54 protein-coding genes and 2 tRNA genes (2 of these 56 cut by a window edge) are annotated in these 56,358 nt (G+C 66.2%); 33 read left to right on the top strand and 23 right to left on the bottom strand.

The features are described 5' to 3' along the window. The 6 genes from M2319_RS20060 to M2319_RS20035 all read left to right on the top strand — a co-directional run. Positions 1–6 carry the end of a tripartite tricarboxylate transporter permease gene (locus M2319_RS20060; protein ID WP_264603237.1) on the top strand. 1,509 nt of this gene lie to the left of the window's left edge, so only the last 6 of its 1,515 coding nucleotides appear in the window; the start codon falls outside the window, past its left edge; the stop codon is at positions 4–6. Next, positions 3–965 (top strand): NAD-dependent epimerase/dehydratase family protein, encoded by a 963-nt coding sequence (locus tag M2319_RS20055; protein WP_264603236.1) that lies wholly within the window; start codon positions 3–5, stop codon positions 963–965. Before M2319_RS20060 ends, M2319_RS20055 begins: the two co-directional genes overlap by 4 nt. Before the next feature lies 1 nt (position 966). After that, complete coding sequence (locus M2319_RS20050) at positions 967–1,842, top strand: SMP-30/gluconolactonase/LRE family protein (RefSeq protein WP_264603235.1); 876 nt, start codon at positions 967–969, stop codon at positions 1,840–1,842. A 90-nt stretch (positions 1,843–1,932) separates the two neighbouring features. Further along, the gene (locus tag M2319_RS20045) at positions 1,933–2,976 is read left to right on the top strand and encodes a TRAP transporter substrate-binding protein (protein ID WP_264603234.1); all 1,044 of its coding nucleotides are present in this window, start codon (positions 1,933–1,935) and stop codon (positions 2,974–2,976) included. A 98-nt stretch (positions 2,977–3,074) separates the two neighbouring features. Beyond that, positions 3,075–3,602, top strand: coding sequence for a TRAP transporter small permease (locus M2319_RS20040; protein WP_264603233.1), 528 nt, complete (start codon positions 3,075–3,077; stop codon positions 3,600–3,602). Then, on the top strand, positions 3,599–4,864 hold the full coding sequence (locus M2319_RS20035; protein ID WP_264603232.1) for a TRAP transporter large permease: 1,266 nt from the start codon (positions 3,599–3,601) through the stop codon (positions 4,862–4,864). The genes M2319_RS20040 and M2319_RS20035 overlap by 4 nt, the downstream gene beginning before the upstream one ends. 40 nt (positions 4,865–4,904) lie before the next feature. Here M2319_RS20035 and M2319_RS20030 read toward each other — a convergent pair whose 3' ends face one another. The 6 genes from M2319_RS20030 to M2319_RS20005 form a co-directional block, all read right to left on the bottom strand. Then, complete coding sequence (locus M2319_RS20030; protein ID WP_264603231.1) at positions 4,905–6,098, bottom strand: acetate/propionate family kinase; 1,194 nt, start codon at positions 6,096–6,098, stop codon at positions 4,905–4,907. After that, on the bottom strand, positions 6,098–7,516 hold the full coding sequence (locus tag M2319_RS20025; protein WP_264603230.1) for a bifunctional enoyl-CoA hydratase/phosphate acetyltransferase: 1,419 nt from the start codon (positions 7,514–7,516) through the stop codon (positions 6,098–6,100). Before M2319_RS20025 ends, M2319_RS20030 begins: the two co-directional genes overlap by 1 nt. A gap of 53 nt (positions 7,517–7,569) precedes the next feature. Next, a complete protein-coding gene (locus M2319_RS20020) occupies positions 7,570–9,918 on the bottom strand; it encodes a DUF3141 domain-containing protein (RefSeq protein WP_264603229.1) in 2,349 nt (782 codons plus the stop codon). A gap of 4 nt (positions 9,919–9,922) precedes the next feature. Then, positions 9,923–10,687 carry an enoyl-ACP reductase FabI gene (fabI, locus tag M2319_RS20015; RefSeq protein WP_264603228.1) on the bottom strand — a complete coding sequence of 255 codons (765 nt, stop codon included), beginning with the start codon at positions 10,685–10,687 and terminating at the stop codon, positions 9,923–9,925. A gap of 264 nt (positions 10,688–10,951) precedes the next feature. Further along, a complete protein-coding gene (locus tag M2319_RS20010) occupies positions 10,952–11,728 on the bottom strand; it encodes an SDR family NAD(P)-dependent oxidoreductase (protein WP_264603227.1) in 777 nt (258 codons plus the stop codon). A gap of 35 nt (positions 11,729–11,763) precedes the next feature. Next, on the bottom strand, positions 11,764–12,348 hold the full coding sequence (locus tag M2319_RS20005) for a hypothetical protein (RefSeq protein ID WP_264603226.1): 585 nt from the start codon (positions 12,346–12,348) through the stop codon (positions 11,764–11,766). Positions 12,349–12,652: 304 nt separating this feature from the next. On the opposite strand from M2319_RS20005, the gene M2319_RS20000 reads away from it, so the two are divergent. After that, positions 12,653–13,081, top strand: coding sequence for an Hsp20 family protein (locus tag M2319_RS20000; RefSeq protein WP_264603225.1), 429 nt, complete (start codon positions 12,653–12,655; stop codon positions 13,079–13,081). 98 nt (positions 13,082–13,179) lie between these two features. Beyond that, positions 13,180–13,452, top strand: a complete 273-nt coding sequence (locus M2319_RS19995; protein WP_406682236.1) for a BQ00720 family protein — start codon at positions 13,180–13,182, stop codon at positions 13,450–13,452. Between the two features lie 103 nt (positions 13,453–13,555). On the opposite strand, the gene ptsN is transcribed toward M2319_RS19995, so the two are convergent. From ptsN to M2319_RS19955, 8 genes are all read right to left on the bottom strand, one after another. After that, the gene (gene ptsN, locus M2319_RS19990; RefSeq protein ID WP_111433631.1) at positions 13,556–14,020 is read right to left on the bottom strand and encodes a PTS IIA-like nitrogen regulatory protein PtsN; all 465 of its coding nucleotides are present in this window, start codon (positions 14,018–14,020) and stop codon (positions 13,556–13,558) included. Between the two features lie 105 nt (positions 14,021–14,125). Then, the gene (gene hpf / locus M2319_RS19985; protein WP_264603224.1) at positions 14,126–14,698 is read right to left on the bottom strand and encodes a ribosome hibernation-promoting factor, HPF/YfiA family; all 573 of its coding nucleotides are present in this window, start codon (positions 14,696–14,698) and stop codon (positions 14,126–14,128) included. Positions 14,699–15,063: 365 nt separating this feature from the next. After that, the gene (gene rpoN, locus M2319_RS19980; protein WP_264603223.1) at positions 15,064–16,668 is read right to left on the bottom strand and encodes an RNA polymerase factor sigma-54; all 1,605 of its coding nucleotides are present in this window, start codon (positions 16,666–16,668) and stop codon (positions 15,064–15,066) included. Positions 16,669–16,745: 77 nt separating this feature from the next. After that, positions 16,746–17,606 carry an LPS export ABC transporter ATP-binding protein gene (gene lptB, locus M2319_RS19975; RefSeq protein ID WP_406682239.1) on the bottom strand — a complete coding sequence of 287 codons (861 nt, stop codon included), beginning with the start codon at positions 17,604–17,606 and terminating at the stop codon, positions 16,746–16,748. Between the two features lie 146 nt (positions 17,607–17,752). Further along, positions 17,753–18,325 (bottom strand): LptA/OstA family protein, encoded by a 573-nt coding sequence (locus M2319_RS19970; protein ID WP_264603222.1) that lies wholly within the window; start codon positions 18,323–18,325, stop codon positions 17,753–17,755. Then, positions 18,322–19,092, bottom strand: a complete 771-nt coding sequence (gene lptC, locus M2319_RS19965) for an LPS export ABC transporter periplasmic protein LptC (protein WP_264603221.1) — start codon at positions 19,090–19,092, stop codon at positions 18,322–18,324. Before lptC ends, M2319_RS19970 begins: the two co-directional genes overlap by 4 nt. 150 nt (positions 19,093–19,242) lie before the next feature. Continuing rightward, positions 19,243–19,857 carry a ribonuclease D gene (locus tag M2319_RS19960; RefSeq protein WP_264603220.1) on the bottom strand — a complete coding sequence of 205 codons (615 nt, stop codon included), beginning with the start codon at positions 19,855–19,857 and terminating at the stop codon, positions 19,243–19,245. A 125-nt stretch (positions 19,858–19,982) separates the two neighbouring features. After that, positions 19,983–20,069: transfer RNA gene (locus tag M2319_RS19955), tRNA-Leu, on the bottom strand. Between the two features lie 205 nt (positions 20,070–20,274). Between M2319_RS19955 and M2319_RS19950 the strand changes: the two genes are divergently transcribed. The 5 genes from M2319_RS19950 (at position 20,275) to M2319_RS19930 (ending at position 25,006) form a co-directional block, all read left to right on the top strand. Continuing rightward, positions 20,275–21,246, top strand: coding sequence for a complex I NDUFA9 subunit family protein (locus tag M2319_RS19950; protein ID WP_264603219.1), 972 nt, complete (start codon positions 20,275–20,277; stop codon positions 21,244–21,246). Between the two features lie 63 nt (positions 21,247–21,309). After that, the gene (locus tag M2319_RS19945) at positions 21,310–22,134 is read left to right on the top strand and encodes an undecaprenyl-diphosphate phosphatase (protein ID WP_264603218.1); all 825 of its coding nucleotides are present in this window, start codon (positions 21,310–21,312) and stop codon (positions 22,132–22,134) included. Between the two features lie 120 nt (positions 22,135–22,254). After that, positions 22,255–22,947 (top strand): glutathione S-transferase family protein, encoded by a 693-nt coding sequence (locus tag M2319_RS19940; protein ID WP_264603217.1) that lies wholly within the window; start codon positions 22,255–22,257, stop codon positions 22,945–22,947. After that, positions 22,944–24,098, top strand: coding sequence for a tRNA epoxyqueuosine(34) reductase QueG (queG, locus tag M2319_RS19935; protein ID WP_264603216.1), 1,155 nt, complete (start codon positions 22,944–22,946; stop codon positions 24,096–24,098). Before M2319_RS19940 ends, queG begins: the two co-directional genes overlap by 4 nt. Then, positions 24,095–25,006 carry an NAD-dependent epimerase/dehydratase family protein gene (locus M2319_RS19930; protein WP_264603215.1) on the top strand — a complete coding sequence of 304 codons (912 nt, stop codon included), beginning with the start codon at positions 24,095–24,097 and terminating at the stop codon, positions 25,004–25,006. The genes queG and M2319_RS19930 overlap by 4 nt, the downstream gene beginning before the upstream one ends. A gap of 6 nt (positions 25,007–25,012) precedes the next feature. Here the strand turns inward: M2319_RS19930 and M2319_RS19925 are convergent, their stop codons facing one another. Then, positions 25,013–25,660, bottom strand: coding sequence for a TetR/AcrR family transcriptional regulator (locus tag M2319_RS19925; RefSeq protein ID WP_264603214.1), 648 nt, complete (start codon positions 25,658–25,660; stop codon positions 25,013–25,015). Positions 25,661–25,845: 185 nt separating this feature from the next. On the opposite strand from M2319_RS19925, the gene M2319_RS19920 reads away from it, so the two are divergent. Together M2319_RS19920 and M2319_RS19915 are read left to right on the top strand one after the other, a co-directional pair. Next, positions 25,846–26,313, top strand: a complete 468-nt coding sequence (locus tag M2319_RS19920) for an EF-hand domain-containing protein (RefSeq protein ID WP_264603213.1) — start codon at positions 25,846–25,848, stop codon at positions 26,311–26,313. A gap of 247 nt (positions 26,314–26,560) precedes the next feature. Continuing rightward, positions 26,561–26,821 carry a hypothetical protein gene (locus tag M2319_RS19915; protein ID WP_264603212.1) on the top strand — a complete coding sequence of 87 codons (261 nt, stop codon included), beginning with the start codon at positions 26,561–26,563 and terminating at the stop codon, positions 26,819–26,821. A gap of 24 nt (positions 26,822–26,845) precedes the next feature. Here M2319_RS19915 and M2319_RS19910 read toward each other — a convergent pair whose 3' ends face one another. After that, positions 26,846–27,619: an alpha/beta hydrolase gene (locus M2319_RS19910; protein WP_264603211.1), complete on the bottom strand. Its 774-nt coding sequence runs from the start codon at positions 27,617–27,619 to the stop codon at positions 26,846–26,848. Positions 27,620–27,662: 43 nt separating this feature from the next. On the opposite strand from M2319_RS19910, the gene M2319_RS19905 reads away from it, so the two are divergent. The 3 genes from M2319_RS19905 (at position 27,663) to M2319_RS19895 (ending at position 30,215) form a co-directional block, all read left to right on the top strand. Further along, on the top strand, positions 27,663–28,862 hold the full coding sequence (locus tag M2319_RS19905; protein WP_264603210.1) for a glycosyltransferase family 4 protein: 1,200 nt from the start codon (positions 27,663–27,665) through the stop codon (positions 28,860–28,862). A 190-nt stretch (positions 28,863–29,052) separates the two neighbouring features. Next, positions 29,053–29,598, top strand: coding sequence for a translation initiation factor IF-3 (infC, locus tag M2319_RS19900; protein WP_264603255.1), 546 nt, complete (start codon positions 29,053–29,055; stop codon positions 29,596–29,598). A gap of 65 nt (positions 29,599–29,663) precedes the next feature. Then, positions 29,664–30,215: a putative glycolipid-binding domain-containing protein gene (locus tag M2319_RS19895; protein WP_264603209.1), complete on the top strand. Its 552-nt coding sequence runs from the start codon at positions 29,664–29,666 to the stop codon at positions 30,213–30,215. 88 nt (positions 30,216–30,303) lie between these two features. Here M2319_RS19895 and M2319_RS19890 read toward each other — a convergent pair whose 3' ends face one another. The 3 genes from M2319_RS19890 to modD form a co-directional block, all read right to left on the bottom strand. After that, entirely contained in the window at positions 30,304–30,828 is a 525-nt protein-coding gene (locus M2319_RS19890) for a hypothetical protein (protein ID WP_264603208.1), read from the bottom strand. Between the two features lie 311 nt (positions 30,829–31,139). Further along, positions 31,140–31,817 carry a CPBP family intramembrane glutamic endopeptidase gene (locus tag M2319_RS19885; protein WP_264603207.1) on the bottom strand — a complete coding sequence of 226 codons (678 nt, stop codon included), beginning with the start codon at positions 31,815–31,817 and terminating at the stop codon, positions 31,140–31,142. Positions 31,818–31,891: 74 nt separating this feature from the next. Further along, positions 31,892–32,734: a ModD protein gene (modD, locus tag M2319_RS19880; RefSeq protein WP_264603206.1), complete on the bottom strand. Its 843-nt coding sequence runs from the start codon at positions 32,732–32,734 to the stop codon at positions 31,892–31,894. Positions 32,735–33,120: 386 nt separating this feature from the next. On the opposite strand from modD, the gene rpmI reads away from it, so the two are divergent. The 5 genes from rpmI (at position 33,121) to M2319_RS19855 (ending at position 37,781) form a co-directional block, all read left to right on the top strand. Next, entirely contained in the window at positions 33,121–33,318 is a 198-nt protein-coding gene (gene rpmI / locus M2319_RS19875; protein ID WP_111436160.1) for a 50S ribosomal protein L35, read from the top strand. Positions 33,319–33,344: 26 nt separating this feature from the next. Then, positions 33,345–33,701: a 50S ribosomal protein L20 gene (gene rplT / locus M2319_RS19870; protein WP_111436161.1), complete on the top strand. Its 357-nt coding sequence runs from the start codon at positions 33,345–33,347 to the stop codon at positions 33,699–33,701. Between the two features lie 167 nt (positions 33,702–33,868). Further along, the gene (gene pheS / locus M2319_RS19865) at positions 33,869–34,951 is read left to right on the top strand and encodes a phenylalanine--tRNA ligase subunit alpha (RefSeq protein ID WP_264603205.1); all 1,083 of its coding nucleotides are present in this window, start codon (positions 33,869–33,871) and stop codon (positions 34,949–34,951) included. A 53-nt stretch (positions 34,952–35,004) separates the two neighbouring features. After that, positions 35,005–37,422 carry a phenylalanine--tRNA ligase subunit beta gene (pheT, locus tag M2319_RS19860; RefSeq protein ID WP_264603204.1) on the top strand — a complete coding sequence of 806 codons (2,418 nt, stop codon included), beginning with the start codon at positions 35,005–35,007 and terminating at the stop codon, positions 37,420–37,422. Between the two features lie 282 nt (positions 37,423–37,704). Continuing rightward, positions 37,705–37,781 (top strand) — tRNA-Arg (locus tag M2319_RS19855). A 607-nt stretch (positions 37,782–38,388) separates the two neighbouring features. Here the strand turns inward: M2319_RS19855 and M2319_RS19850 are convergent. The 3 genes from M2319_RS19850 to M2319_RS19840 all read right to left on the bottom strand — a co-directional run bounded on the left by M2319_RS19850 (position 38,389) and on the right by M2319_RS19840 (position 41,775). After that, entirely contained in the window at positions 38,389–39,270 is an 882-nt protein-coding gene (locus tag M2319_RS19850) for an ABC transporter permease (protein ID WP_264603203.1), read from the bottom strand. Next, complete coding sequence (locus M2319_RS19845; RefSeq protein WP_264603202.1) at positions 39,267–40,208, bottom strand: ABC transporter permease; 942 nt, start codon at positions 40,206–40,208, stop codon at positions 39,267–39,269. Before M2319_RS19845 ends, M2319_RS19850 begins: the two co-directional genes overlap by 4 nt. A gap of 64 nt (positions 40,209–40,272) precedes the next feature. Further along, positions 40,273–41,775 carry an ABC transporter substrate-binding protein gene (locus M2319_RS19840; RefSeq protein ID WP_264603201.1) on the bottom strand — a complete coding sequence of 501 codons (1,503 nt, stop codon included), beginning with the start codon at positions 41,773–41,775 and terminating at the stop codon, positions 40,273–40,275. 219 nt (positions 41,776–41,994) lie between these two features. Here M2319_RS19840 and M2319_RS19835 point away from each other — a divergent pair, with 219 nt between their 5' ends. The 8 genes from M2319_RS19835 to M2319_RS19800 all read left to right on the top strand — a co-directional run bounded on the left by M2319_RS19835 (position 41,995) and on the right by M2319_RS19800 (position 53,878). After that, positions 41,995–43,200 (top strand): ROK family transcriptional regulator, encoded by a 1,206-nt coding sequence (locus tag M2319_RS19835; RefSeq protein ID WP_264603200.1) that lies wholly within the window; start codon positions 41,995–41,997, stop codon positions 43,198–43,200. Further along, on the top strand, positions 43,197–43,955 hold the full coding sequence (locus tag M2319_RS19830; RefSeq protein WP_264603199.1) for a glucosamine-6-phosphate deaminase: 759 nt from the start codon (positions 43,197–43,199) through the stop codon (positions 43,953–43,955). Before M2319_RS19835 ends, M2319_RS19830 begins: the two co-directional genes overlap by 4 nt. Continuing rightward, entirely contained in the window at positions 43,948–45,537 is a 1,590-nt protein-coding gene (gene ggt, locus M2319_RS19825) for a gamma-glutamyltransferase (protein WP_264603198.1), read from the top strand. The genes M2319_RS19830 and ggt overlap by 8 nt, the downstream gene beginning before the upstream one ends. A 2-nt stretch (positions 45,538–45,539) precedes the next feature. Beyond that, positions 45,540–47,186 (top strand): ABC transporter ATP-binding protein, encoded by a 1,647-nt coding sequence (locus M2319_RS19820; RefSeq protein ID WP_264603197.1) that lies wholly within the window; start codon positions 45,540–45,542, stop codon positions 47,184–47,186. Then, a complete protein-coding gene (locus M2319_RS19815; RefSeq protein WP_264603196.1) occupies positions 47,186–48,025 on the top strand; it encodes a sulfite exporter TauE/SafE family protein in 840 nt (279 codons plus the stop codon). The genes M2319_RS19820 and M2319_RS19815 overlap by 1 nt, the downstream gene beginning before the upstream one ends. A gap of 592 nt (positions 48,026–48,617) precedes the next feature. Next, entirely contained in the window at positions 48,618–52,997 is a 4,380-nt protein-coding gene (locus tag M2319_RS19810) for a chemotaxis protein CheB (protein WP_319801804.1), read from the top strand. Further along, positions 52,994–53,446 (top strand): response regulator, encoded by a 453-nt coding sequence (locus M2319_RS19805; RefSeq protein WP_264603195.1) that lies wholly within the window; start codon positions 52,994–52,996, stop codon positions 53,444–53,446. Before M2319_RS19810 ends, M2319_RS19805 begins: the two co-directional genes overlap by 4 nt. Positions 53,447–53,512: 66 nt before the next feature. Continuing rightward, positions 53,513–53,878, top strand: coding sequence for a response regulator (locus M2319_RS19800; protein ID WP_264603194.1), 366 nt, complete (start codon positions 53,513–53,515; stop codon positions 53,876–53,878). 182 nt (positions 53,879–54,060) lie between these two features. On the opposite strand, the gene M2319_RS19795 is transcribed toward M2319_RS19800, so the two are convergent. Further along, on the bottom strand, positions 54,061–54,246 hold the full coding sequence (locus tag M2319_RS19795; RefSeq protein ID WP_264603193.1) for a hypothetical protein: 186 nt from the start codon (positions 54,244–54,246) through the stop codon (positions 54,061–54,063). Positions 54,247–54,432: 186 nt separating this feature from the next. On the opposite strand from M2319_RS19795, the gene M2319_RS19790 reads away from it, so the two are divergent. Continuing rightward, positions 54,433–55,722 carry a GAF domain-containing protein gene (locus M2319_RS19790; RefSeq protein WP_264603192.1) on the top strand — a complete coding sequence of 430 codons (1,290 nt, stop codon included), beginning with the start codon at positions 54,433–54,435 and terminating at the stop codon, positions 55,720–55,722. A 368-nt stretch (positions 55,723–56,090) separates the two neighbouring features. Continuing rightward, positions 56,091–56,358 carry the 5' end (the start) of a FadR/GntR family transcriptional regulator gene (locus M2319_RS19785; protein ID WP_264603191.1) on the top strand. 416 nt of this gene lie beyond the right edge of the window, so only the first 268 of its 684 coding nucleotides appear in the window; its start codon is at positions 56,091–56,093; its stop codon lies off the right edge, out of view.

The raw sequence follows: 56,358 nt of genomic DNA, 5'->3' as shown, positions 1-56,358 counted from the left end.
GAATGACCGCCGACGCCCGCCCCGTCCTCATCACCGGTGCGACCGGCTTCCTCGGATCCTGGATCATCGCCCGGCTGCTTTCCGCCGGCCGCAAGGTGGTCGCCACCGACGTCACCGACGACCGCAGCCGCATCGACAGCCTGGTGCCGCGAAAGGATCAGGGCGCGATAGACTGGCGGCACTGCGACGTCTCCGACGGCGATGCGGTCGATGCCCTCTTTGCCGAGGTCGCCCCCGCAGCCGTCATCCACCTTGCCGCCCTGCAGATCCCGGCCTGCCGCGCCAACCCGGTGGCCTGCGCCAAGGTCAACATCATCGGCCAGATCAACGTCTTCGAAGCCGCCCGCAGGCACGGCGTCGGCAACCTCGTCTACACCAGCTCGGCCGCCGCCAAGCCGCGCGGGCCGGCCAACGCGCCGGCCAATCTCTACGGCGTCTTCAAGAAGACCGACGAGGAGATCGCCCGGCTCTATTGGGAGGACCACGGCATCTCCAGCCTCGGGCTGCGTCCCTTCATCGTCTACGGCGTCGGCCGCGACGACGGCGAGACCTCCGCGATCACGCGGGCGATCCGCGCCGCCGCCCTCGGGCTGCCTTACGAACTGCCGTTCCGCACCGAAAGCTGCTTCCAATATGCCGGGGAGGTCGCCGAGATCTTTGCCCGCGCGACCGAGGCGCACTGGGACGGCGCCCTCGTCTCGGACCTGACCACCGAGGTCGCCTCCACCGACGACCTCCTTGCCGCGATCCGCATGATCGTGCCGGGCGCAACGGTGACCACGGCCGACATCCATCGGCCCTCGCCGACCGGCGGCTTCGACAACGCGCCCTTGCGGCGGGTGATCGGCGACTGGCCGGCAACCTCGCTCGCCGACGGCGTGCGCGACACTGTCGCCCGTTTCCGCGCGCTGGAGGGCGGCCCGGCCGCCCCGGCGGCGGCCGGCGCCGTGCGAAAGGGCTGGTAAGGTGCCGGAAGTCGCCTGCGTCCTCCAGAACCCCGACCGCCTCGGCGAATGCCCGCTCTGGGACCCGCGCCGGCGGCAGCTTCTGTGGATCGACTCGCTCGGCGCCCGCATCCACGGGCTCGATCCCGGCACGGGTGCGCGCGCGTCCTGGCAGATGCCGGAGACGGTCGGCTCGATCGGCATGCGCAGGGCCGGCGGCCTCGTCGCCGCCCTCGGCACGGGGTTTTTCACGGTCGATCTGGAGAGCGGCGCGGCGACACCGATCGCAGGCCTCGACCCGATCGTGCCGGGCACAAGGCTCAACGACGGCAAGTGCGACCGCAGGGGCCGCTACTGGTGCGGCACCATGGACGAGGATTTTTCAGAGCCGAAGGCCTCCCTCTACCGCCTCGACCCGGACCACACGGTCACCGAGATGGCGAACGGCATCATGGTCTCCAACGGCATCGCCTTCAGCCCGGACGACCGCACGCTCTATTTCTCCGACAGCCGCCGCGAGCGCTATGCCAGATACGATTTCGACGTCGAGGCGGGCGCGATCTCCAACCGGCGTCCCTTCGTCGATGCTGCGACAACCGAGGGCCGGATCGACGGCGCCACGGTCGATGCCGACGGCAATTACTGGGCGGCGCTCTTCGCCGGCTGGGCGATCGGCTGCTTTGCCCCCGACGGCACGCTCCTGCGCCGCATCGCGCTGCCCGTCGAACACCCGACCATGTGCGCCTTCGGCGACGACGACCTCTCGACGCTCTACGTCACCACCGCGACGTTCCAGCTATCCGAAGAGGGCGCCGCCGATCAGCCGCTCGCCGGCAGCCTCTTTGCCGTGACCGGAACCGGCGCGCGCGGCCTGCCGGAACCGTATTTCCTTGGATAGGGGAGCCTGGCGCCAGCCGACAACGGACAAACAACGCCGCCGCAAATCCGGCTCCCCAAAACCGGCGGCGGACTTCAGCGGAGGAAGACCATGACTTTCAGAACGAGGATCACAGCGGGTGTCGCCCTGGCGCTCTGCCTTGCCGTCCTGGCGCTGCCCGGTGCCGGCACGGCGGCGGAGCCGCGCATCACGCTGCGCTACGCCCATTGCTGCCCGGCCGACCAGGCCTTCGGCATCTATGCCCACGACTTCGCCGACCGGGTGGCGACGCTCTCCAATGGCGAGATCGCCGTCGAGGTGCTCGACGGCGGCGTCATGGGTTCCGAACAGGCGACCGCCCAGAAGGTGCAGCTCGGCGTCGTCCAGATGGCCGGCATCACCTCCAACAACGTCGCCCAGCTCGCCCCCTCGCTGAACGTTCTGGTGCTGCCCTACATGACCTCCAGCGTCGACCAGCTCACCGGCGAGGGCGGCCTGCTCCGGGCCGGACCCTATCGCGACGAACTGGCGAAGCGCGTGCTCGACGAATCCGGCAGCCTCAAGGTCGTCGGCGGCTACACCAACTCGTTCCGCAGCCTCTTTGCCAAGGACAAGTGCATCGACGAGCTCGCCGACCTTCAGGGCCTGAAGATCCGGGCGCCGAAGAACCCGGTGATGACGGCGATGTGGGACGCCTGGGGCGTCTCGACCTATCCGATCGCCTGGTCGGAGACCTACGGCGCGGTGGCGCAAGGGGTGGTCGACGCCTTCGACAGCCCGACCGACGTTATCCTGAAGATGGGCTTCTACGAGCACATCAAATACATCACCGAGGCGACCTACCTGCCGATGGCCGGCGTCGTCATCGCCAACAATGACTGGCTCGAAGGCCTCGACGAGGCCGACCGGACGGTGATCCTCAAGGCCGCCGACGAGGCCGACAAGGCCCATGCGGCATGGGTCAAGAAGGTCGGCGCCGAGGTCCGCGGCGCACTCAAGGACGACCACGGCGTCACCTTCTGCGAGCTCAAGGACCCGGAGGAGTGGCAGTCCCGTGCCCGCGGCGCCTGGCCGGAGCTCTACAAGCTCGTCGGCGGCGGCAAGGACTGGGTCGATGCCACCGTCACCTATCTGGAGACCGGCGAGGTCAAGTAAGGCCCACTGACCCCATCGGCTCCGGCACGGCCGGGCGGCGGTTCCGTCGTCCGGCCGTCGCGCCGCCCAGGATCTCCGACCTGCAAGAGAACGGCCCCATGCGCCTTACGCGCCTCTTTTCCCTTCTCGACCGCTTCGAGGAAGTCGTCGCCAACCTCGCCCTGGCGTCGCTGGTCCTCATCCTCGCGGCACAGGTGTTCTTCCGCTACGTGCTGCAGACCGGCATCACCTGGTCGGAAGAGGTCTCGCGCTTCTGCTTCGTCTGGTTTGTCTACATCTCGGCGAGCCTTGCCGCCCAGAAGGGCCGGCACATCCGCGTCACGGTGGCGACGCCCCTCATTCCCGGCGGCGAGCGGGTGGCGCTGCTCCTTGCCGATGCGATCTGGGCCGCCTTCAACCTCTTCGTCGTCGTCGCCGGCATCCTGCTGATCCGGCGCATGATCGCCCATCCGGTCTATTCCACCGCGCTGTTCCTGCCGCTCGTCTATGTCTATGCGGTGATCCCGCTCGCCCATGCGCTGATGACCCTGCGCGTCGTCCAGCGCCAGTGGGAGGCCTGGCGGCGCGGCGGCTCGGTGCTGGTCGAAGAGGTCGAGATCGACCGCGGCAAGGACGGTGCGCCATGACCTTCGTCGTCGTCTTCGCCGTCTGCCTGTTTCTCGGGGTGCCGATCTTCGCCGTCCTCGGCGTGCCGTCCCTGATCGAGCTCCTGCTGTCGCCGATCCCGCTCGCCTCGCTGGCCCACAGCCTCTATGAGGGCGTCGACAAGTTCCCGCTCCTCGCCATCCCCTGCTTCGTCCTTGCCGGCGCAGTGATGGCCCGGGCCGGCATCACCGAGGACATCATCGCGGTGATGCGGCGCGTCGTCGGGCGCACCCATGGCGGGCTCGCCATCGTCACCATCCTGTCCTGCATGTTCTTTGCCGCCATCTCCGGCTCCGGGCCGGGCACGGTCGCCGCCGTCGGCACGCTGTTGATCCCGGCCATGGTCCAGGACGGTTACCGCAAGGACTTTGCCGCCGCGGTCACCTCCTCGGGCGGCACGCTCGGCATCCTGTTGCCGCCGAGCAACCCGATGATCGTCTATGGGGTGCTGGCCAGCGTCTCCATCGGCGATCTGTTCCTCGCCGGCATCGTCCCCGGCCTTCTGATGGGCACCCTCCTGATCGGGGTCGCCTATCTCCTGTCCCTGCGTGCCGGCTTCCGGGGCGCGGGCGCGGCCTTCGAGCTGCGGGATTTCGGCAAGGCGCTCTATGCGGCGAAGTTCTCGCTGGCAACGCCCTTCATCGTGCTCGGCGGCATCTATGCCGGCATCTTCACGCCGGTCGAGGCCTCGGTCGTCGCCGTCCTCTACGCACTCCTCGTCGGCGTCGTCATCAAGCGGCGGGTCGGGCTGACGGCGATCTGGGACTCCCTGTCGGAGGCGAGCGCCATCTGCGGCGGGCTGGTCGTCATCATGGGAACGGCGGTGTTCTTCGGCGAGTTCCTCGCCCTCAACCAGATCCCGCAGCAAATCGCCGCCTCGCTCCTCACGGTCACCACCGACGCCGTGCTGATGCTGTTCCTGCTCGCCGCGATCCTGATCGTGCTCGGCACCTTCATGGAGACGCTGTCGACGGTGATCATCCTGACGCCGATCCTGTTGCCGCTGGTCACGCGGCTCGGCGTCGATCCGATCCATTTCGGCATCCTGCTGGTGGTGACGAGCGAGATCGGCTTCCTGACGCCGCCGCTCGGCGTCAACCTGTTCGTCGCCTGCAGCATATCGGGGCTGAAGCTTGAGCAGATATCCCGTCAGGTGCTGCCGTTCATCCTGACCATCGCCGCCGGGCTCGTGGTGCTGATCCTGTGGCCGCAGATCAGCCTGTCGATCCTGAGCCTGAAGTAGGAACGGGGCAGCGCCCGGCCGGGCGCTGCGGGCGCGGCGCTCAGATGATCGCCGGCGAGGACGCCTCGGCGAGAAGCCGCGCCGTGTGGCTGGCGATCATCGCCTCTTCGTTGGTCGGGATGACGAAGACGCGCACGCGCGAGCGGTCGGAGGAGATCACCGTGCTGCCGTGCCGGTTGCGGGTCTCGTCGAGCTCGATGCCGATCCAGTCGAAGCCCTGGCAGATACGCTCGCGTATGCGCACGGCGTGCTCGCCGATGCCGCCGCAAAAGACCAGCGCGTCGAGGCCGGAGAGAATGGCGATCATGGCGCCGATCTCGCGCCGGATGCGATAGACGAAATAGTCGATGGCCTGCAGCGCTTCCGGCGTACCGGCAGCTTCCAGCAGCCGCATGTCGTGGGAGATGCCGGACAGGCCCTTGAGGCCGGAACGGCGGTAGAGCACGTCCTCGATCTCCTCGGCGGACATGCCGAGCTCGCTCATCATGTAGAGCACGACGCCGGGGTCGAGCTGGCCGCAGCGGGTGCCCATCGGCAGGCCGTCGAGGGCGGTGAAGCCCATGGACGAGCCGACGCTCTGGCCGCCCTGGATGGCGCACATCGACGAGCCGTTGCCGAGATGGGTGACGATGACCCGGCCGTCGGCGTGGTGCGGCGCCACCTCGTGCAGCCGGTTCTCCACATATTCGTAGGAGAGCCCGTGGAAGCCGTAGCGCCGGACGCCCTGGTCGTAGAGGTCGCGCGGCAGGGCGTAGGTATCGTTGACCCAGGGGTGGGCGCGGTGGAAGGCGGTATCGAAGCAGCCGACCTGGACGGCGTTCGGGAATGCCTTCTTGGCCGCCTCTACGCCGGAAATGTTGTGCGGCTGGTGCAGCGGCGCCAGCGGGCGGAATTCGGCAAGCTCGGCGAGCCGCGCGTCGTCGAGGATCACCGGCTCGGTATAGTCCGGGCCGCCATGGACGATGCGGTGGCCGACGGCGGCGATCTGATCGGCCGCGAAATGCGCGTGCAGGAAGCCGAGCACGGCGGCAAGGCCGCTGGCATGGTCCTTGACCCGGGTCTCGTCGAGCACCTCGTCGACCAGCACCGAGCGCCCGGTCTCCGCCTTCAGGCGCGGCATGCTGCCGAGGCCCTCGACCTGGCCGCGGACCTTTTCCACCGGCGTGCCGTTGACCGCGAAGAGGGCGAATTTGATGGAGGAGGAACCGGAATTGAGGGTCAGGATGTGATGCATTATTCCGCTGCCTCCGCGATCATGGACCGACCTCCCACCTGCCACGCTTTATAGAGCGCGGCGATGGCGCAGGAAGCGAGCCGCGCCTTTTCGCCGTCGGCGCGGCTGGTCAGGATGATCGGGACGGCAGCGCCGAGCACGACGCCCGCGGCTTCCGCATGGGCGATGAAGGCCAGTTCCTTGGCCAGCATGTTGCCGGCTTCCAGGTTCGGCACGATGAGGACGTCGGCGCGGCCGGCGACCAGCGAGGTGATGCCCTTGGTCTGGGCCGCCTGCAGGTCGATGGCGTTGTCCATGGCCAGCGGCCCGTCGACGAGGCCGCCGGTGATCTGGCCGCGATCGGCCATCTTGGAGAGCGCGGCGGCATCGAGGGTCGAGGGGATCGCCGGATTGACGGTCTCCACGGCCGACAGCACGCCGACCTTCGGCTGGCCGATGCCGAGCGAGCGGCCGAGGTCGATGGCGCTCTGGGTGATGTCGATCTTTTCCTCAAGGCTCGGCGAGATGTTGATCGCCGCGTCCGAGACGATGAGCACGTGGTCGAGGCCCGGCACGTCCATGATGAAGGCGTGGCTGAGCCGGCGCCCGGTGCGAAGCCCGCCGTCGCGCTTGACGACGTGGCGCAGGAGCTGGTCGGTATGCAGGTGCCCCTTCATGATCGCCTGGACCTGGTCGGCGCGGGCCATCTCCACTGCCTTTGCCGCGGCCGCGTCATGGTTCGCAACGTCGATGATCTCGATGCCGGTAAGGTCCTCGCCGTGCTTCTTGGCGACCGCCTTGATGGCCTCGGCCGAGCCGATCAGGATCGGCACGATGAGGTTGCGCTTGGCGGCCAGCAGCGCGCCGCCGAGCGAGGCCGGGTCCTCCGGCGCAACGACGGCGGTCGCAGCGCTCGGCATGCCGGCACAGGCGTCGAGATAGCGGTCGAAATGCTGGTGGCGGCGGATCAGGAGGTCCGGCAGCCGGTCGTCGTCGATGGCCACCTTGCGGGTCGGGGCGAGCACTTCGGCAACGCCGTCGGCGACCACGTCGCCGCCGCGCCCGGTGATCACCGTGTCGAGGACGACGGTGTTGTTGGCGCGCTTTTCCGACACCGTGACGGTGACGGTCAGCTCATCGCCGACATGGACCCGGTCGACGAAGCGGAACGTCTGGGTCTTGTAGAGCGTGCCGGCGCCGGGGAGGATGTTGCCGAGCACCGAGGAGATCAGCGCGCCGACCCACATGGACGGGGCCACCGGTTCGGCCGTCTCGCCGTTCGCCTTGCCATTGTGGTGCTCGTCCTCCGGCAGGTGCAGCGGGTTGAGGTTGCCCGACGCGTGGGCGAAGACGAACAGGTCGTTGGCGGTGCACACGCGCTTGACGGAAGCGCTGTCGCCGACCGTCAGTTCGTCGAAAAGCTTGTTCTCGCGGATCATTTTTTTCGGCTCCTCGTCCCCGGAGTGGGCCTTTTTCTGTCTCAGGCGACGCTTCAGGCGGTCGGCGCGGTCGCAGCATCCGGCGAAGTGCCGGGGATGTGGCCCTCGACCTCGTGCTGCGGTTCGTGCCAGTCCTTCGCCATCGTCTTCAGCACCTGCTGGATGTGCTTGAACATGGCGATCGTCGGCGGGTCCATTTCTTCCACCGCGCCGGCGATTTCCATCACCAGATTGACCGCCCTCATGCGGTCGACGTCGTCGCGCAGCAGCTCCGGCAGGGTGGCGATCGCCTCCTTGCCGGCGAATTCCACGATCATCGTCTGCTCGTGGATGATGCGGCTGCGGTGCTCAGGCGTCATGGTGTCGAAGGGCGGCCGGGAATGCAGGATGCGGTTGGAGCGTTCGAGGCGGTCGCGCCGTACCGACCCGCGTGCCCGGGCGATCAGAATCAGCATGCGGATGATGGCCTCGGCATACCCTCCGACACCCGATTTTGCCAGCGCTTCCTTGACCTGGGGGTATTGCAAAGCGTCGCGCACCTCCCGCTTGCGGACGCCGTTTTCTGCAAGCCGCTTCATGACGGGCGTGCCGTAGATGCCGTGAAAGGCAAGCTCGATGAAGGCATCGCGGGTGTCGCGGAAGAGGTTCCAGTTGTTCTCCACGACGTCGGCCATCAGCTTTTCGGCCCTAAAGAACGGATTGTCCGCGGCAATCGGCGTGCGGGTCCGCCGGCGCCGGTCGGCCAGCGCCTTGACGCTGCGCATCGCCGGGTTGGCGCCGGAGAACAGATAGCGCTGGGTGCGCATCGGATGCATCACCCGGTTGGCCTCGGCGATTTGCGGCGTCACCATGCTCTGGACGAAGGGGCGCATGGTCAGCTCGTAGGTCTTCGTCGCCCATTCGGAGAGCTGGGCGACGGCGGCGAACTCCTCCTCTTCCTCGCGGCCGTCGTCGAGCGCCAGGATGTCGTCGATGGTGCGCGCTTCGAAGGAGACCGTATAGACGCCGTCCTCCTTGCCGATCTTCATTTCGTAAAGGCCGGGGGCGAGCGCCTCGATGGTCTTGACGACCGAGGTGATCTGCTTGTGCTGCTTGCTCGCCACCTTGGCCGAGACGAAGATGCCGAGATGGCCGACGCTGTCGTGCAGGGTGTAGACGACGACGTTGCCGCGCGCCTGCATCTCCTGGACGGAATCGTAAAGGTCCGGGATCCAGTTCAGCGCCTGCTGCGGCGGCGTGATGTTGTCGCCATGCGAGGCGAAGACGACGACCGGCGCCTGGATGCGGGTGAGGTCGATCGGCGTGCCGTCCGGCAGCACCGCCTCGCCGCGGGTCAGCTTGTTGCCGATGAACAGGTTCTCGACGATCCAGCGGATCTCGTTCTCGTTCATGAAATAGAAACCGGACCACCATTTCTCGAAATCGAGGAAGCGGTCGGCCTCGTTGTCGACGTCGGCGAAGACCGTGTAGTTCTTGCGCCACCAGGTGTTGGCCGGGTTGAGGCTCTCGAAGTTCATGACCAGGTGGGCGCCGTCGAACTTGCCGCCGCCGAGATCGGACGAAAACAGCGCCGGCACGGCACCGCCCATGACGCCGCCGAAATAGCGGAACGGGTTCTTGCCCTTTTCGCCGGCCCAGTAGGAGAGCGGCGCGCCGGCAATGACCAGCGGCCCGATCAGGTCCGGATGGATGGCGCCGAGGATCATCGAGGCCCAGCCGCCCTGGCAGTTGCCGGTAACAAGCGGCAGCGGCGCGTTCGGGTGCCGGGCGTGGATTTCCTTCAGGAACAGCGCCTCGGCCTCGCAGACATCGCCGAGGGTCTGGCCGGGTTCCGGGTCGGGATAGAAGATGACGAAATAGACCGGGTGGCCGTCCTTGAGGGCAACGCCGACCTCCGACTCGCTCTTGAAGCCGCCGATGCCGCTGCCGTGGCCGGCGCGCGGGTCGATGATGACGAAGGGGCGGCCGTCCTCGCGCTGCGGCGGCGAGCCCTCCGGCGGCAGGATGCGCACGAGGGCATAGTTGACGGGTTTGGCAAGCTCGCGGCCATCGATGATGAGGTCGTAGTCGAAGACCAGGACCGGCTTGAAGCCTTCCTCCTCGCGCTCGATGTAGGAGTCGCCGCGCTGGCGCAGGGTGTCGAGGAAGAGAAGCGAGCGCTCTGCAAAGTCGGTGGCGTAGTCCTGGAAGGCCGTCGCCGGATTGCCGTTCCAGAACTGCGGTGCAAGGGCGCGCATCGCCGCGGTCGTGCCGGTAACGGCCTTGGCCTGGCTGTCCCGCAGTGCATTGGCGTGGTGGCGCGTCAGCTCGCCCATCAGGCGCCACTGGCTGGCGAGATCGCCCCATCCATTGCCGAAGGCCGCGAAGGGATTGCTGTTGCTGGAGGTGTCTTTGTCGGTCATTGGGTCAACCCACGATGTGGTAGCCGCCGTCGATCATGTGGACGCCGCCGGTGACGTTGGCGGCCTCGCGGCTGGCAAGGAAGGCTGCGTAGGCGCCGACATCCTCGATCGTCGCCAGGTGATGGGTCGGCGTGCGCTCCGCGGTGCGCGCCATAAGCTCGTCGAAATGGTCGATGCCCGACGCCGCGCGGGTCTTCAGCGGCCCCGGCGACAGCGCATGGACGCTGATGCCCTTGGGGCCGAGTTCGGCGGCGAGGTAGCGCGAGGTGGATTCCAGCGCGGCCTTCACCGGGCCCATGATGTTGTAGTGGTCGACGACCTTTTCCGATCCGTAGAAGGAGACGGTCATGCAGGTGCCGCCGTTCGGCATCAGGTGTTCGGCCCGGCGCACCATGCGGATGAAGGAATAGACGGAGATGTCCATCGCCGCGGCAAAGCCGCTGCGCGAGCAGTCGACGACCCGGCCGTGCAGGTCCTCCTTCGGGCAGAAGGCGATGGAATGCAGGCAGACGTCGATGCGGCCCCAGCGCTGGCGGATGGCGTCGAACACCTCGCCGAACTCGCCGTCGCGCTGGACGTCGAGCGGCAGGCAGATTTCGGCACCCAGCTTTTCCGCGATCGGGCGCACGAAGCGTTCGGCACGGTCGTTCAGATAGGTGATGGCAAGGTCGGCGCCCTGGTCGCGGAACGCCTTGGCGCAGCCATAGGCGATCGACTCTTCGTTGGCGATCCCGACGACGAGCGCCTTTTTTCCGGCAAGCGAGAACACTGGAGAACCTCTTCGATAATGCGCTGCAGCATAGCGAATGAGTGTGAATTTTTTATTCCGATACAGTCAGTTCACTGAGGATTGACCGGACACTTCCGCAAACAATTTCAACAGCATGAAGAAATACCTAAAATACAATCTAGAAAACCGACCCCCGCGTGCAAGGCCGGTGCCCGACGCTTTTTCGTATGGTTGCCGACGGGTTTGTGCAGATGCACAACGGGCATCGCTTACCGCTGTCAAAAAGCGCAAGGGGTCGGGTGCTCAGAGCGGGCCGCGGCCGCCGTCGACGACAAAGCTCTGGGCGGTGCAGGCGCCGCCATCGTCGGCGGCGAGGAACAGAACCATCCGGTTGAACTCTTCGGCGGTGATGCGCCGCTTCAGGCACTGCATCTCCATGGTGCCGGCCTCGCCCTCCGGGCTCCACCACTTCTCCAGTTGCCGCTCGGTGGCGACCCAGCCGGGCAGCACGGCGTTGACCCGGATGTTGTCCGGCCCGAAGGTCCGCGCCATGGTGTGGGTAAGGCCCTGGACGGCGGACTTGGCGATGGCGTAGCCGGGAAAGAAGTCCTCCTTGATCATCCAGCACGAGCTGCCGATGTTGATGATCGACCCGAAGCCGGCCCGGCGCATCTGCGGCACCACCGCCTGGATGGCAAAGAACTGGTGCCGGAGGTTCACCGCAAAGCGGTCGTCCCAGTAGTCCGGCGTCACCTCCGCCCAGTCGTGCCGGTCGTCATTGGCGGCGTTGTTGACCAGGACCGTGATGTCGCCGAAATGCTTGCCCGTTTCCGCGATCGCCGCCTTCAGCGCATCGATGTCGCGAAGGTCGCCGGGGATGAAGAGCGGAGCGTGGGCGGCGCCGGCGGCGATGCAGGCGGCGACATTGGCCTTCCCCGCATCCTCGGCAAGGTCGATGAAGCCGACCTTCGCCCCCTGGCCGGCGAACTGGCGGACCATGTCGCCGCCGATGCCGGCGGCCCCGCCGGTGATGAAGACGACGCGGTCTTTCAAGCTCGGATAGCGGGCATAGTCGGGCATCGGGACGGCTCCTTGTGAGGGGACACGTGCTCCCGCTATTTCACACGAAAGACCTCGTGGCAACCGAGGCACGAATTGGTCATGTCGGAAAGCGCGACGAAGAGCTTCCTGTAGTTCTCCGCGCTCGGATCGGCGTCTGCCGCCCGCGCCGCATCGGCCAGCGGATAGGCGGTCTTGTGGAACAACTGGCCGATGGCTACCAGCTCCTGCGGCATGAAGCGGCCGACGCCGCGGCCTCCCTCCATGCCGCGCCGGGCCATTTCCTTCGGCATGTCCGTGCCGAGCTCCTCGGCCATCTGCCGCATGTCCTTAATGGCGGCGGCGATCTTTTCGTCCGGGGCGCCCATCTCCTCCATGCGCATGATGCGCATATGGCCAAGGCCGATCCGGCGCTCCGCGATCCGTGCTGCCAGCTCCAGGTCGTCCTCCGCGATCGCGGTGATCACCGCGTCGAGATTGACCAGGTCCTGGCGCATCTCCTCCAGGAACCGGTCGCGGATGTCCGGTGCCACCTCGACCAGTTCGCGGGTGTCCTCGGCAAGCACCGGCCGGGCACCGGGCAGGGACGCCGCCAGCACGCCGACGACAAGGGCGGCAAAGACAGCGGAATGCGGTTTCATATGATGGGTCCTCCCCTCGCTGCGGCGGGCCGTCGGCCCGCCTGTCATCGCCGGGACATATGCAAGGACGAGAACGTCACGGATTGCATTGAAGTCCTTCAAGGAAAGCGCGATTGCCATGTGCAAGGCCCGGCTTTTCGCAGATGTCCGCCGGCCGGAAAGACGCGGGTTCGCGCGCCCCGGCACCCGCGGCGCTTGAACGGGTGCCACGGTCTCACCATATTGGCGTCGACGGCGCAGATGCCGCACCGGATGCCAGCAAAGGGTCCGGACACTCAAGGTCGCTTCGCGAGAGGACTTTGACATGACACGAATGTCGGCGTTTTCCAGCCCCTATCTGTTGGGGTTCGACGATATCGAGCGCGTGCTCGACCGCGTTTCCAAAGCCACCAATGACGGCTACCCGCCCTACAATATCGAGCGGATCGGCTCGTCCGGCGGCTATGGCGAGACGCTTCGCATCACCCTTGCGGTGGCGGGCTTCACGCGCGAGCAGCTCGACGTGGCAGTGGAAGAAAACCAGTTGGTGATCCGCGGCCTTCAGACCGACGACAAGGAGCGGGACTTCCTCCACCGGGGCATCGCCTCGCGGCAGTTCCAGCGCACCTTCGTCCTTGCCGAGGGCATCGAAATCCTCGGCGCCGACCTGAAGGACGGCCTCCTCTCGATCGATCTTGCGCGTCCCGAGCCGGAACGCATCGTCCGCAAGATCGAGATCACGGCCCACGATTGACGGCAGCAGTCTTCTGCCGGAGCGGATGGCGGCAACGGCGGGCAAAGCCTTGCCGAAGCGTACCTCGCGCCACATGTGAGTATGAGGAGGCGTAAGCCATGAACGACACCAAGAACCACGATGCCCAGAAACACCCCCTGATGCCGCCCCACGTGTTCGCCAAGCTCGGCGGCGACCAGCTCGCCTATGTGCGCCCGGTCGCCTCGGAAGACCTGGCGACGATGTTCCCGGACGCGCCGGAAGTCGCTCCGGGCCTGAAGCTGTGGGCTCTGCTTGCCGCCGACGGCAGCCCGATCCTGATCGCCGACACCCGCGATGCGGCCGTTGCCAACGCCATCAGCAACGACATCCACGCGGTCAGCGTCCACTGATCCCGCCGAAAATTACGCGGTGAAATGACAAACGGCTCCGCCGGTCCCTGGGAACAGGGCTTGCGGGGCCGTTCGTCGTTCTGAGGGGGATCGCGCGGCTGCGTCAGGCCGCGTTGGAGGCGAGCGGTTGCGTCAGCAGCGCATAGAGCGCCGCCGGATCGGAGGTCGCCCGCAATTTGGCGATGATCGTCGGGTCGCGCAGTTGCCGGGCGATCCGTGCCAAGGCCTTCAGGTGGTCGGCGCCCGCACCTTCCGGCGCCAGCAGCAGGAAGATGATGTCGACGGGTTCGTCGTCGAGGGCGTCGAAGTCGACCGGCCGCTGCAGGCGCGCGAAGATGCCGACGAGCCGGTCGAGGGCGACCAGCTTGCCGTGCGGAATGGCGACGCCATGACCGACGCCGGTCGAGCCGAGCCGTTCACGCTGCAGGAGCGTGTCGAAGATATCGCGTTCCGGCAGGTGCACCCGGGACGCCGCCCGGCCCGCCAGTTCCTGGATCACCTGCTTCTTCGAATTCGCTTTCAGCGCCGGAACGATGGAGTCCGGGCTGAGAAGATCGCTCAGATCCATGACGAAGAGTCCTTTGACTGACATCCGACCTATTCCCGCGGCCGGAAGGCCGCTCCGCGGGAGGCGTTTCAGGATGAAACGACGATCCGAAAAGACACCGGACCGTCAGTCTGCCGCGCCGTTGCCGGCGAGAGACGGGTCGACCCAGCCGATATGGCCGTCGGCCCTGCGGTAGACCACGTTGATGCCGCCATTGCCCGCATTGCGGAAAACGACGACGGGCGACTCGATGAGATCGAGCTGCATGACCGCCATGCCGACCGTCATGGTCCTCATGTTGGTCGACGTTTCGGCGATGATGACGGGATTGAAATCTTCCGGGACTTCCTCCTCGTCCTCGCTCGCGGCGAAGACGACGTAGGAGGCTTCCCCCTTGGTGTCGGCCCGGTGGTCCTTGAGCTTGCGCTTGTAGCGCCGGAGCCGCTTCTCGATGCGCTCGGCGGCCTGGTCGAAGGACGATTGCGGTTCCTGGGCCTGGGCGGACGCCTGCAGGACGATGCCGGTATCGAGGTGGATGCTGCAGTCGGCGCGGCAGCCGGAGCCTTCGCGTTCGAACACCAGATTCCCGGAATAATTTCCGTCGAAATACTTGTCGACGGCATCGTCGATGCGGGCTTCCACATGGGTACGCAAAGATTCGCCGATATCGACGTTCTTACTGGAGATTCGCAGTGTCATAAGGTCCTCTGGGATCGTATCCGCCGGCGGCTCGCTGGTCGCTTGGGTCCGCGCGCCGCTGTTATATGCGCCGACGTCGAGCAAATGCGCTGCTCACAATGCGATGTCATATCGCCTCGTCCTGTCGCGCGCGGACTTCTACGGCCCTGCCGCGCCGAAGTCAATGACCGGTTTTCCCGTTCCGCGTTTAACCATGAGACCATCACCCCACAGGGTCCGGCCGGCTCTGTCCCGCCCACTTTGCGGCCGCGGCGACGGTCGCAACACTGTCACGAACGGATCATGCGCCCGTTGAGGGCCGCCGTCAAAGCCGAAAAACAACCGGCGGTTAAGCCGCTGGCATTGCGGGGGAAACGGGTCCTGCGTCAGGCGGCGCCATGCTGCAGGGCGCGCTTTTCGCGGCGCCGCTGGACCGAGGAGGGAATGCGCATGGACTCCCGGTATTTGGCGACCGTGCGCCGTGCGATATCGACGCCGGAATCCCTGAGCATCTTAACGATCGTATCGTCGGAAAGGATCGCTTCGGGGTTTTCCGCATCGATCAGGCGGCGGATCTGGTGGCGCACCGCCTCGGCGGAATGGGCCTCGCCGCCCTCGGCCGAGGCGATTGCCGAGGTGAAGAAGTATTTCAATTCGAAGATGCCGCGCGGCGTCGCCATGTACTTGTTCGACGTCACCCGGCTGACCGTCGACTCGTGCATGTTGATGGCTTCGGCGACGGTCCTGAGGTTGAGCGGCTTCAGATAGGCGACGCCGTTGGCCAGGAACCCGTCCTGCTGGCGCACGATCTCGGTGGAGACCTTGAGGATGGTGCGGGCCCGCTGGTCGAGGCTCTTGACCAGCCAGTTCGCCGTCTGCAGGCAGTCGGAGAGGTAGGTCTTGGCCTTGTCGTCGACGGCGGCCCTGGAGACGGTGGTGTAATAGGTCTGGTCGACCAGCACCTTGGGCAGCGTCTCGGTATTCAGCTCGATGGCCCAGCCGCCGCTGCTGGACGGGCGCACGATGACGTCGGGCACGACGGTCTGCACGACGGCGGCGCCGAAGGCGTTGCCGGGCTTGGGATTGAGCGCGCGGATCTCGCCGATCATGTCAACGAGGTCCTCCTCGTCGACGCCGCAGATCCGCCGCAGCGCCGAAAAATCGCGCCGGGCGAGGATTTCCAGATTGTCGACGAGCGCCTTCATCGCCGGATCGAGCCGGTCGCGCTCCTTCAGTTGCAGGGCGAGGCATTCGGCAAGGCTGCGCGCGCCGATCCCGCTCGGATCGAAGCTCTGGACGACGGCGAGGACCCGTTCGACGGTCTCGGGGTCGGTGCCGAGCTGTTCGGCCATGGTCTCGACGTCGCCGGTCAGGTAGCCGGCCTCGTCGATCATGTCGATGAGATACTGGCCGATCATCCGCTCCGCCGGATCGCTCACCGCAAGGACGAGCTGGTCGGCGAGGTGGTCCTGCATCGACTTTTCCGCGCCGAGCACGGCATCGAGGTCGAAGTCGTCGGCTGAGCCGCCGCGGCCGGAAACCTGCGACCACGAGCTGCCGGCAAGGGCGCCGGGATCGCTGACCGGCGCCGGGCTGTCGCTCGGCCCGTCCTCCGCATAGACGGAGCCGAAATCGGCATCGAGGTCGGAGACGTTGGCATCGGCGCCGGAGGTCAGCGCATCGGCAAGCGGCGCCGTATCGAGGTCCGGCCCATCGCTGTCTGAGCCACTGTCGGGGCCGCCGTCAGAGCTGGTGTCGGAACTGGCGGCGTCGGACGACGCATCGCCGCGGTCGGCCGCCTCATTGCCTTCGCCGGGGCCGCGCTCGTCGCTTTCGTCGCGCACCAGCAGCGGGTTGCGTTCCAGCTCGGTTTCCACATGGGCGACGAGATCGACATTGGACAGTTGCAGGAGCTTGATCGCCTGCATGAGCTGCGGCGTCATGACGAGCGCCTGGCTCGTCCGCATTTCGAGTTTCGGCGTCATTGCCATGCTCGAGAGCTGCCCCTGTCCCTGTCCGGCCGGTTGGTCCGTTTCTTGCCTTGCCCCTTTCTAATAGGATGTTCCGACTAAAGCGTAAACCGCTCGCCGAGGTAAAGGCGGCGCACGTCGGGGTCGGCGACGATCTCGTCGGGGCGACCCTCGGTAAGCACGGCGCCGGCCGCGATGATGTAGGCGCGGTCGATGAGGCCGAGGGTTTCGCGCACGTTGTGGTCGGTAATGAGGACGCCGATGCCGCGCTGGGTGAGGTGCCGGACGAGGGCCTGGATGTCGCCGACGGCGATCGGATCGATGCCCGCGAACGGCTCGTCAAGCAGCATGAAGGCCGGCCGGCTGGCCAGCGCCCGGGCGATCTCCACCCGCCGCCGCTCGCCGCCGGACAGCGCGATTGCCGGCGAGTCGGCGAGATGGGAGATGCCGAACTCGTCGAGCAGTTCCTCAAGCTCGGCCGTCCGCTTCCTGCGGTTCGGCTCGGTCACTTCCAGCACCGCAAGGATGTTGTCGCGCACGGTGAGGCCGCGAAAGATCGAGGCTTCCTGCGGCAGGTAGCCGATGCCGAGCCGGGCGCGGCGATACATCGGCAGGCCGGTGATGTCGAAGCCGCCGAGTTCGATGGCGCCGTGGTCGGGCCGGATGAGGCCGGTGATCATATAGAAGACGGTGGTCTTGCCGGCGCCGTTCGGGCCGAGAAGGCCGACCGCCTCGCCGCGGCCGACCGCGAGCGTCACGTCGCTCACCACCTGGCGCTGGCGATAGCTCTTGGCAAGGCTGCGCACGGCGAGCACATCGTCGCCGGATGCCGCCGCCTCGGCGGAAACGATCTGCGGCTCGGCGGGCTCGATGTCTTCGGTCCCGGCGCGGCGCGCGCGCCGTCGCCCTGCCGCTGCGCCGCGGCCCGTCAATCGGCTGAAGAGCCCGCGCACCGTCAAGCGCCCGTCCTCCCGCCGCGCAAAGCCGGCGTCCTCCGCCAAAAAGACAGATGTCCGATTGTCCGAACTATGTATCGTGAATCGTTCATGCGGGCGTCATATCCGTCTCGCCGGCATCTGTCGAGCGGACCTTCCGGTGCGCCGCGTCAATTCCCGGGCGGGGTTTTTTCTTTGCCAAGGCTCTTGGGCTGGATCAGCATGCGGATGCGCGACGGTGAGCGGAATTTCGCCTGGCCCGTCTTCATGTCGATTTCCAGGATCTCGCCCTGGATCACGTTCGGTCCCTTGGACAGGACCACATTGCCGGTGACGGTAAGCTGTTCCGCCTTCAAATCGAAGACGGCCTTGTCGCCGGTCGCCACCTGGTCGCCGGAGGAGACGTAGACCTTGCCGCCGGCCTCCAGCTTGGAGATGTCCTGGGCGCCGCCCTTGGCGCCCGCCCCGCCGGTGTAGAAGACCTTCAGGTTCTGCGCCTTCAGGACGGCATTCTGCTGGCGCACATTGACGTCGCCGCGGAAGATCGCGACCCGCTCCTTGTCGCGCACTTCCAGTTCGCGGGCCTCGATCTGGATCGGGTCGTTGGAATTGACGCCGAGGCCGGTGAAGGATTCGGTGAACGTCTGGGCCCGGGCGGCGGGCGCGGCAAGCACCGCGCCGGCGAACAGCGCGACGACAGCGAGGCGCGCGGCGGTCCCAAAGGTGGAAAAAAAGCGGGTCATTGGCCGGTTCCCTGTTCGCCGCCGGAGGCGGCGGGGGCCGCGGCGCCGTCCGCGCGCGGCCGTTTCGTCTTGGCGGCTTCCTTCAGTTCGGAGGAGACCGCCTTCGGCAGCTTTTCCCCGGCTGCCGGATTGAGCGTCATCTTGATGCCGTCGCCGAAGAGGATGGTCTGGCCGTCGTCCTTGACCTCCAGCCGCCCGGCCTCGATCGTTCCCTTTTCCGAGGTCAGGCTGAACGGATCGGCGCTGGTGACGACGCCGTCCTTGAAGTTGACCTCCGCACCGTCGAGCGTCGCCTGGTAGCCGAGGCTGGAATCGATGGTGATCCGGTCGGTCAGCGACAGCGTTTCCTTGGTGCCGTCGAAGACGCCTTCGACCGCCCTGAAGGTTGCCCAGGAGCCGTCGCCGAGCTCGACCCGGGCGCCGATCTTCTCCATCGTGATGATCTTCGGATTGGCAAGGCTCTGCACGGCGCGGTCGGCGGTGACCTCATAGGACCGGTTCTGCTTGTCGTGGCCGGAGAGCCGCGGATTGGCCATGACGATGCCGTCGCCGCCGAAGCTGAGGGCGGAAAGGTCGATGCCCGGCGCGAAGGACGAGATCACCACCATGCCGGCAATCACCGCAACGATGACCGCGGCGACGCTCGGCAGCACGATCTTCAGCCGCCGCACCCGCCGGCTGTGGCGCACAGCGTCAACGCGCGCCCGCTCGCGCTGGCGCGTGGCAAGCGGCGCGGGGCTGTCGGCAGTGGTCGGGTGCGCGGTCACTGGTCCTCGGCGGTCCTGACGCCATGATTAGGGAAAAAAGATGCGTATGCGGACGCCCTGTGCCGTCCGCGCCGCATCCGGTTCCCACAACAATATGATGGATTTCGGGCGGATCGCCAGTCAGCGGGCCGGGCGCCGTGTGTCGCGGCATCAGGAATGGGCGAAAATATCCTGTTCCGGCCAGCCTTCAAGGTCGAGCCGTGCCCGCGTCGGCAGGAAGCGGAAACAGGCCTCAGCCATCTCCGTGCGCTCCTCGCGGGCGAGCATCATCTGCAGCCGGTCGCGGAGCTGGTGCAGGTGGAGGACGTCCGAGGCCGCATAGGAGAGCTGGGCGTCGCTGAGGTCCTCGGCCGCCCAGTCGGAGCTCTGCTGCTGCTTGGAAAGGTCGATGTTCAGCAATTCGCGGCAGATGTCCTTCAGCCCGTGCCGGTCGGTATAGGTGCGCACCAGCCGCGAGGCGATCTTGGTGCACCAGACCGGCTCCGGCATGACGCCGAAGGCGTGATAGAGCACGGCGACGTCGAAGCGGGCGAAATGGAAGATCTTGACGACGTCCGGATCGGCAAGGAGCCGCGTCAGATTCGGCGCCTCGCTCTGGCCGCGGGCGATCTGCACCACGTCGGCGGTGCCGTCGCCGGGCGAGAGCTGCACCACGCACAGCCGGTCGCGATGGGGATTGAGGCCGAGGGTCTCGGTGTCGATGGCGACCGAGCCCTTGTAGCGGGAAAGATCGGGGAGGTCGCCTTTGTGGAGCCGGATGGTCATCGGTGTTTCCGTGGGTCTTGCCGGGCGGGCCGCAAGGCCGTTCGGGCCCGTCAACGAAAACACCGGCCGGTCCGGCACCCCGGGGTCGGCACGAACGGATCGCGCCTGCCGGGAAATCTGCCGGATGGTGCCCAGGAGAGGACTCGAACCTCCACGCCCTTTCGAGCACTAGCACCTGAAGCTAGCGCGTCTACCAATTCCGCCACCTGGGCCAACGGCGAAGGAGCTTTAAGGATCGCTTGCCGGCTTGTCAATCGGTGTCTGCGGCGGCCGCGTGGCCGATCTGCGCTTCGTCTCGCCGACAACGCAAACGCCGGCCGTTTCGCCGGCCCCGACACCGCCCCTGTACAGGCTTCCGGCGAGCGGGTAAGAGGAATGCGAAACTTTGCATTCGGCTTCGAACGGCGGTGGATTCCAATGGCAGTCTCGCAGAACTCCAAACTGGTGACGGTTTTCGGCGGATCGGGTTTCGTCGGCCGACATGTGGTGAGGGCCCTTGTTGCCCGCGGCTGGCGCGTGCGCGTCGCGGTGCGCCGGCCGGACCTTGCCTTCTTCCTGCAGCCGATCGGCGCGGTCGGCCAGATCCACGCGGTCCAGGCCAATCTGCGCTATCCCGAATCGATCGAGCGGGCGCTCGCCGGCGCCGACGCCGTCGTCAATTCCGTCGGCATCCTGGTGCCGAGCGGTAAGCAGACCTTCGAGGCGCTCGTTGCCGAGGGCGCGAAGAGAATCGCCGAGGCCGCGGCCAGGGCCGGCATCACCAATGTCGCGCACATCTCCGCCATCGGCGCGGACCCCGAATCGCCCGCGGCCTATGCCCGCGCCAAGGCGGCCGGCGAGGCCGGCGTCCTTGCCGCCGTGCCCGGCGCGGCGATCCTGAGGCCCTCCATCGTCTTCGGGCCGGAGGACGACTTCTTCAACCGCTTCGCATCGATGGCCGCGATGTCGCCCGTCGTCCCGCTGATCGGCGGCAGCACGAAGTTCCAGCCGGTCTTCGTCGGCGACGTCGCCGAGGCCGTCGCCATGGCCCTTGAGGGCAAGACCGAGCCGGGCGGCGTCTACGAGCTCGGCGGCCCGGAGGTGAAGACGTTCCGGGAATGCATCGAGGTGATGCTGGAGGTCATCGACCGCAAGCGCGCCATCGTCTCCCTGCCGCTGAAGATCGCCAGCATGCAGGCCTGGCTGCTGGAGAAGCTGCCGAAGCCGATGCTGACCCGCGACCAGGTCAAGATGCTTGCCCGCGACAACGTCGTCTCGGCGGAGGCCAAGGCGGCCGGCCGCACCCTGGAAGGCCTCGGCATCGAGGGCCGCACCCTTGAGGCGATCCTGCCGACCTATCTGACCCGGTTCCGGCCGCGCGGCCAGTTCGACCGCCCGCGCACGGCCTGACGCCCCTTCAATCGATGGCCGAGCGCGGCGCTTGCCCGCATCGCCCGCCAGGATGCCGCTTTCATGTCCATTGAACAGATCGTCGTCCTGGCCATCGTCCAGGGCATCACCGAGTTCCTGCCGATCTCCTCGTCGGGCCACCTGATCCTGATCCCGGCGCTGACGGGCTGGCCGGACCAGGGGCTGATCACCGACGTCATGGTCCATGTCGGCTCCCTGTTCGCCATCCTCGCCTATTTCTGGCGCGACGTGCTGACGATCCTCAAGGGCTGCATCGACCTTGCCCGCCTGCGCTGGACATGGGCGGCGCGGCTCGCCGCCTACATCATCGTCGGCACCATCCCCGCGGTCATCGTCGGCCTGATCTTCAAGCTCACCGGCTTCCTCGACTACATCCGCGGCGTCGAGATCGTCGCCTGGAACGCCATCATCTTCGGCATCCTGCTCTATGTCGCCGACGCCTTCGGCCCGCGCCTCAAGTCGATGGCGGAAATGCGCTTCGGCCCGGCGATCATCATCGGCATCGCCCAGTCGCTGGCGCTGGTGCCCGGCACCAGCCGTTCCGGCATCACCATGACGGCGGCCCGCGCCATGGGCTTCAAGCGCGACGAGTCGGCCCGGTTCTCCTTCCTCCTCGGCGTGCCGGCGATCACCGCCGCCGGCCTCCTGACGTTCCTGGAAGCCTACGAGACCGGCGAGCCGATCCCGGCCGATGCGCTCTATGCCGCCGGGCTCACCTTCTTTTCCGCGCTCGCCGCGATCGCCTTCCTGATGGCCATCGTCAAGCGGATGAGTTTCCTGCCCTTCGTGATCTACAGGCTTGCCCTCGCATTGGCGCTTTTCGCCCTTATCTACGGCTGGATCCCCGGGGTGGCACCGCCCGCCTGAGCGAATCCGTGCACGTCTGGCGCGAGTGTTCCGGTTGAGTGGAACCGATTTGCCCCCTATAGACGTTTCCCCGGTTCACGATACCCGGCGCATGTGGCGCCGGGCTTTGAACGAAATGCCATGCTGACCCTTTACCACCAGCCCTTTTCGCCCGCCTGCCGCTTCGTCCGCCTTGCGATTGCCGAGCACAACGCCGAGAGCGATCTCATCGTCGAGCCGTTCTGGGAGCGCCGGCCGGAGTTCCTGAAGCTCAACCCCGCCGGCGAGCTGCCGGTGCTGGTGGAAAACGACGGTCCGGCCATCGTCGGCGCCCGGGCGATCATGGAATATCTCGACGAGACCCGCGGCTACATGCAGGAAAGCCGCCGCCTGATGCCCGACCATCCGGAAAAGCGCGCCGAGATGCGCCGCCTCGTCGACTGGTTCCTCGACAAGTTCGACCGCGAGGTCGGCGGCATCTTCGTCCACGAGAAGGTGTTCAAGCAGGACATGCCGCAACGCTGCGGCGGCGGCGCCCCGGATTCGGCCATGCTGCGCGCGGCGCGCGCCAACATCCGCCCGCATCTGCGCTATATTGGCTATCTCGCATCGATCCGGAACTGGCTGGCCGGCGACCGCTTCTCCTACGCGGACCTGGCCGCCGCGGCCGGGATTTCCTGCGTCGACTACCTTGGCGAGGTGCCATGGGAAGAGGACGACACCGCAAAGACCTGGTACGCGCGGGTGAAGTCGCGGCCGATCTTCCGCCCACTGCTCACCGAAAAGGTGCGCGGCATGCCGCCGTCGCGGACCTACGCCGACCTGGACTTTTGAAACCCAACTGGGACCTCAAAACCGCGCTTGAGACGCGAGCCAAAGAACTCGGCTTCGATGCCGTGCGCATCGCTTCTGCCGATATCGGCGAGACGCCGGGCGAACACCTCGCCGAGTTCGTCGCGACCGGCCACCACGGCACCATGGACTGGATGGCAACGACGCTGGAGCGGCGCAGGAGCCCGCGGGCGCTGTGGCCGGAAGCGCGCTCGGTCATTGTCCTCGGCCTCAACTACGGACCGGAGCGCGATCCGCGCGATGTCCTAGATAAACCCGACCGCGGCGCCATCGCCGCCTATGCCGGCAACCGCGACTACCACGACATCGTCAAGGGCCGCCTGAAGCAGCTTGCGGGCTGGCTTGCCTCCCGCGCCGACTGCGACGTCAAGGTCTTCGTCGACACCGCCCCGGTGATGGAAAAGCCGATCGCGGCCCATGCCGGCCTCGGCTGGCAGGGCAAGCACACCAACCTCGTCTCGCGTGACTACGGCTCCTGGTTGTTCCTCGGCGAGATCTATACGACGCTGGACCTTGCCCCCGATCCGCCGCTCGCCGACCATTGCGGCTCGTGCCGGGCCTGCCTCGATGCCTGCCCGACCGGGGCGCTGCCGGCGCCCTACCGGATCGATGCGCGCCGCTGCATTTCCTATCTCACCATCGAACTGAAGGGCCCGATCCCGCGGCACCTGCGCCCGGCGATCGGCAACCGCATCTATGGCTGCGACGACTGCCTCGCCGTCTGCCCCTGGAACAAATATGCCAGCGCCACCAGGGAGATGAAGCTTTCCGTCCGCGACGACCTTGCGGCCCCGCCGCTCGCCGAACTGGCCGCGCTCGACGATGCGGCCTTCCGAGCCTTTTTTTCCGGCTCGCCCGTAAAACGCATCGGCCGCGGCCGCTTCGTGCGCAACGTCCTCATTGCCATCGGCAATTCCGGCGACCCCGCATTGCTGGACGCCGTTCGCCCGCTCATGGCGGACGAATCGCCCCTGGTGCGCGGCGCCGCCGCCTGGGCCTACCAGCGCCTTGCCGCGTCGTCCGAGGTCGAAACGACACGGGCTGAGAGACGGACGCTTGAGACCGACGCCGATGTGCGCGCAGAATGGGCGCCAGAAAAAGAACGTGAGCGTAAGGAGGAAACGGGGCAATGAGCGGTGCAGGGGAGCGGTTGTTCGTGTTCGGGTTCGGCAATTCGGCAAAGGCGCTCAATCGCCTTTTCGCCGACCGCTTCGCCTCCATTGCCGGCACGACCCGTAGCCGGGAGCGCGCCGACGCGCTGGAAGAGCTCGGCATCGACGCCTTCGTCTTCGACGGCACCAGGCCGGGAAGGAGCGTCGCCGACGCCCTCAAATCGGCGACCTACGTGCTCTCCTCCGTGCCGCCGGGAGAGGATGGCGATCCGGTGCTCGCCCACCACGCGGCCGATATCGCCGCCGCCCCCGGTCTGCGCTGGGTCGGCTATCTCTCCACCATCGGCGTCTATGGCGACCACCGCGGCGCCGTCATCGACGAGGAGACGCCGTGCCGTCCGGCGAGCCCGCGCTCGCGCCGCCGGCTGGAGGCAGAGGCCGCCTGGACCGACCTGGCCGAGGAGATCGGCGTGCCGGCGGCCATCTTCCGCCTTGCCGGCATCTACGGCCCCGGCCACAACGTCATGGTCCGGCTGATGAAGGGAACGGCGCGGCGGCTGGTCAAGCCCGGCCAGGTCTTCAACCGCATCCATGTCGACGACATCGCCTCGATCGTCGCCGCAGCGATTGCCGAGGATTGCGGTGGCATCTTCAACGTCACCGACGACGAGGCCGCCCCGCCCCAGGACGTCGTCACTTTCGGGGCCGAGCTGATGGGCGTGGAGCCGCCGCCGGAGGAGGACTTCGCCACCGCCGAGCTGTCGCCCATGGCGCGCTCCTTCTACGGCGAATCGAAGATCGTCTCGAACGACAGGGCCAAGTCCGTGCTCGGCTGGAAGCCGCGCTATCCGGACTATCGCAGCGGCCTGAAGCGGCTCTGGACGACCGGCGACTGGGACGCGGAAACGACCTCCGAGCGCAAGCGCTGAGCCGCCTCAGCCGTCGTCCTCCGCCTCCACCGGGGCCGTCAGCGCCCGCACGCCGGCGATCGCCGCATCGGCAAGCTGCGAGACTGCGATCTCGAATGTCCCGTCGCCGGACGACTGCAGCTCCGTCAGCCAATCGGCAATCGGCGGCGGCGGCAGGATCGCCGTCATGAACCAGCGCGCGGCAAACGACTTCTGTCCGGCGGTCGCGCCCGGCGTGATGGCGGGCGACAGCAGCAGGACGATCTGTGCCTCGGTCTCGGCCATCTTGCCGTTCATCAGCGCCGGCACGTCGATCTTCGGCGAGATGATTTCCCAGCCGATCACCCGCGGCGGCTCGAAGCGCTTGGAGGAAATTCCCGTCAGGATGTGCCGTATGGCGAAGTCGTGCACGTGATCGACCGTCAGGCCGTCGAGGTCGAGGGCGTCGACGGCCGTGCCGAGATCATCGGTGAGATCGGAGATCGCGGCCGCCAGGACTTCCCGGTAGAGCGCGTCCTTGCTGCCGAAATGGTAGTTCACCGAGGCGATGTTGGTGCCCGCCCGGGCGACGATCTGGCGGATGCTGGTGCGGTCGTAGCCATATTCGGCGAAGGTCTTCTGCGCCGCTTCCAGGATCTGCTGGCGTGTGTCCTTGGTATAGGGGCTGCGCGGCATCTCTGACTTTTCCCGAACGGTTATGCGTCACTGATCGCCTCTCGCAAGAACCGTGTCCGCGTTGTTTCAAACGATTGTTTGAAACAACGCTGGCTCGCCCGTTGCTGCCCGTTACCCGCCATCGGATCAACCGATGGTCATTCCAGGATCGGAATGACTGACATTGGATGAGAGGAGTAACATCAATGTCAATCGGTGCAGTTTCGGGAAGTATGCCCGATTTTTCCGCCATGAAAGCCATGATGGAAGACGCCCGAGCCGAACGCTTCGCCAAAGACGATGCCGACGGCAGCGGTGGGTTGTCGCTGGAAGAATTCTCCGACGCCCACGAAAACCGTCCCCAGGGACCGGCAGAAGTTGCCGGCGGCCCGTCGGTCGAGGAAATGTTTGCCCAGCTCGACACCGACGGCGACGGCGAGGTGACCGAAGCCGAGCTTGAGGAAGGTGCCCCCAAAGGTCCGCCTCCTGGACCTCCCCCGGGCGAGTTCTCGTCCGAAACGTTCTCCAGCCTGCTGTCGGTGCAGGAAGAGTCCTCGTCCGGTTCGATAACCGATCTGCTGTCTTCCGGTAACGAAGCCAGCAGCGAGGCGACGGAAGAGGACCTGCTTTCCGAACTGATGGAAAGCCTCATCGGCACGGAGGAAACCGCCTAGATCGACAAGGGCGGAACCTCATGCAGGGAGACGTCGCGGCCGTCCGGTCCCCGCGGGGACCGGACGGCCTTTTCGTCTTCCGGCCGGCGCACCGAAGGAGAGAGGGGACGGTTCACCGCAAGCGCCCGGCATGCTTCGGCCCGCCGTTGCGTCGCGACGTCTTGTCCAAAAAGTCTGTCACCTTTTCCCGAAAGCGCTCTAGACTGCCGCGGCGGGATATCAACGAGAAAACAGGGGAAGGAACCACATGCCGTTGAAGAAGCTGGCCGACGACGCCGTTGCGCGGATCGAGAAGGCGGTGTCCACCCCGCTCAGCGAGGAGCAGCGCGCCGCCGTCTCGCGCATCGTCGAACAGGCGATGATCGACGCGGTTTCCGAAACCACCCAGCACTACACGGACGCCGCAAGGCTGCATGTCGGCGCCGACGAGGACAAGGCGCACAAATTCGCCGAAAAGGTGCGAAGGGCCGAGGCGGCGCTGGTCTCCAACCTCACCGGATTGCGCTGACCTCAAAAAGAGGTAAGGGGCCCCTCAGGCGATCTCCGAGACCGCCGCGATCAGCCGCGCGATATCCTCGTCACGCGACAGGCGGTGGTCGCCGTCCTTGATCAGCGTCAGCACGACGTCGTCCTCGGCGAGCCGCGCCATCAGCTCCACGGCATGGTTCCAGGGCACGGAGGTGTCTTCCACCCCTTGCAGGATATGCACCGGGCAGCCGGTCTCGATGGTGCCGCCGAGGAGGAGATGGTTGCGGCCGTCGTCGATCAGCACCTTGTTGAACCGGTAGGGCTCTTCCGAATAGTCCGAGGGCTCCAGGTGGAATCCCTTCTCGACGAGTTGCTGCTGGGCCTCCTTGGAAAGCGTCTTCCACATCAGCTCCTCGGTGAAGTCGACCGCCGGCGCGATGAGGACGAGGCCGGCGACCTTGTCGCCCTCGCCGGCCATCCGTAAGAGCCGGTTGAGGAGGAGCGCGATCCAGCCGCCCATGGACGAGCCGACGAGCACGGTCGGCCGCTTGCAGCAGGCATCGAAGACGGCCTTTGCCTCTTCCAGCCAGCGCGAGATCGTGCCGTCGTCGAAGTCGCCGCCGGAGACGCCGTGGCCGGAATAGTCGAAACGGGTGACGGCGCGGCCCTTTTCCCGCGACCAGTCGTCGAGGGCGAGCGCCTTGGAGCCGGCCATGTCGGAGCGGAACCCGCCGAGCCAGAGGACGCCGGGCCCCTCACCGGGCGTATCGATCACCGCGATCTCGCGGGCGGCATCGCCTGTTCCAACGGTAAGCATTTGCGGTTTGGCGTCGTCCATTCTAAGCCTCCGAAGATCGGATCGGGATTGACCGGAACCTGTCATGGAAAGCCGCGAAAGGAAAGCGCACCGCACGGTGCTGCAGATCGTGCCGGAGCTGGAGACCGGCGGCGCCGAGCGCACGGCCGTCGACGTCGCAGCGGAACTGGTGCGGCAGGGCTGGCGCGCGATCGTCGTCAGTGCCGGCGGCCGGCTGGTGCCGGAGCTGGAGGCGGCCGGCGCGGAACACATCACCTTTCCCGCCGCCACCAAGAACCCGGCCCTGATGCTCGTCAACGCCTTTCGCCTCGCCGGCATCGTCCGTCGGGAAAAGGTCGATATCCTGCACGCCCGCTCAAGGGCGCCCGCCTGGTCGGCGCTCCTTGCGGCGCGGCTGACCGGAACGCCGTTCGTCACCACCTATCACGGCGCCTATAACCAGAAGAGCGCCCTCAAAGGCTTCTACAATTCGGTGATGGCCCGCGGCGACGTGGTGATCGCCAATTCCGGCTACACGGCCAGGCTGATCGCGGCGCGCCACATGGTCGCGGACAACGGGGTCGCGGCAGATGGCAGCCGGGTTGTCGTCATCCACCGCGGTACCGACCTCGCGGACTATGCCGAAGGCGCCATGACGCCGGGCCGGCTTGCGGACCTCCGCACCGCCTGGGGTCTTGAGGGCGACGCGCCGGTGATCCTGCACCTGGCGCGCCTCACCGCCTGGAAGGGCCAGACCGTGCTGATCGATGCGCTGGCAAGGCTCGCCGCCGAGGGGCGCGACGTCGTCGGCATCCTTGCCGGCGATGCGCAAGGGCGCACCGACTATGTTGCCGACCTCACGCGCCGCATCGCCGCACATGGCCTGGAAGGTCGCATCCGCCTTGTCGGCCATTGCGCCGATCCGGCGGCGGCCATGCATCTTGCGACTGTCGTCGCCGTTCCCTCGACGGAGCCGGAGGCCTTCGGCCGCGCCGCCGTGGAGGCCCAGGCTGCGGGGCGTCCCGTCGTCGTCTCGGACCTCGGCGCCGTGCCGGAGACGGTGCTTGCACCGCCGGAGGTTGCGGCCGGTGCACGCACCGGCTGGCGCGTTCCGGCCTGCGATGCGGCGGCCCTTGCCGAGGGGCTGCGGGAGGCCCTCGACCTGACGCCCGAGGCCCGTGCCGCGCTCGCCGCCCGCGCCGCCGCCCATGTCCAGACGCACTTTTCGCTCGGCGCCATGACAGGAGCGACCCTTCGCCAATATGAGCGGCTTCTCGGCGCCTGACCCGGAGCACGCACCGGTACTTTCCCGCATTTCGGTTGACTTCGACGCGAAATCGGCGGATTCTCACACCCGGCGAGCCTGATCCGATGGATCACCCGGCTCGGGGCCTCGACGTTTCACGGCGTGCGAGGCCGTTTCCGTTGGGACGGTTGCTCGCCAGAGAGATCAACAATATCGGGAGACTACGACCATTCGCCGTCCACATCGAGCGCAACCGCCCCAGAAAGAGGGCCCGCGCGTCAATGACGAAATCCGCAATCCGAACGTCCAGCTCATCGATGCCGAGGGGACCAACCACGGCACCGTGCCGACAGATGAAGCCCGCGCCCGCGCCGAGGAACTCGGCCTCGATCTCGTCGAGATCGTGCCCAATGCGGAGCCGCCCGTCTGCAAGATCCTCGATTTCGGCAAATACAAATACCAGGCGCAGAAGCGCGCCGCCGAGGCCCGCAAGAAGCAGAAGACCGTCGAGGTCAAGGAAATCAAGATGCGGCCGAACATCGACACGCACGACTACGACGTGAAGATGCGCGCCATGCGCCGGTTCTTCGAGGAAGGCGACAAGGTCAAGGTGACGTTGCGCTTCCGCGGCCGCGAGATGGCGCACCAGGACCTCGGCATGGACCTTCTGAGGAAGGTCAAGGACGAGACGTCGGGATACACCAAGGTCGAGCTGGAGCCGAAGATGGAAGGCCGGCAGATGATCATGGTGCTGGCGCCGCTCGGCCCGCGCTAAAAGCGTCGGCCCGCGCTGACACCAGCGGCATCGCGCCTGAGGCATATCCGCTACGGAGACGGAACATGGTCGACCGGATCATCCGCTGGCGCGCGCTGCATGCGCCGGGCATGGAACATCTCCACATCTGGCAGGATTCCGAGACCGTCCATTGCGAGAGCGTCGTCATCGGCGAGCGCGACGGCACCCGCTTCGGCTTTGCCTACCGGCTGGTGATGGACGGCGCCTGGCGCCCGCGGCTGGCGGAGGTCCACCGCACCGGCCCGACGCCGACCCTGGTCCTGCAGTCCGACGCCAACGGCCGCTGGAACGACGGCCAGGGCCTGCCGGTCGACGGCATCGACGGCTGCCTCGACGTCGACATTGCCGCCACCCCCTTCACCAACGGGCTGGTGATCCGCCGGCTCGGCCTCGCCGAGGGCGAGAGCGCCGACGTCTCGGTCGCCTATCTGCGCGCCGACGACTTCGACGTGGTGCCCGTCGCCCAGCGCTACACCTGCTTGGAGCCCGGCCGCCGCTACCGCTACGAGGGCGGCATCAGGAATATCGACACGGTGCTGGAACTCGACGCCGACGGCCTCGTCGCGCTCTATCCGGACCGCTTCGAGCAGATCTGACGTTCGGGATCTGACGTTCGGGCGTCTCCGGCGGACCGGCGTCGCCGGCCCGCCTTCTGCGTGAGCTTTCTTTCGATCGACGGCCGCCCTATTGGGCATCCTCATTGCCCGATTGGCGCTCGCATTCGGCCAGCGCCACGCCGGCCAGGGACGCGTTGATCGCCGCCTGGGTCGAGGCGGAGCGCGCCGCCTGACATTCCGGCGTCCTGTGCACGTCGCGGCAGGTGCCCCGGCATTCCCGGATCGCCCGCCGGCAGCCGGCCTTGGCGATCCGCTTGTCGGCCCGGCACTCGCGCTTGCACTGGCGCTTGTCGCGGCCGCTGAGCGCGTTGCATTCCTCGATGCACAGGAACTTGTCGGACCGCGCGGTCTTCTTGCATTCCTTCTTCAGGATGCGGCAGTCGGCCTTGCAAAGGCGCAGGTCGCCGCAGGCCTGGCGCTGGTCCGCGGCCGCCTCGGCCTGGGCCGCGGCGGCCTCCGCAAAGGCGCGTCGCTGGGCGTCGCAGTCGGCCCGTGCCGTGCCGGCAAAGGACAACGCAAGGGTGGCGGCGATCAGCGCAAGCATCGCCAGCGACTGGAAAAAGGACAGCGTCCGGGATCTGGTGGATAGCATGGTCTTCCCTCCCAAAAATATTTGTTTTTCTTTTCGGATACGGGCTTTCAATCAAAACCGCATGGCTGGAAATTGCTCTTGTGACCCGAAAACAATCAATAATTACAATAATGATTTATTGGAACAAGTAAAAACGACTGTATATTTCGTATTAATAGTATCAGATAGTGATTTGAACGTCTTGAGGACCGAGGTGCTCGGAGCAATCGACGCCGGACGTCTCGACTATCAAATCAACGGTTGAGGCTTTAGGTCTTTGTTTTGACGCGATTTCTTATCCAAAAAGTCTATCAACTTTTTGGGAAAGCGCTTTAAGGCCATAGGGGCGCGGCCATGCAAACGGACTCAAGCCGCGCCGTGCCCGGCCCGCTGTAGAACAGGTGATCGAGGCCGATGGCAAAGACCGCAAGGCCGTAGAGGCTGTGTTCCAGCCAGGCGGCAAGGATCGAGCCGCTGTTGCGGTAGGTGCGGTAAAAGGCGATGCCGGCGATGAAGGCCAGCAGCACCGAGATCCACGAGCCGTAGAGGATGTGCACCCAGCCGAAGACGGCGGCGGAGAGAAGCGTGGCAGGAACCGGCGCGACCTTCAGCCCGTCGAGCCGGAACGCGGCATAGGCCCGGAACGCGATTTCCTGCGGCAGCACCGAGACGAAGGCGTAGAAGCAGGCGATGATCAGCATCAGGTCCGGATTGGCCCGCGGAATGCAGAACAGCCGGTTCGGATGGAGGGCATATACGAGCCCGGCGATCGCCACCGCGGCGATGCCCGAGCGCAGGAGCACGCCGGGCAGGGCGGCGAAAAACCCCCGAAAATTGGGCCTGAGATACGCCTTGACCGCCCCCGCCCGCCACAGCCCGATCAGACAATAGGCGGCCACCAGAAAGATCGCTGAAAACCGCACGGCCTGGCTCGCCGTCCCGGCCATGAGCAGCGGCGCGGCGACGACGACGACAAGTTCCAGGAAGACGAGGCGGCGGGTGGAGAACATCGGGCGGTCCGGTGGGCAAGGCTCGGACCGTTATGGCGCGGCGGCAGGCCAGGGGGCAAGGGCCGTGGCCCGGCTCAATGCCGGGTAATCGACACCTGGACGTCGCAGGGTTTGGCGTAATAGGGCGCCGAGGTGACCAGGATCGCGGCGCCGGAACGGGCATAGGCCTCGGCATTGGCGGCCGTGACGCCGCCGGCCGCGGCGATCCTGACCGGCTTCGATGCCATCAATGCGGCGGTAAGGCCCGCCACCTTGTCCGGCGGGAACTTTTCCAGTTGCAGGACGTCGGCGCCGCTATCGGCCGCAACGAGCGCTTCCTCGACGGTCTTTACCTCAACGACCACCGAGCGTTCCGGGCAGGCGGCCTTCAGCCGCTCGATCTGGCCCGCGAGGACGTCCGGAGCGGCGCCGAGGGCGCGGTGCTCGGGAAACAGCAGCACCGTGTCGGAAAGCCCGGTGCGATGCAGCGTGGCGCCGCCGGCAAGCACCGCCTTTGCCGACAAGAGATGGGTGCCGGGAATGGCCTTGCGGGTGCAGGCGACGATGATCTCCGGGTTGGCCGCACGTGCCGCATCGGTGAGACGCCGCGCCGCCGTGGCGACGCCGGAGGTCCATTCGACCAGCATCTGCGCCACTTTCCAGCCGACAAGCACCGCTTCGCCTGGGCCCGTCGCCTCCAGCACCGGCCCGGCCTCCGGCAACCGGTCGCCGCTGGCGCAGGCCTTCTGCACCTCGCAGCCGATCAGCGCCAGCAGCCGTGCCGCCTCCTCGATCCCGCACACGACCATCGGCCCGCGGGCCGCAAACGTCATGCGCGCCGGCACGCCCTTGAGGTCGAGCGTGCGGCTTGTGAGGTCGCCATAGGGCGCGTCGTCCTTGAGGTAGCCAAGGAGGGTGGCATCGTCGATATGGATCATCGTCCGGTCCGTGTTGGTGCGTTAAGGGCGGGATATCGCCATCGACCCGTCGCTTCCGCATTGCAAAGGCGCAATCCGCCGTTGCGTCCGCGGCGCCGTCGCAGGCAATGGGAAATGATCTTCCAATCGTTATGTAGCCAAACTACATAACGATTGGAAGCGGCATCGTCGGGTCGCTTCGGCAAATACGGTGATGCCGGCAGTTTCCTCCCGCCCGCTTGCCATCTCGCTCCCCTCCCGCTATAAACCCGCGTTCGTTGAGCCGGCCGGCGTAAGGGCATGCCGTGTTGGCTCTGAAAAGCTCAAAGAAAAAGCATCGGACGGTTGGCGCCCCCAGCGGCGCTTTTTCCCGTTCGGCGCACTTGAAAAAGACGGAGTAGAGCAAAATGCCCAAGATGAAGACGAAGGCGGGCGCCAAGAAGCGTTTCAAGGTCACCGCGACGGGCAAGATCAAGGTCGCCCAGGCCGGCAAGCGGCATGGGATGATCAAGCGGACCACCAAGTTCATCCGCAAGGCGCGGGGCACCATGGTCCTTTCCGAGCCGGATACCCGGATCGTCAAGAAGTATCTGCCCTACAGCTGAACCCAACGCTTTTCGGAGATTGAGCCATGTCGCGCGTCAAGCGGGGCGTTACGTCCCATGCTCGCCACAAGAAGGTTCTGAAGGCCGCCAAGGGCTACTATGGCCGCCGCAAGAACACCATCCGCGTTGCCATGCAGGCGGTCGAGAAGGCCGGCCAGTATGCCTATCGCGACCGCAAGGCCCGCAAGCGCCAGTTCCGCGCCCTGTGGATCCAGCGCATCAACGCCGCCACCCGTGAGAACGGGCTGACCTACGGTCGATTTATCGACGGCCTCAACAAGGCCGGCATCGAGGTCGACCGCAAGGTTCTGTCCGACCTGGCGATCCATCAGCCCGACGCCTTCAAGGCGCTGGTGGAAAAGGCGCGTTCCGCGCTCGCCTGATCGAATGCGGTCCCGGGCTCTGGCCCGGGTCACCCGACAGACCCTTTAAAGGTGCCGGTCCGCCCGGTCGGTTTTTCGCCGGCCGGGCCGAATGCGTTTGCGGCACCCCTTCCGCCGGCCGCGATTTCTGCTAAAACCACGGCGCCTTTCCAAGCAAAGCGAATACCATGACCGATCTCGAGCGACTGGAATCCGATCTCACCACCGCCATTGCCGGCGCCGGCGACGAGGCGGCCCTTGAGGAGCTGCGCGTCGCCGCCCTCGGCAAGAAGGGCAGCATATCCGAGGAGATGAAGAGCCTCGGCACCATGAGCCCGGATGAGCGCAAGGTGATGGGCCCGAAGCTGAACGGCCTGAAGGCCCGCGTCACCGAGGCGATATCCGCCCGCCGCGAGGAGCTGCGCGAAGTGGCGCTCACCGAGCGGCTGGCGAAGGAAAGCGTCGACGTCACCCTGCCGGTGCGCCCCGGGCCGTCCGATGCCGGCCGCATCCACCCGATCAGCCAGGTCATCGACGAGCTGACGGCCATCTATTCCGACATGGGCTTCACCATCGCCGAAGGCCCGGACATCGAGACCGACTATTACAATTTCACGGCGCTGAACTTCCCCGAGGGCCATCCGGCCCGCGAGATGCACGACACCTTCTTTTTCGATGAGAAGGAGGACGGCTCCCGGCTCTTGCTGCGCACTCACACCTCGCCGGTGCAGATCCACACCATGGAGAAGTCGCCGCCGCCGATCCGCATCATTATCCCCGGCCGCACCTATCGCTGCGACAGCGACCAGACCCACACGCCGATGTTCCACCAGGTCGAGGGCCTGGTCATCGACAAGATCAGCCATGTCGGCCACATGAAGTGGGTGCACGAGGAGTTCTGCAAGGCCTTCTTCGAGGTCGACGAGGTGAAGATGCGGTTCCGCCCGTCCTTCTTCCCCTTCACCGAGCCGTCCATGGAGCTCGACATCGGCTGCGACCGCTCCGGCGACGAGGTCCGCCTCGGCCAGGGCGACGACTGGATGGAGATCCTCGGCTGCGGCATGGTCCATCCGAACGTTCTGAGAAATTGCGGGCTGGATCCGGACGAGTACCAGGGCTTTGCCTGGGGCATGGGCATCGACCGCATCGCCATGCTGAAATACGGCATGCCGGATCTCCGCGCCTTCTTCGACGCCGACATCCGCTGGCTCACCCACTACGGCTTCCGCCCCCTCGACCTGCCGACCCTGTTCGGCGGGCTCACTGCCTGACCATTACGGTGCCGCAGCGGGACCCGCGCGGCGCAACCCGTTAAGGACACGTCATGAAATTCACCCTGTCCTGGCTGAAGGAATTCCTCGACACCGATGCGAGCCTCGACGAGATCGTCGCGCAGCTCACCATGATCGGGCTGGAGGTCGAGGAGGTCGACGACCGCGCCAAGGCGCTCGTTCCCTTCACCATCGCCCATGTGATCTCGGCCGAAAAGCACCCCGACGCCGACCGGCTCAAGGTCTGCATGGTCGACACCGGCTCCGGCGATCCCGTGCAGGTGGTCTGCGGCGCGCCGAACGCCCATACCGGCATGAAGGGCGTCTTCGCGCCCCCCGGCACCCACATCCCCGGCACCGGTGTCGACCTCAAGGTCGGCACCATCCGCGGCGTGGAATCCCGCGGCATGCTGTGCTCGGAGCGTGAGATGATGCTGTCCGACGCCCATGAGGGCATCATCGAGCTGCCGGAAGACGCGCCGGTGGGCGAGCCCTACGCCGCCTGGGCCGGCCTCGACGACGCGGTCATCGACATTGCCATCACCCCGAACCGGCCGGACTGCCTCGGCGTCCACGGCGTCGCCCGCGACCTCTCCGCATCGGGCATCGGCAACCTCAAGGAAGGCCGCCGGCCGATCGTCAAGGGCGGCTTCCCCTGCCCGGTGACCGTGACCCTCGATTTCCCGGAAGGCGAGTCCCTGTGCCCGGCCTTTGCCATGCGGCTGGTGCGCGGCGTCAAGAACGGCCCGTCGCCGGACTGGATGCAGAGATGGCTGACGGCGATCGGCCTCAGGCCGATCAACGCCCTCGTCGACATCACCAACTACATGACCTACGCCTATGGCCGGCCGCTCCATGTCTTCGACGCGGCCAAGGTCGACGGAAACCTCACCGTGCGCCGTGCCAGGCCGGGCGAGACGCTGCTCGCCCTCGACGGCCGCACCTACGAATTCGACGACACCATGTGCGTCATCGCCGATGCCAACTCGGTGGAATCCATCGCCGGCGTCATGGGCGGCGAAGAGACGGGTTGCAACGGGGACACCGTCGACGTGCTGGTCGAGTCCGCGCTCTGGGAGCCGCTGAACGTCGCCCAGACCGGCCGCAAGCTCGGGCTGCAGTCCGATGCCCGGTTCCGGTTCGAGCGCGGCGTCGACCCGGCCTTCATGCTGCCCGGCCTCGACATCGCCACCCAGCTCATCCTCGACATCTGCGGCGGCGAGGCGAGCGAGGTTGAGCTCTCAGGTGCGGCGCCCGACAACGACCGGATCATCGAGTTCCCGTTCAACGAGGTGAAGCGGCTTTCCGGCCTCGACGTGCCGCCGGCAGAGGCGAAGGCCGTGCTGACCCGGCTCGGCTTCTGGGTCTCCGGCACCGGCCCCCAGGTCAAGGTGGCGGTGCCGAGCTGGCGCCCGGACGTGGAGGGCAAGGCCGACATCGTCGAAGAGGTGATCCGCATCGTCGGGCTCGACCGCATCCCGGTAACGCCGATGCCGCGCGCGGGCCACATCGCGCCGCGCATCCTCACCACCGGCCAGAAGCGGACGCGCCAGGCCAAGCGCGCGCTCGCCGCAAGGGGCATGGTCGAGGCCGTCACCTATTCCTTCGTGCCGAAGCCCCATGCCGAACTCTTCGGCGGCGGCAAGCCGGAGCTGGCGCTCGCCAACCCGATCGCCGCGGACCTCTCCGACATGCGCCCGAGCCTGATCCCGGGCCTCGCAGCGGCCGCCCAGCGCAACGCCGACCGCGGCTTTGCCGACCTCGCCCTGTTCGAGGTCGGTCAGGTCTATGAGGGCGATGGGCCGGACGGCCAGAAGACGGCGGCAACGGGCGTGAGGCGCCTGACGGCCAAGGCCTCCGGCGCCGGCCGCCACTGGGCCGGCACGGCCGCCGCCGTCGATGCGTTCGACGCCAAGGCCGATGCGCTCGCCGTGCTCGCCGCCATCGGCGCCCCCGTCGACAGCCTGCAGGTTTCTCGCACGGCGCCCGGCTGGTTCCACCCCGGCCGCTCCGGCGCCCTGACGCTCGGCCCCAAGAACGTCCTTGCGGTCTTCGGCGAGTTGCACCCGAAGGTGCTGGAAGCGCTCGACGTGGAAGGCCCGCTGGTCGCGTTCGAGGTGATCCTGGAGAACGTGCCGGAGCCGAAGGCGGGCCGCGCGACGGCCAAGCCGCCGCTCGCCGTCTCCGACCTGATGCCGGTCCGCCGCGACTTCGCGTTCATCGTCGACGAGGGCGTCGAGGCACTGTCGATCCTGCGCGCGGCGAAGGGCGCCGACAAGGCGCTGGTGACCGATGCCGGCGTCTTCGACGTCTATCGCGGCAAGGGCATCGAGGAAGGAACGAAATCGGTCGCCATCGAGGTCACCCTGCAGCCGCGGGAAAAGACCCTGACGGAAGCCGAGATCGAAGCCGTTGCGGCCAAGATCGTCGACAAGGTATCGAAGGCCACCGGCGGCACGCTGAGGGCCTGAGGCGAGAGGGCTTTGCGCGCGCGCATCCATCGCGCAGCGGGCAAAACCTGTTTTCGGGAACACGGCATTCGAACCGATCGCCGCTGCGATGTCCTGGTGCATTGCCCATCCGGCCTGCCGATTCCTTTTGGAGCGGTGAGCGGGATGCGGAAGCTCACCGGGGGGGTACCTGTCAGGACCGGGGTTACGACAATCCTCCCGGCCGGATTTCCCCGATTGCCCGCGCCGCCCGGATCGGATATGAAAGCGCGGTCGCCGGTTGCTTCACCGCAACTGCGCTCTGCACCCGTAGCTCAGCTGGATAGAGCGCTGCCCTCCGAAGGCAGAGGTCAGAGGTTCGAATCCTCTCGGGTGCGCCAATCTTTTTTGCTCACGACAGTCTCGCTTCGCTCGACGTGTCCGCGGGGGCGGCCTGGCCGGCCGGCGCCCGTTCGGGCTTGCGAACGCTTTGCGTTCGAACAGTCGCGATCTCGATGCGCCGGTTTTTCCTCACGACGAGTTCGCTTCGCTCATCGTCTCCGGCAGGGCGGGCGGAGGCCCGGGCCGCGGTCGCGGCTTGTGGCGCGTTCGACGGTTCTGCTTGGAGGTGGGCCAATTTCATGAGTTATCGCAAATAACTCGAACGCCCGCGGCGTGCTACGCGCGCTCCTCTATGTCGATTTGCGGATGCACTGCGTTGCATCTCACTGCTAACGGAGCGCGGGATTTGGGGTCGTTCGGGACTTCGATAGGCAGGAACTCGCACAGTTGAGGGCGCGATCCGATTCGATCGCCTCATGGCTTTCGGAAAGCTCGGGGCGCCGCTGCGGCAAGGGCCTGCAAGACCGAACGATGCCCTTGCCGCGCCCTCTCGCGCATCGGCAGTAGGCTGTACGAAGTCGACAGGCGATCTTGCCAGGGGGTCCAAACGCCGCCCCAGCCGGAACGCTGGACGCGCGACGCCCATGAAGCTCCGGTGCGTCCCGGCTAGTCGGTGTCGCGGTGCGGGTTGAGGGCGTCGTTCAGTCCGTCGCCCAAGAGGTTGAAGCCGAGGACGATCGCGACGATGGCAAGGCCCGGCCAGACCGCCATCCACGGCGCTTCGATCAGGAACTGGCGGGCAACGTCGAGCATGCTGCCCCAGGACGGCGCGGGCGGGCGCTGGCCGAGGCCGAGGAACGCCAGGCTGGCCTCGGCAAGGATTGCCACGGCCATGGTGATCGTGCCCTGTACGACGACCGGAGCCAGCACGTTCGGAAACACATGCGAGACGATGATGTTGCGGTCGCGCACGCCGACGGCGCGGGCAGCGGTGATGTAGTCTTCGCCCTTGACCACCAGCACCTGTCCGCGGGTCAGCCGGATGAAGATCGGAACGGCGGAAACGCCGATCGCAATCATGGCGTTCTGCAAGCTGGCGCCGAGGAAGGCGGCAAGGGCAATCGCCAGGACGAGGAACGGAACGGCCAGAAGCGCGTCCGTGCAGCGCGATATGACGGCGTCGAGCAGGCCGCCGAAATAGCCGGCGATCAACCCCAACGGCACGCCGATGGCAATCGCGATCGCCACCGCGATGACGCCGGCCAGCAGCGAGGCCCGAGCGCCGACCAGGATCCTGGAAAGGATGTCGCGGCCGAGGTCGTCGGTGCCGAACCAATGGGCGGCACTCGGCGCCTGGCGGATCGCCAGCCAGTCCGACGCATTGGGATCGTAAGGCGACAGCAGGGTTGCGAAGATCGCCACCAGCACGAAGAAGATGACGATCGAGCCGCCGATCACGGCACTGGGCTGCGACAGGACCTGTTGGAGGGCGGACTTGCGATGCCCGCCGCCGACCGCGGGATCCGCCGGGAGGGACACATCGGTCATGCGCGCAGCCTCGGGCTCAGGATGACATAGGCGATATCGGCGATCAGGCTCATCAGCAGGAACATGACCGCCGCGCAAAGGACCACGGCCTGGACGACGGCGTAGTCGCGGCTGAAGACGCCGTCGACGATCATCTTGCCGAAGCCGGGAATGCCGAAGACCTGTTCGGTCAGGACGGCGCCGGACAGCAGCTGGCCGAGATGCAGCGTCGCGGTCGTGACCACCGGGATCAGGCCGTTGCGGAGGGCGTGGCGGGTGACGACGACGTATTCACTGAGCCCCTTGGCGCGCGCGGTACGGATGTAGTCCTGCTGCAGCGTGGCGATCATCGACGATCGTGTGTGCCGCATGACGATCGCGGCGGCCGCCGTGCCGAGCACCAGGCTTGGCATCAGCGAATAGCGAAGGTTGTCGAGCGGCGACTCAAAGAAGCCGACATAGCCGCCGCTCGGAAGCCAGCCGAGCGAGACGGCGAACAGGAGGATCAGCATGATGCCGAGCCAGAAACTTGGAATGGAGAGCCCGCCGAGGCCCAGCATCGACACGAGGTAGTCGACGGGCGTGCCGCGCTTGAACGCCGCCACGACGCCGGCGGGGATGCCGATGAAGATCGCGATGATCATCGCCTGCAGCGAGAGCTGCAACGTCACCGGCAGTTTTTCGACGATCATCTCGCCGATCGGCAGACGGGTGCGGATGGAAACGCCGAAATCGCCCTGCAGGACGCCGCCCAGCCATCTGAGGTACTGGACCGGCAGGGGCTGATCGAGCCCGTATTTGGCGCGGATGGTTTCGATGACGAGCGGATCGCGCTCCTCGCCGGCGAGCGCCAGCGCGGGATCGCCCGGCAGGAGCTTCAGCAGGAGAAAGACGAAAACCGACACGATCAGGAGGGTCGGGATCGCGACAAGCAGCCGCCGGAGTACGAAGCTCAACATGTCCGTCTGGTTCCCGATGGGCGGCCGCACCCGCAGCAAGGCGGATGCGGCCTGGTCTGGTGGCCTATTCGCCGGCGGGCTTCATCCCCGTGACGCGCAGGATGCCGTCCGGGTAGATCTTGATGCCGTCGATGTTCGACTGCGCCGCATAGAACCACGTCGGGTGGTAGAGCGGGATGGTCGGAAGATCGGTCAGATAGATGTCCGCAGCCTCGTCATAGAGCGTCTTGCGGGCGTCCATGTCCAGTTCCTTGCGGGCCGAGATCAGGACCTCGTCCAGCTTCGGGTTGCTGTAGCCGTTGAGGTTCTGGCTGCCGTCGCTGCCGAAGAAGGTGTAGAGCGTCGGATCCGGGTCGGCGCGGCCGCTCCAGTTGCCGATATAGAGCTCGAAATTGCCCGCCAGGTAGCGCTCGATGGCCGACGAGGTCTCCAGCGGCAAAAGGTTGACGGTGAAGCCGGCCTCGCCCGCCATCGACTGGATGATCTGGGCAACGCGGCCGTCGGTCAGCGAGTTCTCGTAGGTGATCTCGATCGTCGGGTTCTCGACGCCCGACTTCGCGATCAGCTCACGGGCCGCCTCCAGGTCGCGCGCGGGCATCGCATGCGACATGCTGTAGAAGGCGCTCGAGGGCGGGATCATCTGGTTGTCGGCCGTGAACTCGCCGTTGAACGCAACCTGGTTGATGATGTTGCGGTCGATGGAAAGCTCCAGCGCATGGCGCAGGTCCGCATTGTCGGCGAGCACGCCGGCGCCCGGCTTCTGGCTGATGAACAGGTGGGAGACGGCCAGACCCGGCGAGGTGTGCAGCGCGAGGCCCTCATCGGAACGCACGGTCGCCAGGTCGGTCGGCGCGATGCGCTCGGCCGCTTCCAGATCGCCGGCCTGGAGGCGCGACAGGCGCACGGTGGAATCCGGGATGATCTCGTAGACGATCTTGTCGTAGCCGATCTCGCCGGCGTTCCAGTAGCCGTCATACTTTTCCAGCGTGATGGAATCGCGCGCCTTGCGGTCGACGAGCTTGTAGGGGCCCGAGCAGACCGGATTGGCCGCGAATTCGTCGGCGGAGCCGGCGACGGCCGGGGACACCATCATGCCGGCGCGGTCGGTGAGGATCGACAGGAGCGGCGCGAACGGCGCGTCGAGCTTCAGGACGATGGTGTACTCGTCGACGACCTCGACATCGGTGATCGGCGCGAGCTGCGACTTGCGGCGCGACTCGTCGATCGTCTTCATGCGCTCGATGTTCGCCTTGACGGCCTCGGCGTTGAACGGCGTGTCGTCCTGGAAGGTGACGCCCTCCCGCAGCGACATGGTCAGTTCGGTATTGTCGTCGTTCCATTTCCAGCTCGTGGCGAGCTGCGGCACGATTTCGAGGGTCTCGTTGATATCGACGAGTTTGTCGCACATCGCGTCGAACACGATGCGGCCGGCATAGGTGCCGCCGATCGCAGGATCCAGTGCGTCCGGATCGTCCTGCATACCGACCCGCAGGGTCTGAGCGCTGGCGGCGGATGTTCCCATCGCCAGCATGCAGGCCAGAACCATGAATTTTGCTGAAGGTTTCATTGTTGCATTCCCTCTCGGTACGGAGACCACGTCGCCTCCGGTTTCACCTCACAGGCCAGCGAACCACAGGAATTTCTATTTGTAAAGTTTTCGAACCAACAAGACTGACAGAGCTTGAAAACTCACATGAGTTATCGCTGTTTTGCCCGTATTCCGCTTGACCGAGCCGATCAAGCCGCCTATTCGTTCGTCACAATGACTAATTAGGCGCCGCTGCACATGATCGATTTTTCATCCGTTCCGATGTCCCGACAGATCACGCTTCGCACCGTGATGCGGACGGTCATGGACAGGGGGCCGATTTCGCGCGCCGAACTGGCCCGCATCACCGGCCTGTCCAAGCAGACCATGTCCGAGGTCTTCCGCTTTCTGGAAGACGACGGCTGGCTGGAAGTCACCGGCCGCACGCAAGGAACCGTCGGCCGCAGCGCCGCGACCTACGAGATCACGCCTAACCGCGCCCTCGTCTTCGGCGCCGATGTGGGCGGCACCAAGATCCAGGCCGCGCTCGCCGACATGAACGGCAAGATCGTCGCCGAAACCGCCGAGCCGACCGATCCGCGCGGCGGCGAGCACGTGATCTCGCAGCTCGTCTCGCTGAACGGTTCTCTGGCCGAAAAGGCGGGCCTGCCTCCGGAACGCGTCATGGTCGGCACCGTCGGCATTCCCGGCGCCTACAACCGCAAGACGGGCAGGCTGATCATGGTGCCCAACATTCCGGATCTGGAAGGCGTGCCGCTGCAGGCGATCCTGACCGAGCGGATGGGCTGCATGGTGCATATCGGCAACGATGTGAACATGGCGGCCAAGGGCGAGCAGTGGCTCGGCGAAGGCAAGGGCTTCAGCAACTTCGTCTTCATCGCCCTCGGCACGGGCATCGGCATGGGCATCATCAACGAACGCCAGATCCTCAACGGCGCCCGCGGCGCGGCCGGCGAGATTGCGACGCTGCCGATCGGTGCCGATCCGTTCGACAGCCGCACCTTCCACTCCGGCGCCCTGGAAACGATGGTCGGAAGCGCGGCCATCCGTGACCGCTACGAGAGCTATGGCGGGACCCCCGGCCTCAGCGTTCGCGACATCATGGACAGCATCGAGGCCGGCGACGAGCGCGCCAGGGCGACGATCAGCGAGGTCGCGCGCAACATCGCCGCGGCCATCCTGGCGGTCTCGGCCATCGTCGATCCGGAACGCGTCATCCTCGGCGGCAGCATCGGCGCGCGTCCCGAATTGCTCGAATGCGTCCGCGCCGCCCTGCCGCTGTGCATGCCGTCGCCGCCGGAATGCACGATCAGCCAGCTCGGAAGCCGCGCCGGCCTTTACGGGACGCTGGCCAACAGCATCGACCACATGCGCGAGAACCTGTTCGAGCTCCCGCGTTACGCGCCCGTGGAAACAGCCGCCGTTGCCGAGACCGCAAAATGACCCCCGCGCAAGAATACGCCATTCCCGCATGCGATGTTCTGCCCGACAGGCAGGCCGCGGAAACGGAATTCGCGAGGCGGATCGCCGCCAAGGTGCGCCGCAAACCCGACATGGTTCTCGGCCTTGCCACCGGCAATTCGATGATCGGCGTCTACCGGGTGCTCGTCGCCATGCACCGCAAGGAGGGCCTGTCCTTCGCGGCCGCCACGAGCTTCAATCTCGATGAATATTGCGGCCTGCCTGCCGGCCATCCGGCGAGCTTCGCGTCCTATATGCGCGAGCATTTTTTCGCCCATGTGGACATGCCGCCGGGCTCGGCGCACCTGCCCGACGAAAACGCTTGCGCCGACTACGAGGCCGCGATCGCTAAGACGGGCATAGACCTGCAGATCCTCGGCATCGGCCGCAACGGCCATATCGGTTTCAACGAGCCCGGTGCACCCGTCACCAGCCGCACCCGCGTGGTGGAACTGGCCGCGGCGACCCGCACGGCGAACCAGCGCGACTTCCCTGCGGGCGAGGCCGTCCCCGCTCGTGCGGTCACGATGGGGATCGCGACGATCCTGGCGGCCCGGAGCATCCTCTTGCTGGCGACCGGTCCGGCCAAGGCGGAAGCGCTCGCGGCGGCCCTGGAAGGGCCGGTCACACCGCAAAATCCCGCCTCCTTCCTGCGTCTGCACGCCGATGTCACGGTCATTTGCGACCGCGACGCAGCAACGCTCCTGTCCTCCTCTCGAAAGACCGCCGATGGTTGAGCGCGATTTCATGAAACCGGGGAAGTCCGTGGCACTGGCCGAGCATGCCATGGTCGCGACATCGCATCCGCAGGCAACGCTGGCCGCCCTCGATATCCTGCGCGCCGGCGGCAATGCGGTCGACGCGGCGATCGGCGCCGTTGCGCTGCAAGGCGTCATCGATCCGCACATGACCGGGATCGGCGGCGACTGCTTTGCCCTCTACACGCCGGCCGGCGGCGCCCCGGTCGCGGTCAACGGGTCGGGCCGCGCGCCGGCCGCAGCGACCGCCGACCATTTTCGCGACAAGGGGATGACCAGCATCCCGGACGGAACCGTCGATGCCGTGACCGTTCCCGGCGCGGTCGATGCCTGGTGCCGCCTGAGCGAGACCTACGGCCGCGCGGGGCTCGACCGGATCCTGCAGCCCGCCATCGCCGCCGCCGAGACCGGCTTCACCATCACCCCGCGGGTTGCGCTCGACTGGGCGCGCTATGCCGACCGGCTCGCCCCCTATCCTGCCTCTGTCGCGCAGTTCCTTCCCGGCGGCCGCGCCCCGGTGACCGGAAACCGGCTCGCCAATCCGGCCCTTGCCCGCACGCTGCGCAACATTGCCCGCGCCGGACGGGAGGCGTTCTACGAGGGCGAGGCCGTCGACGACATGCTTTCGGTCCTCAACCGGCTCGGCGGCCTGCACACGGCCGAAGACTTCGCTGCGACGGCCGCCACGGTCTCGCCGACCATCTCCGCGCCCTATCGCGGCTACACGCTGCACGAATGCCCGCCCAACGGCCAGGGCATCGCCGCGCTGATCATGGCCCGTCTCCTCGACGGGTTCGATCTCGCCGATCCGTCCCTGTCGGCGACCGACCGCATCCACATCCTCGCCGAGGCGACCAAGACCGCCTACCGGCAGCGCGATGCCTTTGTCGCCGATCCGGACGCCATGACGGTTACGGTCGGCGACCTCCTTGACGAGGCGCGCATCGCGGCGCTTCGCGACCGCATCTCCATGGACAGGGCCTCCGATCCCGCCGACCTCGACATGCCGGTCCACCGCGACACGGTCTATGTCAGCGTGGCGGACGGCGATGGCAACGTCATCTCGCTGATCAACTCCGTCTTCTTTGCCTTCGGCAGCGGCATCTACGCGCCGAAGGCCGGCGTTCTGTTTCAGAACCGCGGATGCGGCTTTTCGCTGGAGGCGGGCCACCCGAACGAGATCGGCCCGTCGAAGCGGCCGTTCCACACCATCATCCCGGCGATGCTCTTTAAGAAAGACAAGCCGGTGCTGTCCTTCGGCGTCATGGGCGGACAGTACCAGGCGACCGGTCACGCCCATTTCATCTCCGAGGTGATCGACCGCGGCTTCGACATCCAGATGGCCTCCGACCAGCCGCGCAGCTTCTTTACCGAAGGCGCCATCTCGCTTGAGCCGACCATCGACGATACGGTGCGGGCGGAGCTGGAAGCCCGCGGCCACAGGACGCGCTGGGCCGACGAGCCGCTCGGCGGCTGTCAGGCGGTCCGCATCGATCACGAGCGCGGCGTCCTGTGGGGCGCCTCCGACCATCGCAAGGACGGCATCGCGCTGGGATATTGACGATGACCACTGACGCCGCCACCACCGCTCCGCCCACGGTCTCGGTCCGGAACCTGGCTCTCCGGCTGCCCGGCGGCGCCGACCGCGCCTATGCGCTGAACGACCTCAGCTTCGATCTGCCGGCCGGCGAGATCCTGTGCATTGTCGGCGAGTCGGGGTCGGGAAAGTCGCTGTGCGCCCAGACCCTGATGGGCCTGCTGCCCCCCGTGATCCATGTCGAGCGCGGCGAAGCGCTGTTCGACGGACGCGACCTCTTCAAGGTCGATGCCAGGACCATGCGCGACATGCGCGGCCGCGCCATCGGCATGATCTTCCAGGAGCCGATGACCGCCCTGAACCCGTCCATGCGCATCGGCGACCAGATCGCCGAGGTGTTCGAGGCCCACGGCTTGCTGACCCGGGCCGAGCGCCACGCCAAGGTTCTGGACCTTGCCCGGGAGGTCCGGCTCCCCGATCCCGAACGCATCGTGCGCGCCTATCCGCATCAGCTTTCGGGCGGACAGCGGCAACGGGCGATGATCGCCATGGCACTCGCCCTGGAGCCGAAGCTGCTGATCGCCGACGAACCGACCACCGCGCTCGACGTGACGACCCAGGCCCAGATCCTGCGGCTGATCCGCGACATCCAGCAGCGGCGCGGCACCTCCGTGATCTTCATCACCCATGATTTCGGCGTTGTCGCCGACATCGCGGACCGCGTCCTGGTGCTGCAGGAGGGCGACGTGGTGGAATCCGGAACGGCGCGGGAGGTGCTGGAAAATCCGCGCCATCCCTACACCAGGGCGCTCCTTGCCGCCGTACCGACGGGCGTGCCGCCCAAGCGCGAGGACGTCGACGCACACCCGATCGCCTGCTCGGTCATCGGCCTCAACAAGTCCTATCGCACCAAGTCGGGGATGTTCGGCGACCGCCGCATCGTGTGCGCCGTCGACGATGTCAGCTTCCAGATTCACCGCGGCGAGACGCTCGGCCTCGTCGGCGAATCCGGCTCCGGCAAGTCGACCGTGGCCCGGCTGGTCACCCGTATCGACGAGCCCGATTCCGGCCAGATCCGCCTCGGCGGCGAGGATTTCGGCGCCATGAAGGGCGAAGAGCTGCGGCGCCGGCGCAGCCGCATCCAGATGGTGTTCCAGGACCCGTTCGCCTCGCTCAATCCGCGCCGCAAGGTCGGGCTGAGCATCGCCGACGGACCGATGTCGAACGGCGTGCCGCGCGCCAAGGCGCTGAGCGACGCGCGCGACCTTCTGGTGCTGGTCGGGCTCGATCCGAAGGCGGCCGGCCGGCTGCCGCACGAGTTCTCCGGCGGCCAGCGCCAGCGCATCGGCATCGCCCGCGCGCTTGCGCTCGAACCCGACGTGCTGGTCGCCGACGAAGCGGTCTCCGCCCTCGACGTCACGGTCCAGGCCCAGGTCCTCGACCTCCTGGAGGAACTGAGGAAGCGCCTCGACCTTGCCATGCTGTTCATCACCCATGACCTGCACGTCGCGGCACAGATCTGCGACCGGCTGGCCGTGATGCGGCAGGGCAAGATCGTCGAGACCGGGCCGACGGCGGAAATCTTCACCAATCCCCGGCACCCCTACACGCGCGAGCTGCTTGCCGCGATCCCGCGAGCCGGCAGCGCCCACGGCAACGACGGACAAGGCTGATGCAGGAATTTCTCGCCGACTACGGCATATGGATCGCGGCAATGGTATTCGCCGGCGTTGTCGGCGGGTTCGCCGCAGGGCTTCTCGGTGTCGGCGGCGGCATCGTGATCGTGCCGGTGCTCTATTTCGTCCTCGGCGGCGTCGGCGTCGACGATGCGGTGCGCATGAAGATCGCCGTCGCCACATCGCTCTCGACGATTGTCCTGACCTCGTTGTCGTCGGCGCGAAGTCATTACAAGCGCGGCGCGGTCGACTTCTCGCTGCTGAAGTCGTGGGGCCTGCCGATCTTCATCGGCGTCGTCTGCGGCACGGCGATCGGCGGCCGGGTCGACGGGCTCGTGCTGACGTCGGTGTTTGCCGTCATTGCGCTGCTCGTCGCCGTCAACATGGTGGTGCGCGCCGACAACTCCGCCCTGACGGAGGATTTTCCGAATGTCGGCGTGAAGTCGGCCGTGGGCGTCTTCGTCGGCCTGTTCTCGGCGATGATGGGGATCGGCGGCGGCACCTTGAGCGTGCCCATCCTGACCGCCTTCGGCTTCGATATCCGCAAGGCGGTCGGCACGGCGGCGGCGATCGGTTTCATCATCGCCATTCCCGGCACGATCGGCTATGCGGCGGCGGGCTGGGGCGAGGCGAACCTGCCCGCCGGATCGATCGGTTACGTCAACCTTATCGCGCTCGTCGCGCTGGTCCCGCTGACCATGCTGATTGCACCGCTCGGGGCGAAGGTGGCGCACGCGATTCCGCGACGGATGCTGAGCTACGCCTTCGCGACCTTCCTCGGCGTCACCGCCATTCGCATGTTCGTCGATATTTACGGTCAGATCTGGGCCGGCTAAAGCGTATTCCCGAAAAATGGAAACCGGATTTCGGATAAGAATACGCGTTAAAACAAAGAGTTAGAGCGTTTCAGGCGATTCCGCAAACGCGTGAAACGCTCCAAAGCGCTTTCCCAAAAAGGTGACAGACTTTTTGGATGAGAAATCGCGCCAAAACAAAGACCTAAAGCAGGTTGGGTGTTTCCGGAAAAACGCAACATGTTTTAGGCGGCTTTACCCGTTTCACCGGACGGTCCGGCGACTGCGGGACCGATACGCCTGCCGATCACGGCGGGCTGGAACGGCCTGCGACCAGTCCTTATCAGGCGCGCGATGTGGTCGTCATCGCGGCGTGACGATCACCGATTGCGCCGGGGTGCCGATGGGGAGCCGTCAGTCCCGGCCCACGCATTTCAGTCGGATGAAAATCCTGTTTGTCAAAAAAACGCGACCCGTAATGCGCGATTTTGGCTATCCAAAGTATACCGCTAGTTTTGCACTGCAGCCAAAGTAAAAAACTGATTAGAGTCAAGGCATGTGTCGGCCGATACTTGTTAAACATTAAAAAATCGTTACGATCGATTCGCTCCCGAATTCACTACGGCGATCATTGGTGGATAGTACTGCGACCTTAAACGAAAATGAGGCCCGCCAAACCCTGTTCTGGGTGGGAATTGGCGCGTCGGCCGGGGGGCTGGAGGCGCTCCGCGCCTTCGTGCGCAACCTTCCCGGCCAGCTCAACGCCACCTATATCGTCGCCCAGCACCTGTCGCCGCACCACCGCTCCATGCTGCCGGAGATCATCGGTCGCGAAACCGACCTTGAGGTGGTCAGCATCGAGGACGGCACGATTCCGGAGCCGAACACGGTCTACATCACGCCCAAGGACCGGGACGTGGAGATCGACGGCGATGTGCTCCGCCTGGTGCTGCCGAGCCGCGATGCCGGCACCCCGAAACCCTCCGTCGACCGGCTGTTCCATTCGCTTGCCGTGGAGAAGGAAGACCGGGCGATCGGGATCATCTTTTCCGGCACCGGATCGGACGGCGCGCGCGGCATGCGCGACATCCGGGCGGCCGGCGGCATCACCATCGCCCAGGACGAATTGTCGGCGAAGTACACCGGCATGCCGGTCTCCGCGGTCGAATCCGGCTGCGTCGATCTCGTCATGCCGCCGGAAAAGATCGCGACCCAGTTCGCCACCATCCTGGAGGGGCGCACCGACCTGGAGGCCCTGAAATCCTCGCCGGTGCACCTGGATGGCGTCTCGGAGCTCATCCACCTCGTGCATAACCAGCGCCGGGTCAATTTCCGCCATTACAAGCCGGCGACGCTGCAGCGGCGCATCGAGCGGCGGATGGCCGCCCTCGGCGTCAAGGAAATCGACGACTACGTCGCCATCGCCCGCTCCTCGGCCAAGGAAATCGATGCACTGTTCAAGGATTTCCTGATCTCTGTGACGGCGTTCTTCCGCGACCCGAGCGAGTTCGACGCCCTCAGGTCGGTGGTCGGCAAGATCCTGGAGAGCAAGCCGCCCGACGGAACCGTGCGCATCTGGGTGCCGGGAGCGGCAACGGGCGAGGAGGTCTATTCCATTGCCATGGTCTTCGCCGACCACATGGGCGGCGTGGAAGCCTTCTCCAACCGCAAGGTCCAGATCTTCGCCTCGGACATCGACAACGAGGCGATCGAGATCGGCCGGCGCGGATTCTATGCCGAAACGGCCCTCGACGAGGTGCCGCGGGATTTCATCCAGGAATATTTCGACAAGGTGCCGACCGGCTACATCGTCAAGAAGGCGCTGCGCGAACGGGTCGTGTTCTCGACCCACAACATCATTCAGGACCCGCCGTTCCTGAACATCGACCTGATCTCCTGCCGCAACCTCCTGATCTACTTCCAGTCCTCGCTGCAGGGCCAGGTCCTGTCCCGGTTCCACTATGCGCTCGTCCCCCACGGAGCGCTGTTCCTCGGCAAGTCGGAAACGGTGGCGGCGAATGAAAGCCTGTTCCGGCCGGCGGAACACGAGCGGCACATCTTTTTCCAGCGCCCCGGCAAGAACAAGTCGCTGTTCAAGGAGCTCGACGGCCAGCCGGCCTATTACCGTCGGCCGCGCCAGGCCAAGCGCGATACCGTGGACGCCCGGGACCTGGCCGCTGCGGACGCCCGGTTCGACTCGCTGGTCAAGGCGCTGGGGCCGGACGGCTTCCTGATCGGGCCGGACATGCAGCTTCGCAAGGCCTACGGCAACGTCAATCCCTACATCAACGTCCAGAGCGGCTCGCTGTCGCTCGGCATCACCAGCCTGGTCAAGGAGCCGTTCGGCCAGGATGTCCGCACGGCTGTGCCCGTGGTCCTGAGGACCCGGGAAACGCGCAGCGGCATTGCCCATATCGATGAGGCCAATCCGAACGGACGCATCCGGGTCACCGTCCATCCGGTGGAGAGCGGCCCGGACGACGAAGTGCTCGCCCTGGCGGTGATCCACAAATGGGAGGAGAAAGGCCTCCAGATCGATGGCGAGACACCGGACGACACGGTCGATGTGCAGCAGCAGAACGACGAATTGCGGCGCGAACTGGCGATCGCCCAGGCCAATCTCCAGCAGACCGCAGAGGAACTTGAGACCTCGAACGAGGAGCTCCAGGCGCTCAATGAGGAACTGCAGTCGAGCAACGAGGAACTGCAGTCGACCAACGAAGAGCTGGAAACCTCGAACGAGGAGCTGCAGTCGACCAATGAGGAACTGTCGACCGTCAACGAGGAGCTTCAGGTCAGCGCCAACGAGTTGCGCCTGCTCAACCAGAGCCTCAACGGCATTCTCCTCAATATCGGCTCGCCGCTGATCGTCGCCGACCGCGGCCTCAACATCGTCCATGTCAGCAATGCGTCCGAAGAGCTGTTCCAGATCAATACCGACGAACAGCTCCCCCATCTCAGCCTCTTGAAGCGGCAAAAGGGGTTTCCCGACATCGTCGATCTCGCCAATCAGGCGATGACCGAACGCCGGCGGATCGAAACGGAGATCCGCGGCGACGACATCGACGCAATCATCTCCATCGTTCCGAACACCCAGGAGAGCGGCCAGGTCAGCGGCGCCATCATCCTGATCGCGGACAACACCAACGAATTGCGGCGGACCCGCAACGAGCTGCAGCTCATTTTCGACAATTTCCCCCAGGCGATCTTCGTGCGCGACCGCAACGGCAAGATCGTCAAGGCCAACCCGGCGGCGTGCGCCATGGTCGGCGCGGCGGACCGCGACGTCGAGGGCGAGGACTATTACGGCTTGCTGGGCGAGGCCGACGCCGAGGCGGCGGCTGCATTGGATCGCAGGTTCCTGGAAGGCGGCCATTCCCTTGAGGAAAATATCGGCCGGATGACATTCGCCAATGGCGAGGCGCGCTGGGTCCGGGTCACCCATGTCAGGTCCCGCGATTCCGAGACCGGTGAGCCCCTCATCTACGGCCTGAAAGAGGACGTCACCTCCGAGCAGGAGGCGCTGAAGGCGGTGCAAAGGTCCGAGGAACGCCTGGCGCTGGCGACCGATGCGTCCGGCATCGGCCTTTGGGACCACAACCTGGAGACCAGCACGGTCTGGTGGTCCGACCGCTTCAAGAATCTTCTCGGCATCGACGACAAGGACTTCACCGGCGATCTGGACGCCTTCACCACCCGGCTCCATCCGGAAGACGCCGACAGGATCATGGAGGCGATGCGCCAGCACCTGGAAGACGGGGTGCCGTACGAGGAGGTCTATCGCCTGCGCCGGGCCGACGGCACCTACCTCTGGGTGGAAGCCCGCGGCGAGGCCTCACGGGACGCGGACGGCAAGGCCGTGCGCATGACCGGCACGATCGACGACATCACCGAGCGCAACAGGACCCTCCTGGAACTGCGAGAGCGCAACGGTCTCCTGCAGCAGGCGGCGCGCATGTCGGGGCTCGGCTTCTGGCGCATCGACCTCCTCGACGACAGCCTGTTCTGGTCGGAACAGATCTATGCCGTCCACGACGTCACGCCTGAGACCTTTTCGCCGACATTGGAGGCCGCAATGGCCTTCTACCACCCGGACGACGTCGACCATGTGCGCGCGCTCGTCGACAAGGCGCGCAACGACAAGCAGTCCTTCGAATACGAAGCCCGAATCGTGCGGCCGTCCGGCGAGGTCCGGCGCGTCAAATCGGTCGGCGAGGTCGATGTCGACCCGAGCCGGAACACGACCTCCGTGTTCGGCATCTTCCTCGACGTGACCGAGGTGCGCGAGCGCGAGGCGGACCTGCGCGCGGCGCTGGCCGCGCTTTCCGAATCGAACGAGGAACTGAACCGGTTCTCCTATGTCTGCTCCCACGACATGAAGGAGCCGGTGCGCCTGATCGCGGCGATGTGCGACCTGCTGCAGGAACCGGAGGTCCAGGGCGATGCCGGCGAACGCACGGAACTGATCGCGCGGATCGGTTCCAACACACGGCGTCTCAGCGACATCATTTCCAGCCTTCTGGCCTATTCCCGCATCGACCAGAAGGTCGAGCACATCGACGTCGATCTCAATCAGGTGGTCTCCGACATCCAGGAAGGCCTGGAACTGGGCATTGCCGAATCGGGCGCCAAGGTGGTCGCCGGGGACCTGCCGGTGGTGAGCGGCGCGCGCGTGCATTTCACCCAGCTTTTCCAGAACCTGATCGCCAACGCCATCAAGTTCAACGGCACGCCGGCGCCCGAAATCCGGATTTCCGCCGAGGTCGGCGCGTCCACCGTCACCATCCGGGTCGAGGACAACGGACCCGGCATTCCGGAAGACGCCCGCGAAGAGGTCTTCGTCGTCTTCAGGCGCCTGCAGCGCCGCGAGGAGGTCGAGGGGACCGGCCTCGGCCTGTCGATCTGCCAGCGTATCGTCCACCAGTATGGCGGCACCATCATCGTCGAGGACAGCACGGCGCTCGGCGGCGCCTGTTTCGTGATTTCCTTGCCCAAGGCGGAACTGAAACCATGACCCAGACCAATGTCACCGATCTGCATTTCATCGACGACTCGCCCGACGAATTCATGATCACCCGGCTCTGTCTGCGGCGCGAGAAGATCAACGTGACCCTGTCGACCTATGCCGAGTTCGACGAGTTCGAAAAGAAGGTGCTGGAGACCGAAGGGGCCCTCGGCAACAGCGACCTGGTGGTCGTCGACCTCAACCTGACGGTCTCGAGCGGCATCGACGCGGTGCGGGCGCTGCGCCGGAACAAGAACTGCGAGGGACTGATCGTCGGCATCTGCACCGGTTCGGAGGACCCCAAGGACCGCCTCGACGCCATGCGCGCGGGCGCCGATTTCTTTGTCACCAAGCCGCTCAACGGGGCGGCCCTGGAGCGTATCTGTGAAGTAGTGAACGATCTCGCCTGTGTGAGCGAGACGGACGGCGGGCGCATCCTCGTCCGGCAGTGCAGTTGAGTTTCGACGGCCGGGCCGCCGGTCCGGGCAATGCAAACCTTTTTCCAGATGCGGAGGTGCGTGTTCATGCGGCCGACCATTCTCTTCGTCGACGACAATGAGCATCAGCACAAGCTGATCGAGTGTTTTTCAATGACCCTGAGCGACGTCGACGTCCGGCACGCCATGTCCTTGCAGCATGCTCTCGACGAGATGCAGAAGGACAATGTGGCGGTGATTTTCCTCGACAGCCGCCTGCCGCCCTACACCGACTACCGGCAGACCGTGCCGAAGCTCCGCGGCAAGGGCTTTGCCGGCAAGATCGTCGTGATTTCGTCGGATATCCAGGACCCGGTCTTCGACCAGCTCGACGAATTCGAGGCCGACGACTGCCTCGACAAGGTCCACATCAACCTGAAGACCTTCAAGGACATCGTCGCCGCCTATCTGTGACGCCGGGCGGCCGGCGCAGGGCGCTCCCCGTTTCGCCGGGGGATCGGATGGTCTTCGTCGCTCGGTACGGACGTCCGGCCGAAAGCACATTGCCATAAAGCCGGCCGACTTCCTGGACGAGAAACCGCGTTAAAACAAAGCCCTAAGGCATGTTGCGCGTTTCAGATGAAACACAACATGCCTTAGCACGAGGCACGGAAGGTGCGGGCGTTCTCGCGGATCAGGGCGGCTTCGGCACGCAGTTTCTTGGAAACGGATATCAGGTGGGCGGACTCCGACAGAAGTTCCGAAGCCCTTTCGCGGCTTGCCTTGACCTGACCCGAAGCAGAGTGGGTTGACGTTTCTTCCTGCACGCTGGCGATATCCAACTGAGTGACCCCGAATGTTTGCGACTGGTAATTACCCTTACCAAGATCGTAGTTAATCGACAATTAACCACACACAGTCGGCATCGCCTTGGACAACCTGGCCGAGCGCCCGCGCCATAGCGTTCGGTTGACACGCTTCGCCCGGCGTCCAAAAGTGGCTGTTCGGTCACCCACACCGGCACGGATATGAACCAGACCCCGCATATCAACGATTCCGCCTTCGACTTCCTGCTGCAGAGCTTTGCGGCGGACACCGGGGCGACCCTGCCGGCGGTGATCTGGCGCGCCGATCTCGTCAAGAACGAGATCAACTTCCTCAACGAGCACGTCATTCCGGGGCTGGAGGAGGGCGTCGCCCAGCTCCTGCAGGACGCCGCCGGGGCCGAAGAGATGCTGGCCGAGGACGACCGCTCCGTGTTCGCCCGTTTCCAGGAGCGGCTGCACCAGCGCCAGCCGGTGTCGGAGGTGATCCGCGCCCGCGGCCGCGACGGCGTCATGCGCTGGCTCTACATCCTCGGCTCGCCCGATCCGGAGATGACCTTCTGCTATATCGGGCTCCTCGCCGACTGCACCTCGCTCGCCAACGCCATCCTGAAGCGCGGCTCGCAGGCAGGGCTCGCCGAGCACGTGGAGCTGTTTTCCAATCCGGTGTTCATGGTCCATGTCGGCAGCCGCCAGGTGGTCGCCGCCAACGAGGCGGCCCGCATCCGCCTCGGCATCGATCCGGACGAGCGCCAGACCGGCGTCGCCGATCTGCTGGCCGGCAACCCGGACGCCTATCTGCGCGACATCTACGAGCGGCTGCTGTTCGACCTGTCCTGGAATGGGCTTCTGGAAATCCGCACCGCGACCGGCGAGACGCTCGCCTGCACGGCGCGCGTCCGCGCCTATGACCGGGACGGCCGCCATCTGCTGTGGTTCTCGCTGACGCCGCGCCACCAGGCAGCCGTCGCAGAGCCCGCCGCCCGGCCGGTGCTGTGCAAGGACGGCCAGCGCCGCCTGAAGTCGGCGAAGTCCCTTGCCGACCTCCTGACCGTCATCCTCGACCACCAGCCGGAGACCGGCCGTGCCGATGCCGCGCTCCTGTCCCAGATCTTCATTTCCAAGGGCAACGTGATCGTGACCGGCGTCGGCGCCGCGTTCAAGGACATCCAGAAGAACAACACCCACCCCTATCCGGGCTCGATTGCGGAGAACATCGTCCTCTACAACCTCGATCACCTGATCGTCGAGGACACCTCCAAGAGCATCAAGCCGATCGACTGGGCGCTGTTCATCCCGCACGGCATCCGCTCCTATTTCGCGGTGCCGTTCTTCCACGAGAACGTGCTGCGCGACGTCGTCATCTTCTGCTCCACCACGCCGAACGCGTTCTCGCCGGACAACATCCAGCCCTATCTGGGCCTCGCCGAAAGCCTCTGGCCGCACCTGCCGCGCATCGTCGGCGATCTCACCCAGCAGAGGACGCCGGCCTGATCGGCGGCCCGGCCGCCGGAGCCGCCGGCATCCCTTGCGCGCGAGAAGCCCGAAAACCCGATCTCGGCGCCCGCAAACTGGTTGCCAGGGACGGCGTCCCGGCCATCAATCGCGCCCGGAAAAGGCGCGGAACGAGCTTCTGCGACAATCTGGTCCAACAAAACATCATTGTCGGGAGTCTTAAAATTCCGGCAGAGTTCCGGGATTTTGGCCCGGTTCTCCGCCTTTGGTCGAAATTCGATTTCTGATTGGCCCAGCCAGATGCTGATTCATTCTTGCGAACCGTCGAATTTCTGATCTAGTTCGACGGTATCGCGTTACCAACCGCCTTGAATGCGAAAATTGGTTGGACCACACGGACACCGGAAATGGCACATCCCTGCCTCGACAGCCTGCTCACCGTCATCGACTCCCTGCACCTGAAGGCGGGCGACAGGTTGCCGAGCGAGCGCAGCCTCGCCGAGCAGCTCTCGGTCAGCCGCAACACCGTCCGCGAGACCCTGATCGCGCTCGCCGCCGCCGGACGCATCGAGATTCGCGGCCGCAGCGGCTGCTACCTGCGCGATGCCTCCGCGATCACCTGGAATTCCCTGCGCAGGAAGGGCGCGCCGGGCGACGCGCTGGAGGCTCTCGGCC

Source organism: Rhodobium gokarnense, assembly GCF_025961475.1.
Classification (GTDB): domain Bacteria; phylum Pseudomonadota; class Alphaproteobacteria; order Rhizobiales; family Rhodobiaceae; genus Rhodobium; species Rhodobium gokarnense.
The sequence above is the reverse complement of the archived record's forward strand: the minus strand, read 5'-3'. Positions and strand labels throughout refer to the sequence as shown.

Coding starts and splice junctions, on each gene's coding strand:
- M2319_RS19840 (WP_264603201.1), bottom strand. CDS start 41,775: ATGAAACCTTCAGCAAAATTCATGGTTCTGGCCTGCATGCTGGCGATG.
- M2319_RS20055 (WP_264603236.1), top strand. CDS start 3: ATGACCGCCGACGCCCGCCCCGTCCTCATCACCGGTGCGACCGGCTTC.
- M2319_RS20000 (WP_264603225.1), top strand. CDS start 12,653: ATGACACGAATGTCGGCGTTTTCCAGCCCCTATCTGTTGGGGTTCGAC.
- M2319_RS19950 (WP_264603219.1), top strand. CDS start 20,275: ATGGCAGTCTCGCAGAACTCCAAACTGGTGACGGTTTTCGGCGGATCG.
- M2319_RS20040 (WP_264603233.1), top strand. CDS start 3,075: ATGCGCCTTACGCGCCTCTTTTCCCTTCTCGACCGCTTCGAGGAAGTC.
- M2319_RS20045 (WP_264603234.1), top strand. CDS start 1,933: ATGACTTTCAGAACGAGGATCACAGCGGGTGTCGCCCTGGCGCTCTGC.
- M2319_RS19970 (WP_264603222.1), bottom strand. CDS start 18,325: ATGACCCGCTTTTTTTCCACCTTTGGGACCGCCGCGCGCCTCGCTGTC.
- ptsN (WP_111433631.1), bottom strand. CDS start 14,020: ATGGATCTGAGCGATCTTCTCAGCCCGGACTCCATCGTTCCGGCGCTG.
- M2319_RS19895 (WP_264603209.1), top strand. CDS start 29,664: ATGGTCGACCGGATCATCCGCTGGCGCGCGCTGCATGCGCCGGGCATG.
- ggt (WP_264603198.1), top strand. CDS start 43,948: ATGGTTGAGCGCGATTTCATGAAACCGGGGAAGTCCGTGGCACTGGCC.
- M2319_RS19940 (WP_264603217.1), top strand. CDS start 22,255: ATGCTGACCCTTTACCACCAGCCCTTTTCGCCCGCCTGCCGCTTCGTC.
- M2319_RS20030 (WP_264603231.1), bottom strand. CDS start 6,098: ATGCATCACATCCTGACCCTCAATTCCGGTTCCTCCTCCATCAAATTC.
- rpmI (WP_111436160.1), top strand. CDS start 33,121: ATGCCCAAGATGAAGACGAAGGCGGGCGCCAAGAAGCGTTTCAAGGTC.
- M2319_RS20035 (WP_264603232.1), top strand. CDS start 3,599: ATGACCTTCGTCGTCGTCTTCGCCGTCTGCCTGTTTCTCGGGGTGCCG.
- M2319_RS19845 (WP_264603202.1), bottom strand. CDS start 40,208: ATGTTGAGCTTCGTACTCCGGCGGCTGCTTGTCGCGATCCCGACCCTC.
- M2319_RS19890 (WP_264603208.1), bottom strand. CDS start 30,828: ATGCTATCCACCAGATCCCGGACGCTGTCCTTTTTCCAGTCGCTGGCG.
- M2319_RS19930 (WP_264603215.1), top strand. CDS start 24,095: ATGAGCGGTGCAGGGGAGCGGTTGTTCGTGTTCGGGTTCGGCAATTCG.
- hpf (WP_264603224.1), bottom strand. CDS start 14,698: ATGACACTGCGAATCTCCAGTAAGAACGTCGATATCGGCGAATCTTTG.
- M2319_RS19885 (WP_264603207.1), bottom strand. CDS start 31,817: ATGTTCTCCACCCGCCGCCTCGTCTTCCTGGAACTTGTCGTCGTCGTC.
- pheS (WP_264603205.1), top strand. CDS start 33,869: ATGACCGATCTCGAGCGACTGGAATCCGATCTCACCACCGCCATTGCC.
- M2319_RS19790 (WP_264603192.1), top strand. CDS start 54,433: ATGAACCAGACCCCGCATATCAACGATTCCGCCTTCGACTTCCTGCTG.
- M2319_RS19925 (WP_264603214.1), bottom strand. CDS start 25,660: ATGCCGCGCAGCCCCTATACCAAGGACACACGCCAGCAGATCCTGGAA.
- M2319_RS19800 (WP_264603194.1), top strand. CDS start 53,513: ATGCGGCCGACCATTCTCTTCGTCGACGACAATGAGCATCAGCACAAG.
- M2319_RS19945 (WP_264603218.1), top strand. CDS start 21,310: ATGTCCATTGAACAGATCGTCGTCCTGGCCATCGTCCAGGGCATCACC.
- M2319_RS19830 (WP_264603199.1), top strand. CDS start 43,197: ATGACCCCCGCGCAAGAATACGCCATTCCCGCATGCGATGTTCTGCCC.
- M2319_RS19820 (WP_264603197.1), top strand. CDS start 45,540: ATGACCACTGACGCCGCCACCACCGCTCCGCCCACGGTCTCGGTCCGG.
- rpoN (WP_264603223.1), bottom strand. CDS start 16,668: ATGGCAATGACGCCGAAACTCGAAATGCGGACGAGCCAGGCGCTCGTC.
- M2319_RS19835 (WP_264603200.1), top strand. CDS start 41,995: ATGATCGATTTTTCATCCGTTCCGATGTCCCGACAGATCACGCTTCGC.
- pheT (WP_264603204.1), top strand. CDS start 35,005: ATGAAATTCACCCTGTCCTGGCTGAAGGAATTCCTCGACACCGATGCG.
- M2319_RS19920 (WP_264603213.1), top strand. CDS start 25,846: ATGTCAATCGGTGCAGTTTCGGGAAGTATGCCCGATTTTTCCGCCATG.
- M2319_RS19995 (WP_406682236.1), top strand. CDS start 13,180: ATGAACGACACCAAGAACCACGATGCCCAGAAACACCCCCTGATGCCG.
- M2319_RS19815 (WP_264603196.1), top strand. CDS start 47,186: ATGCAGGAATTTCTCGCCGACTACGGCATATGGATCGCGGCAATGGTA.
- modD (WP_264603206.1), bottom strand. CDS start 32,734: ATGATCCATATCGACGATGCCACCCTCCTTGGCTACCTCAAGGACGAC.
- rplT (WP_111436161.1), top strand. CDS start 33,345: ATGTCGCGCGTCAAGCGGGGCGTTACGTCCCATGCTCGCCACAAGAAG.
- M2319_RS19905 (WP_264603210.1), top strand. CDS start 27,663: ATGGAAAGCCGCGAAAGGAAAGCGCACCGCACGGTGCTGCAGATCGTG.
- M2319_RS19960 (WP_264603220.1), bottom strand. CDS start 19,857: ATGACCATCCGGCTCCACAAAGGCGACCTCCCCGATCTTTCCCGCTAC.
- M2319_RS20010 (WP_264603227.1), bottom strand. CDS start 11,728: ATGCCCGACTATGCCCGCTATCCGAGCTTGAAAGACCGCGTCGTCTTC.
- M2319_RS19805 (WP_264603195.1), top strand. CDS start 52,994: ATGACCCAGACCAATGTCACCGATCTGCATTTCATCGACGACTCGCCC.
- M2319_RS19850 (WP_264603203.1), bottom strand. CDS start 39,270: ATGACCGATGTGTCCCTCCCGGCGGATCCCGCGGTCGGCGGCGGGCAT.
- M2319_RS20025 (WP_264603230.1), bottom strand. CDS start 7,516: ATGATCCGCGAGAACAAGCTTTTCGACGAACTGACGGTCGGCGACAGC.
- M2319_RS20005 (WP_264603226.1), bottom strand. CDS start 12,348: ATGAAACCGCATTCCGCTGTCTTTGCCGCCCTTGTCGTCGGCGTGCTG.
- M2319_RS20020 (WP_264603229.1), bottom strand. CDS start 9,918: ATGACCGACAAAGACACCTCCAGCAACAGCAATCCCTTCGCGGCCTTC.
- M2319_RS19915 (WP_264603212.1), top strand. CDS start 26,561: ATGCCGTTGAAGAAGCTGGCCGACGACGCCGTTGCGCGGATCGAGAAG.
- M2319_RS19910 (WP_264603211.1), bottom strand. CDS start 27,619: ATGGACGACGCCAAACCGCAAATGCTTACCGTTGGAACAGGCGATGCC.